This is a genomic window from Aquitalea magnusonii, from assembly GCF_002217795.2.
Classification (GTDB): Bacteria; Pseudomonadota; Gammaproteobacteria; order Burkholderiales; family Chromobacteriaceae; genus Aquitalea; species Aquitalea magnusonii_B.
Genome location: NZ_AP018823.1, coordinates 457,688 through 514,560, shown reverse-complemented (window position 1 = coordinate 514,560; position 56,873 = coordinate 457,688). Strand labels below are relative to the sequence as shown.

Below are 56,873 nucleotides of genomic sequence, written 5' to 3'. Positions count from 1 at the left end.
TCACCCTCAAGCCCTTCGAGGAGCGTCAGGGCAAGGCCATGAGCGCCAATGCCATTGCCGCTGCCATGAATGCCGAGTTTGGCAAGTTGCAAAATGCCTTTGTGGTGATGTTCCCGCCGCCGCCAGTGCATGGCCTGGGCACCACCGGTGGTTTCAAGCTGGAGCTGGAAGACCGTGGCGGCCTGGGTTATGAAGCCATGGAAAAGGCGGTAAAGGCCTTCATGGCCGGTGCGGCCAAGGCGCCGGAACTAGCCGGGCTGTACACCAGCTACCAACTGAACGTGCCGCAACTGCTGGCTGACCTGGACCGCAGCAAGGCCCAGCAACTGGGGGTGAAGGTTAATGACGTGTTCAACACCATGCAGATTTATCTGGGCAGCCTGTACGTCAACGACTTCAACAAGTTTGGCCGCACCTACACCGTACGGGTACAGGCCGATGCCAACTTCCGTGCGCGGCCGGAAGACGTGGGCCAGCTACAGGTGCGCTCGGCCAACGGCAGCATGGTGCCGCTGTCGGCCCTGCTCAAGGTCAAGCCCAGCTTCGGGCCGGAACGGGCCATGCGTTACAACGGCTTTTTGGCCGCCGACATCAACGGCGGTGCCGCGCCCGGCTATTCCAGCGGACAGGCGCAAGCAGCCGTGGCACGGGTAGCAGCACAAACCCTGCCGCCGGGTATTGGCTACGAGTGGACCGAGCTGACCTATCAGGAAATCATCGCGGGCAATTCCGGCAGTTGGGTGTTCCCCATTGCCATCCTGCTGGTATTCCTGGTGCTGGCGGCGCAATACGAAAGCCTGGCCTTGCCGCTGTCCATCATCCTGATTGTGCCGATGGCCTTGCTGGCGGCCATGGCCGGGGTGTGGCTGAGCCACGGCGACAACAATGTGTTCACCCAGATCGGCCTGGTGGTGCTGGTGGGCCTCAGTGCCAAGAACGCCATCCTGATTGTCGAGTTCGCCCGCGAGCTGGAGTTTGCCGGACGCAGCCCCTTGCAGGCCGCCATTGAAGCCAGCCGCCTGCGTTTGCGCCCCATCCTGATGACCTCGATCGCCTTCATCATGGGTGTGTTGCCGCTGGTGCTGGCACATGGTGCCGGCGCGGAAATGCGTAACGCCATGGGCGTGGCGGTGTTCAGCGGCATGATAGGCGTCACCGTGTTCGGGCTGTTCCTCACCCCGGTGTTTTATGTGCTGATGCGCCGCCTGTCCGGCAACCGGCCACTGAAGCTGCACGGCGAGGTGCCGCATCTGGACCCGATCGCCCAGCCGCCCATGGGGCATGAGCACGGCCATGCACTGCACCCGGCAGCCAAGCACCATAACGTCGAATAAGGAAGCGGATAGATGATCAACAGAATCACCCTGGGCCTGTTGCTGGCGGCTGCGCTAAGCGCCTGCGCCACACCGCCCGCCATCGATGGCAGTCAGTTGCCGGCCACCCCGGCCAGTTACAAGAACCCGCCAGCGGCCACGCTGGCCGACGGTAGCTGGACGCTGACCGCACCGGCCGATGCCGCCAACCGTGGCGACTGGTGGCTGGCGTATCAGGACAGCACGCTGAACCGGCTGATCGACAGCGCGCTGCAACACAATACCGACCTCGCCGCCGCGGCGGCCCGTCTACAACAGGCCCGCGCCGCACTGGGCGTGGCCGATGCCGACCGCATGCCGCAACTGGGCGTGAATGTCGGCAATGCGCGTGGCACCCAGTCCGGGGCCGGGCCGTCCGGTACCAGCTTGCTGAACAGCAGCAATACCACGCCGGTAAAGCTGACCAGCGTCGGGGCCAATTTCAGCTATGAAATCGACCTGGCCGGGCGGTTGGCCGGTGCCAGCCGTGCCGCTGCGCTGGATGCCGAAGCCAGTGCCGCGTTGCTGCAGGGCAGCCGTCTGCTGATTGCCAGCCAGGTGGCACAGACTTACTTCAGCCTGCGCCTGCTCGACCAGCAACGGCAGTTGCTGCAGGACACCGTGCAGTCCTATGCCCGCACGGCACAGCTCACCCGCCAGCGCTATCAGGCCGGGGAGGAGTCCGGCCTGTCGCTGGCGCGCATCGAAGCCGACAGCGAAGCCACTCGCGCCCAGGCCATTGCGCTGGACCGCCAGCGGGCCCAGCTGGAAAACGCACTGGCGGTGCTGACCGGCCAGCCGGCGTCCGGCTTCAGGCTGGAAGAGGCCATCTGGAATGCCAGCCTGCCGCAGATTCCCGCTGGCTTGCCCGCTGCCATGCTGGCGCGCCGTCCTGATGTGGCAGCCGCCCAGCGCAAGCTGCTGGCCGCCCAGACCCGTGTCGGCGTGGCGCAAGCCGCCTGGTTTCCCGACCTGACACTGACCTCGGCCGGTGGCTATGCCAGCTCGCAGCTGCGCGACATCTTCCGCTGGTCGGCCCGCGCCTGGTCGGTGGAAGGCCTGCTGTCCCTGCCGCTGCTGGATGGTGGCCGCCGTCAGGCACTGCTGGGTTCGGCCCGTGCCGACATGGAGGTGGCGATGGCGGATTACCGCCACAGCATCCTGCAGTCTCTGGCAGAAGTGGAGGATTCGCTCAGCGACATCCGCCTGCTGGCGCAGCAGGAAGCAGCCCAGCAGCAAGCAGTGGACAGCGCAGCCCGTGCCAGTGCGCTGGCGGACTCACGCTATCGCAATGGCCAGACCGGCCAGCTGGAACTGCTGGACGCCCAGCGCAGCGAGCTGGCCATCCGGCGTCAGGCCTTGAGCATCCGTCAGGACCGCTATCTGGCCTCGCTCAGCCTGATCCGTGCGCTGGGCGGTAGCTGGGATGACAGCGCCAGCCAGCAAACATCAAACAACCCAAAACCGATTTAAAGGAAACAGCATGAGCAAATTCATCGCCCCCATCCTGCTGCTGGTGGCATGCAGCAGCCAGGTTTTTGCCACCGATACCCCGGCGGCCAGCCAGGCCGCGCAGCAACATGCCCAGCGCAATGCCAATGATGCCTTCTGCACCGCCGGAACCCCGTGCGAGGTAAACCGCCAGCGCGCGGGCGAGCATCACTGAGGCCTTGCTGAACATAAAAAGGCCATGCAATGCATGGCCTTTTTTACATCTGGTCATTCAGTTTTTTTCGTGCAGTCAACATCCCAACACGATAGCCAACGCTGTGCATACGCTCCGCTGCGCTATGATGCCAACCGCTCCAAGTAAGCTGCATGTGCCGCTGCAAGCTCTGCATCAGACAGGATGAACTCACGACTGTCCAGCAGGCTGGCAATCGCCAGATCGAGAAAAGCCCTGACCCGTACTGGCAATGCATTGCGGCTGCCGTAATACACATGGAGTGAAATCGGTGAACTGATATGCGACAGAAACAGCGGAATCAGCGTGCCGGAACGGATATGAGGGGCTACAGACAGATTGGCCAATTGCCCAATCGCCTGTCCGGCAAGCACGGCTTGTACTTCCAGCTCAGTGTCGTTGCTACAAAAGGCAGGCGTGAAATGTCGCTGTTCGACTTTACCATCCACGGTCAGGTACCAAGGCGCTACCTTGCCCGTCACCGGATGGCGGAACACGCTGCAACGGTGCGCACTTAACTCGTCCGTTGTTGTTGGCATACCGTAGCGATCAAGATAAGCCGGGGAAGCACACACAATTAACTGCACCGGGAACAAGCGACGGCTGATCACCCCTTCCTGGGCAGACGCACCAATACGAAAACCGACATCCACCCGGTCCAGCACCCAGTCGCCCAGGCCATCATCCAGCTGCACATCCGGTCTTACCCCAGGGTTTATTTGGCAGAACTGATCCAGCAGCGGCATCAGGATGCTGGCAAATGAAGACTTGGGTCCGACAATGCGTAATGGCCCGGCAATCCCCTCCTTGCCAGCCCTTGCGGTATTGACCGCACGTTCCAGCGTAGCCAGTGCGGGCTGGGCATCCTCCAGAAACTGCTGTCCCTCCTCCGTCAAGGCCAGGCTGCGCGTGGTGCGATGCAGAAGCCTTACCCCCAAGTGCTTTTCCAGCATCGAAATGGCCTGTGTCGCCGCCTGCGCGGATACGCCTTGCGCCAGCGCAGCCTTACGGATGCTCCCTAACTCCACCGCTTTGGCAAACATGGAAATGGAGCGTAATTCATTGATCGGCATGGGACGCGGTTCGGATGGACTATGCCAACAATTATCAATAAAAAATTGCTTCTGATGCAATTTTTTATCGACTATTCGATTGATACTCAACTTTCTATAGTGAGCACATACACACTGATAGGAATCGAGATCATGCAAAAAGAAGTGGTTGTCGTTGTTGGTGCCGGCTTGATTGGCCAGGCTATTGCGCGGCGTATTGGTGTAAACAAGCAGATCCTGCTGGCCTCACTGAGTCTTCAAGATGCAGAACAAGCTGCCATTCAGTTCCGTAATGCAGGGTTCATTGCGTCTGCCGCCAGTGTGGATGTGAGTTCACGTGAATCGGTGCAAGCACTGGTTGAACAGGCACAACAACTGGGGCCGATTACCGGCGTGATTCATGCCGCCGGCGTCTCCCCATCCCAGGCACCGGTAGCAACCATTTTGCGCGTTGATCTTTATGGCACCGCACTAGTCCTGGAACTGTTTGGCAATGTCATCGCGCATGGCGGCTCGGCAGTTGTTATTGCCTCGCAATCTGGCCATCGCTTGCCAGCACTACCGGCAGAACAAGACCGGGCACTCGCAATGACGCCGGTGGAAGAACTTCTGCAGCTGGATTTCCTGCAGCCGGACAAGGTGGTGGATACCCTGCATGCCTACCAACTATCCAAGCGCGGCAATTCACTACGCGTCATGGCGGAGGCAGTACGCTGGGGTCAACGGGGCGCACGGGTCAACACCATCAGCCCCGGCATCATCATTACCCCGCTGGCAAATGATGAGCTCAATGGCCCTCGTGGAGCCGGATACCGTCGCATGATTGAAGCCAGCCCGGTCGGTCGTGCCGGCACACCGGATGAAGTAGGACATGTTGCCGCCCTGCTGATGGGGCCGGATGGAACCTTCATCAGCGGCAGTGACATCCTGATGGACGGTGGCGTCACCTCTGCCTTCCGTTTTGGTGACATTCAACAGCCCGTCATCCAGTCCTGAAGTGCGGTGAAAGAGGAATCCACATCAAATAACGCCAGCTTGGCCGTTTCAGCCTGAGCATTTCAGCTCTCTGCCTTACTGCATGCACTTGCACACTGGGTTGCATTACATCTGAACAGTCAGTTACAGCTGCTTGCAAACCCAGGTGAACACGGCCTCGCTTTACCAAGGTCTGAGATGGCGCCATCAGCAGCACGGCCAAAATGGCGAGCACCATCCGCTGCTGACAACAGCAAATCCACCGGGGCGTTTGCCTTTGGAGTGGCTGACCAAGCAAGGCCAAGCGCCTACGCCCTGGTGTGCCGACGCAGGCAGTAAAGCCATAGCGCAAGCAGGCGCAACGCAGAATCTGGAATTTTATTAGCGGCTCTTAATGCTCATCGCGTGTGTCGTGAGAAATCTGCGGTGGCGAGCTAAACGGACATTCAGCGCTGGCAAGGACTGCCGCGGCATCCGTCACATTGTGATCAACTTCATTTGCCACAGCCTCCTCCGGCACAGAATCCCCCCAGGCACGCATAGCCTCCAGTACATCTCGCAGGCCCTCACCAAGCGGGGTAAGTTCATATACGACTCTTGGCGGTGTCTCGGCATACGCGGTACGTGTGACGAGGCCATGTCGCTCGAAGCCTTTGAGCCGGTGCGTCAAGGTGTGCGCACTGATGCCTGGTAGCGCCTGCCTTAGCTCAGTGAACCGTTGTGGTCCGTGCAGCAACTCTCGCACGATCAGCGTCGCCCAAGGACCATCAAGCAGTGTCAGAAACCTTGCCACACCACAGCAAGGCATTTTTTTTTGCGCTTTATCCAAAATTTCTCCAATAGTGCATTTGACGTAACCAGTTCACAGAATACACCATTAATACTTCAATAAATGCACCATTGAAAGGAAAACCCATGACTTACGTGATTCACGGCGCGACGGGCGCCCAAGGCGGCCCAGTCCTTGCACGCCTGATTCGTGCCGGCAAGCCTGCAGTTGCCGCTGTTCGTCACCCGTCTGCGGTCAAGGATCTGCCGGCGGTTGCGCTTGACAATGCTGCGGTGGATTCGCTGACAGCGGCATACCAAGGAGCGGAAGGCGTCTTCATCCATCTTCCTGTAGCCGCGGAGGCTGATCGTCTTCAGTACGCACACAACATCGCACAAGCCATCGCCCGCACCAAGCCCAAGCGCGTGGTGATTTCTACAAGTGGGTGGGTAGTGGATGAGCCAGGTTCGCCACTGCAAAATCCACCTGAAAGTGCCATCTCGACGCTGATTCGAGAAGTCCAGCAAACAGGTGTTTCTCTGGCTGTCGTAGCGCCACGCCTGTTCTTGGAGAACCTGCTTAATCCGGTCGTGCTTGGCCCGGTAAAATCTGAAGGAATTCTGCGCTATCCGCTACGGGCAGACTACCCCGTATCCTGGAGTTCGCATCTGGACGTTGCCGAAGTTGTAGAGCGCCTCCTGACCGATAGCGCGATTACTGGCATCGTGGGGGTCGGCCAGGCACCAGGCATCACGGGGCAGAATCTTGCAGCAGCTTTTGCGCATTATTTGAGCAAGCCGGTGTCCTTCCATGGCATTAAGCCCGAAGCATTTGGAGAAATGATCGCACCGCTGTTTGGTCAAGGTGCAGCAGCAGGGGTTGTTGCAGGCTATCAAGCTCAGGCACAGGCCAGCGCAAACGCAATCGCAATAGAAACAAGCGCTCAGACTGTGCTTGGGCTCCTCCCCAGAACCTTGCAACAGTGGCTGACAGAGATGTCTGCCTGATCAGGCATTGGTTAGCACATCCTTGGAGCGGCGGCACGCCCCGTCAGATGGTGTTCCGACGCTTCAAGACCAACGTCCATCCGTTACCCGTTGCAAAGCGCCTTACCGTCACGCACTACGGAAGAGCAAGGGGAGTACACAGCCAAGAGAAAAGCTGAAAAAGAGAAAAGCTGCAATGGAACAGCGAAATAGACCCAGATTGCCCAAATTGGCTTACATCATGGTTTGACTGCGGGAAAAATAAAAAAGGGTTACAGGAAAAATCACTGTAACCCTTTTTGCTTTACATGGTGCCGGTAAGAGGAGTCGAACCCCCGACCTTCGCATTACGAATGCGCTGCTCTACCAACTGAGCTATACCGGCTAACCAACTTGGTAAAAAAGCCTTGAGTCTCTATGAAGAAATTCAAGGCTTTTTCGAATCTGGTCGGAGTGAGAGGATTCGAACCTCCGGCCTCTACGTCCCGAACGTAGCGCTCTACCAGGCTAAGCTACACTCCGATTTTTCGCATTTAAAACTGCGAGATGTGCAATTTAACTCTAAATTTTGATTTTTGCAACAGTTTTTACAGAAATTCTGGTCGGAGTGAGAGGATTCGAACCTCCGGCCTCTACGTCCCGAACGTAGCGCTCTACCAGGCTAAGCTACACTCCGCTACCAACTATTTCTGCATTCTGGCGTCAGCTTTTGGCCCGTTTCCGGGTTACAATCAGCAACATCAGAGGACGCGCATTATGGAACATTTATGTGGTTTAAGCAACTATCTTTTTATCGCCTGACCGGCGAATCCCTGCATGAAACAGGCAAACTTTCCCAGGCACTGGAAAAAAGCCCCTTCCAGCACTGTGGTGGCCTGGACTGGTTCAGTGAAGGCTGGGTCGCACCAGCGGCGCATCTGGATAGCCCGGTCTTTCATGCCAGAGACTGCCAGTTACTGTCGCTAAAGCGGGAGGACAAGGTTTTGCCAGCCGGGGTTATCCGCGATTTTGTGGATCTCAAAGTCCAGGAGATCGAAGAAAAAGAACTGCGCAAGGTTGGCCGCAAGGAGAAGTTGGCGCTCAAAGAACAAATTACCGATGATCTGTTGCCGCGCGCCTTTGTCCGTACCCACCGCACCACTGCCTATCTGGATTGCCGTCGAGGCTGGATGATGGTGGACTCCGGCACCGCCAGCAAGGCAGAGGCCTTGGTCTCCAAGCTGCGCGAAGCATTGCCCCCCTTCCCTGCCGCCCTGCCACGCACCAAGCTGGCTCCACATACGGCCATGACGGACTGGCTGGCTGCCGGAGAAGCCCCGTTTGGCTTCGAATTGGATGCCGATTGCGAATTGAAGGATGGTAGCGAAAACGGTGCTGTCATCCGCTGTACCCGCATGGATCTGACTGCAGATGAAATCCGCCAGCATATTGCCACTGGCAAGCAGGTAACCCGTGTCGGGCTGATCTGGCAGGAAAAAATCCGCTTCATGCTCACCGATACCTTGCAACTGAAGCGCATTCAGTTTCTGGACGTCCTGCAGGAAGAAGCCAGTCAGGCCGGTGATGATCGCGAAAGCCTGTTTGAAGCGACCTTCACCTTGATGAGCGAGGAGCTGGGTGAACTGGTAGATGCGCTGATCGAGGCGCTAGGTGGGCTGGAAGACAGTCAGGCCAGCACCCCGTCTGAACGGCACCCGGCCAAGGAAGCCAATACCAGCCAGGACAATGGCCAACCAGTAGCTGCGGATGCCATTGTCCCTCCCTGGGACTGACAGCCGAGCAACCATGCAATACTAAAGAGCCTGCGGGCTCTTTTTTTTCGATAGCACAAATCTAACAATGGATTTACAACAATCAATTTAACAAATCTATTGCAACAAACCATAATCACTGCAAGTCAGAGACTGCCATGCAGCGTTGAAAGCCACCCGCAGCAATACACTGGTTTCGATTTGTTGGGAATTTTCCTATCAATAATCAGGAATTAGCCCAGTAAAAAAGAACAGGTCATGCAGTACAAATAAGACTATCAATCCAATACAAATGGAGAGCGCCATGCACAAGCAACAAACTTGGCAGGAAGTCTTGCTCGACATGCTGGCAGCCTTCTCTGCCATGCAGTAACGGGCCGGGCTGAGCCGGCATCTGGTAGGAAATCACTCTGGCAAGACATGGATTCAATCTGGCAGGGCCAGACATCCGTACACAACTCACAGCACATTTAACAGGAGCACGAGATGGCGAATACAAATACAGGTTCTGCCGGCAAATGTCCGGTGATGCACGGTGGCATGACGCAATCGAGCATGTCCAACACCGACTGGTGGCCGAACGCGCTCAATCTGGACATCCTGCATCAGCACGATAGCAAGACCAATCCGATGGGTGCGGGCTTCAACTACCGTGAGGAAGTGAAAAAGCTGGATGTCGAGGCCCTGAAGCAGGACTTGAAGGCCCTGATGACTGATAGCCAATCCTGGTGGCCGGCAGACTGGGGTCATTACGGTGGCCTGATGATCCGCATGGCATGGCACTCTGCCGGCAGCTACCGCATCGCCGATGGTCGTGGTGGCGCCGGTACTGGCAATCAGCGCTTTGCCCCGCTCAACTCCTGGCCGGACAATGCCAACCTGGACAAGGCGCGCCGCCTGCTCTGGCCAATCAAAAAGAAATACGGCAACAAGCTTAGCTGGGCAGACCTGATGATTCTGGCCGGCAATATGGCCTACGAGTCCATGGGGCTGAAGACCTTTGGTTTCTCTTTTGGGCGCGAAGATATCTGGCATCCGGAAAAGGACATTTACTGGGGTTCGGAAAAGCAGTGGCTGGCACCCAGCGGTAGTGAAGGCAGCCGCTACTCCGGCAAGCGTGATCTGGAAAACCCGCTGGCCGCTGTGATGATGGGCCTGATTTACGTCAACCCGGAAGGGGTGGATGGTCAGCCGGATCCGCAAAAGACCGCGCACGACATCCGTGAGACATTTGCACGCATGGCAATGAATGACGAAGAAACCGTTGCCCTGACCGCAGGTGGCCACACTGTCGGCAAGACTCACGGCAATGGTGATGCATCACGCCTGGGACCTGCGCCGGAAGGTGCCGATCTGGAAGAACAGGGCCTGGGCTGGATGAACCACAGCAGCCGCGGCATTGGCCGCGACACCGTAACCAGCGGCATTGAAGGTGCCTGGACTACCCATCCCACCCAGTGGGACAACGGCTACTTCGACATGCTGCTGGGTCATGAATGGACGCTGAGCAAGAGCCCGGCGGGTGCCTGGCAATGGGTGCCGATCGATATCCGCGAGGAAGACAAGCCGGTTGATGTGGAAAACCCGGACATCCGCTGCATGCCTATCATGACGGATGCCGACATGGCCATGAAAGTTGATCCGGAATACCGCAAGATTTCCGAGCGCTTCCACAAGGATCCGGCCTATTTCTCCGATGTATTCGCCCGCGCCTGGTTCAAGCTCACCCACCGCGACATGGGTCCGAAAACCCGCTACATCGGGCCGGATACCCCGCAGGAAGAATTGATATGGCAAGACCCGGTCCCGGCAGGTCGTACCGATTACGATGTAAACGCAGTCAAGGCAAAGATTGCCGCCAGCGGTCTGAGCATTGCCGAACTGGTAAGCACAGCCTGGGACAGCGCACGCACCTTCCGTGGTTCGGACAAGCGCGGTGGTGCCAACGGTGCCCGCATCCGTCTTGCACCGCAGAAGGATTGGGCAGGCAATGAACCGGCCCGCTTGGCCAAGGTACTGGCGGTACTCGAGAAAATCGCTGCAGAGTTCTCCATCAGCGTAGCGGATGTCATCGTACTGGGTGGCAATGTCGGCATCGAACAGGCCGCCAAGGCAGCCGGCCATACACTGACGCTGCCTTTTGCGCCGGGTCGTGGTGATGCTACGGCAGAACAGACCGATGCCGATTCCTTCGCAGTGCTTGAACCGCTGGCAGATGGCTTCCGTAACTGGCTGAAGCAGGACTTTACCGTCAGTGCAGAGGAATTGCTGCTGGATCGCGCGCAACTGATGCGTCTGACTGCCAGTGAAATGACGGTTCTGGTTGGTGGCCTGCGGGTGCTGGACAGCAACCATGGCGGCAGCAAGCTGGGGGTGTTTACCGATCGTCCAGGCCAGTTGACCACCGACTTCTTCGTCAACCTCACTGACATGGCTTATACCTGGAAGCCGGCAGGACGCAATCTGTATGAGATTCGCGAACGCAGTAGCGGTGCAGTGAAATGGACGGCAAGCCGTGTTGACTTGGTATTCGGTTCCAACTCCATTCTGCGTGCCTATGCCGAGGTGTATGCCCAGGACGATAACCAGCAAAAGTTCATCCAGGACTTTGCTGCCGCCTGGACCAAGGTGATGAATGCTGACCGCTACGATCTGAACTGATCATCCTGGCGGAGCAGTGAGCACAAGCCGCGCTGCCTTTGGGCAGTGCGGCTCTTTTTTTGCCAGCACGGCCATCCGGCCACCGCAGGAAGGAAGATGGCTTGCAAGCCAGGCCATCCACTCAGGCAGGACATGCCGTAGGCACTATCCGGCAAAAAACAATGTTTTCGCCCATCGCAATTAACAATATCAATCGCAATTTTGAAAAGATAAATTTTACTTGCGAATTATTCTCAATAAAATGAATGCAAGATCATCACCGCACGGAGTTCACCATGCAAGCCAGTCAGCACAGCCAGCACTTTGCCATCACCAAGTGGCAGCACATCCGCATCGTTCTTGGCATCCTTATTGTCTGCAGCGGATGGGGTCTGCAACTGCAAACTGCGGCACAGGATAGCCACCTTCCATCTGTGCAGAATGCGGCCAGCCACCCAGCCTGATAGACCCATGCCGTTTGTCACTTGCCTGCGCCACTATTCACCATAAGTAAACAAAATAATGAGTAAATGGCCATTTTTTTAACATGGAAACCTGATTAAGCTGTTTACATGGCAATCACTGCAGGCAGAACAAACATGAGCAACCGACAAGCAGCACTATTCATCTCTCATGGCGCACCGACGCTTCCGATCGAAGAGAGTCCGACCCGCCATTTTCTGACACAGCTAGGTCAAACCTTGCCGCGCCCACGCGCCATCATTATTTTGTCGGCGCATTGGGAAAGTAGTATCCCAATGGTGAATCTGGCAGCCAAGCCTGACACCATGTATGACTTTGGCGGCTTTCCGTCCATTCTGTACACACTGCGCTACCCAGCCAGTACCGATCTGAAACTGGCAGCTGATGTTGTCGCCAAGCTGCGTGAGTCGGGATTACGGGTGGGCACCACCGACCAGCGCAGTCTGGATCATGGCATGTGGACCCCATTGATGCTGATGTACCCGCAGGCAGATATCCCGCTGGTGATGGTGTCTCTCCCGCATGGTGCCAGCGCCGACACGTTCTTCCAGATGGGACGCGCACTGCGGACACTGCGAGAAGACAATGTGATGATTATCGGCTCGGGCAGCTACACACATAATCTGTGGCAGCTAAGCGCGGATGGCAGTACACCGCAGCCATGGGCAGCCGCATTTGCCGGCTGGATGGACCAGGCACTGCAGGACAACCGGCAGCAAGATATCCTGCACTGGAAACAGCTTGCCCCGCTGGCGCGTGAAAATCATCCGACCGATGAACATTTTAATCCTCTGCTCGTGGTCATGGGGGCAGCATCCGATGATGCAACACCTGCAAAGCTGCACGATGACTGGCGCATGGGTTCATTGTCCATGGCCTGCTGGCGCTTTGACTAAGATGCGTGAAATGCAGCAAGGGCCCCGCTGGGGCCCTTGTGATGAAAACCGTATGGCTAGAGCGTTTTCAGCTTGCCACGGAAATCATCCAAACAGCGATAGCCCTTTTGCAGCATCAAGGCACGCAATTCATCCAGGATACGGGCAAAAGCGCCCTCACCCTCCTCATACAGACAAGTACCAATCTGAACAGCTGTTGCCCCAGCCAGAATGTGCATGAATGCTTCGCGGCCGCTATTGATGCCACCACAGCCCACCACATGCTTGCCATGTAGCAAGCGAGCGAATTCGCGGACATTGGCCAGTGCTGTCGGCAACACATAACTTCCGCCCAGCCCGCCCAGGCCATCCTTGGGTTTGATCACCACGCTTTCGGTATCAGGATCGATGACCAAGCCATTGCCAATGGAGTTGATACAGGTGACAAAACGCAGCCCGACAAACTCATTGAGCAAATCCGCCATCTGGGAAAAATGCACCGGATCGAAATACGGTGGCAGCTTGACGCCAAACGGACCGCTGTAGATACGGCTGATTTCGGCCAGGGTGATGGCACAGGCATCCGGATCGTAGCCCAATTGCGGCTTGCCTGGCAGATTGGGGCAAGACAGGTTCACCTCGGGAATACAAGGTAAGGCACTGCTTGCAAGATCCGCTAGCATGCTCAGATTGTCTTCCAGTGTCATTCCCGAGATGGACAGGAACAAGGGCTTGCCCTGCGCGTAAGGATAGCTGCGGGCATAATCGCGGTAATAGGCATAGCCGGCATTGGGTAAGCCCATGGAATTGATGCTGCCCAAGGCGGTGGCGTGGTAACGCGGCTCAGGATTGCCATCTCTTGGCTGCAAGGTACAGCTTTTGCTGATGACCGCACCGGCTGCAGAATGGCGCACTTGTTCCAGCTCGGTAACAGAACGACACATCACACCGGAGGCGTTATACAAAGGATTGGCCATGGTCAGACCAAGCCAGGATACAGACAGGTCTACCCGCATGCTTTCGTCCCCGACAATCAAAAGCGACAGTGTGCCGCCAGGCCTTGACCTCGGTTCTGCGCCATATCAAGCAGAAGGGACAAACAGCCAGCCAGCGAGTGTTTGTCCCTGCGGCCTTGTCCGCCGGGCAGTATCAACGCAGCAGATGCACTCCCTGGTAGAACACAAAGGCAAGCACCCAGGCCAGCAACACCGACCAGCCAACCGAAAGCGCGGTAAAGGAGCGACTTTTCGACTCTCGTCGTATCGCTGCCACGGTAGACAGGCAAGGTACATATACCAGGGTGAAAATGAGAAAGCTCATGGCAGATGCCCAATCCAGATGGTGCAGCAATGCCGCCCCCAGTCCGGCCTCCGGCACACCATAAATCACGGCCAGACCACCCAGCAGGATTTCCTTGGCCACAAAACCCACCAGCAAGGCAACTGCCAGTTCATGCTTGATGCCGATTGGATCCAGTACAGGGGCCATCAGGCTACCCAGCATGTCAGCCAGCGTCTTGTTGTCCCCCGCCGGAATGTGCGACACCAGCCACACCAGTACCACCCCCATCAGGATGAAGCTGGAGGCCAGCTCCAGAAAGGCTCGCACCTCACCAAGCGCACGGATCAGCATATGACGCAAGCCGGGCAGACGGTAGGGCGGCACTTCCAGCAAAAACGCTTCATTGCCCTGATAACGATGCTTGAACACCCATGCAGTGAAAATCGCGACGGCAAAACTCAGCAGGTACAGCAGCAGTAACACCCAGGGAGCCTGCTGAGGCCGGAACAGGATGCCGGCAAAAAACACCACTACCTGCAAACGGGCCGAGCATAAGGAGAAGGGAATGATCAGCATGGTCAGCAGACGTTGCTTGCGCTCCCGCATCACTCTGCTTCCCAAAATGGCCGGTACATTGCAGCCAAAACCCATCAGTTGCATGACAAAACCACGGCCATCCAGCCCCAGGCGGGCCATGAAGGCATCCGTCAGGTAGGCCGCCCTGGCCAGATAGCCACTATCCTCCACCATGGCCATCAGGATGAAAAACACAAACAGGATGGGGGCAAAGGTTATCACCGTGGATACCCCTTGCCAGATGCCATCGAGCAACAGGCTTTGCACGATGGCTGGCAAGGCGCTGGTCCAGGGTGCGAGCGCAGCCTCCTTGAACCAGTCCAGCCCAGCACTCACCACATCCTGCAACGGGGTGCCAATCTGGTAAGTCAGGTTGAACAACATGGCCATGAAGGCAAAAAACAGAGGCAAACCAAACCAGGGATGCATCAGCCAGGCATCCACCTTCTCGGTGATGCCCGGCGGCAATACCGGTGGCAGCGACCATGCGCCGGCCAGCCGGGCATGTGCCAGCGCAATGGCCTCACGCGTTTCCGGCACCATGTCCAGTGCCGCGTGGCAAGCTGCGTGCTTAGCCGCCGCCTGACGGTTCAGCGCCTCCATTAGCCCAGGCCAGCCTTCCATGCGCTTGGCCGAAACCAGCAGCACCGGAATGCCCAGGCGCTGCCGCAAGGCATCCACATCCAGTTGCACGCCCAGCAGACGCGCTTCATCCGCCATGTTCAGGACCAGCACCGCCGGCAGACCACTGGCCAGCACCTGGAGCGCCAGCGGTAGCTGGCGATCCAGTTGGGCCGCATTAAGCACCAGTACCGCCGCATCAAAGGCGGTACTCATCAACACATCCCGCACCACGGCTTCGTCGTCGGTATACCCAGTCAGATCGTTCACACCAGGCAGATCCACCAGCTCCACCATATTGCCGCCCAGCACCAGACGTGCGCTCGTGAGATCAACCGTCAGACCGGGCCAGTTGCCCACCCGCTGCGACATACCGGTCAGACGATTGAACACGGTGGACTTACCGGTATTGGGTAAACCGATCAGTGCAAATCGCTTCATGCAGCCACCCGTACCTGAATGCATTTTGCCAGGCTGCGGCGCAGCAGAAAGCGGGTGGACCCCACTTCCAGCACCAGCGGACCGCCAAATGGCGCACGACGGGAAAGACTGAACTGACTGCCAGGAATCAGCCCAAAGGCCGCCACCCGGCGAAAGGCCTCATCGGACAGATCAAGACTGTCCACCACCCCTTTGCACCCCGCAGGAAACTTGTCCAGAGACACCATGCTTGACACCAATAACGCGAATAATTTGCATTATTGTACGCACTATTCCCTACTCACGGTAAGGTCTGCCCCGCAACCATCAGGAGATGTCTTGAGCGATATCAACCAGACGCGGCCAACACTCGGGCCTCCGGCCTGAAAGCCGCTGCAACGGTGGCTCTGCCGCAGCATACCGTTTAGAATCTGGCCCATTACCTATTTTCCTGACGGACCCCCGACCATGAGCATCAAATCCGACAAGTGGATCCGCCGTATGGCACAGGATCACAACATGATCGAGCCGTTTGAGCATAATCAGATCAAAAACGTGAACGGTGAGAAGGTCATCTCCTTCGGTACTTCCAGCTACGGCTACGATATTCGTTGCGCTGATGAATTCAAGGTGTTTACCAATATCAACAGCACCATTGTTGATCCCAAGAATTTCGATCCCGACTCCTTCGTCGAAGTATCCGGCAAGGGTTACTGCATCATCCCGCCCAACAGTTTTGCGCTTGCCCGCACCGTTGAGTACTTCCGTATCCCGCGCTCGGTGTTAACCGTCTGCCTGGGGAAATCCACCTATGCACGCTGCGGCATCATCGTGAACGTCACGCCTTTTGAACCGGAATGGGAAGGCTACGTCACACTGGAGTTTTCCAATACCACCCCGCTGCCGGCCAAGATTTATGCCAACGAAGGGGTGGCACAGGTACTGTTCTTTGAATCGGACGAAGTGTGCGATGTATCCTATGCCGACCGTGCCGGCAAATACATGGGGCAAATCGGCGTTACCCTGCCACGCCCCTGATCACCATCACTGCCTTACATGGCAAGCACTTACGACAAGGACAGCCCGCGCTGTCCTTTTTCATGCATACGGCATTCAAATCCCGCTCGTAAATCCGCCTTACTGTTCTAGGATGAACTGTGGGTAATGGTCATCTCTAGCTGTCAACCTGCCAATCGAACAGTTTCTCTTGGGGCGTCGCGGTTCCCCCTTGCCGTAACGCCCCTTTTTTTACGCATACTTTATGCTTATGTGTTTTTATTTAAATAAAGACAAGACAAAGAAATAAATCCTCTCCACACATAAGAAAACAGGGCCAGCGCTGCTGACCCTGCCCTCTCCTTCCCCGCCCCCGTCATCTGTTCAAATGATCTCGCTGGCTTGCTGACATGGATCATTCATCAGTTGCCTGGCCGTGGTGGCAAGACTATCCAGATCATCATCCAGATGCTCTTGCATATCCATGAGCGCAGCACGCAATACCACTGCAGCCAATTCAGCCTGATCACCACTGAAAACATGCGCCAGAACCCGCAACTCACGGCAGGCATGCAAATCCAGTGGAATCTCCAGCGTGCGGACAACCTCGACCCGTGTCACCGCATCCGTTGGTACACCCTTGCTACGGCAGCTTTCCAGCTCACCCAGCAAGCCCTTCAGAGCCAGTCCCATCGCCATCTCCTTTCGCTGTCACTTTAACGCTAGACCCGAGCGGTTCAGAACCAAAGACATCTCCACCAAGTAATTGACTTGAAACAAAAAACAATCCGTGCTTGACAAAAACCGCATGCATTCCTGCATCAGAAAAATGCAAAAATGGCCGCCCTATCACCATAGGACAGCCATCTGGAAATGCCATCAATACCCGCCCGCCAGGCGACAACACTCAAAAAAATGCAGCCGCGCCAGAGTTCAAGGCCAACTGCCAGGATCGGCGGAGAACGGCAGACTGGCCATCAAGAGGTAATCATCCTTCCTCTGCATCACCATCCACATAGAACCATTGACCATCTTCCTTGCGAAAACGGCTGACTTCATGCAAACGCTGCGCACGGCCATTTACCTTATAGCGTGCAACAAATTCGACTACACCAGCCTCATCGGCTGCGCTGCCTGCCTGTGTGCTGAGCACCTCCAGCGACAGCCATTTGACAAAGCGCTCCTCTCGCGAGAGATCCAGCTCAGCCGGGCGGGTGGAGGAATGCCAGCTGGCCAGCAGATAATCACCATTATTCATGGTGTAGGCGGTATAGCGCGAACGCATCAGACTTTCAGCCGTTGGTGCCAACGCAGTACCCGCAATATAAGGTCCACAGCATTCCTGGAAAGAAGCAGCCAGGCCACAAGGGCAGCCGCTGGATTGTTTTTTCTTGCTCATTGTTTCTTCAGCCCAGAGCGGGCAATCCATAGAGTTTCAACAGAAAATTGGTAAAAACCGGTTGTGACGGTTTGGGCTGCATCTTGGGCCAGCGCCGTAGCCACTCCCGCAAACGCATTTCCATCCTGGCCTGAGACTCCTCCTGGCTTAGACGGCCTGCATCACGCTCGACGGCCAGGTAGCGGTACATGGCAAAGTTATTGTCATCCACCGGATTGGCGCCAATCAGTCGCAAACGATAGCTATTGAGCTGATCGGCGGCTGCCACCCGGTTCAGTTCACCCGACTTGACCTTGCCAGCCAGCCGGTTTGCTTCGCGCAGTAATTGCTCCACTTTGCTGTCCGGTACTGCAGGGGCAAGGGGCGGGCGTGCCGGACGCGCCGAACTTTGCGGCGCAGGAGCTTGTTGCAGCAGGCTGCACGCACTGAGCAGGACGGGCAGCACCAGCAACTGACGCGTGACTTTGGGGATGGAAATCATGGCGGTAGTGTAGCGGATGTCGGGCCGTCTTGGACAAAAAGCCCAACCAAACAGTTCGTATCCGCGCTGCCCACAAAACAAAACCGACCGGCAAACACTGCACGGTCGGTTGAGATCACCAGCGGCAATCAATACACGGTGGCGGGTATCAAGCCAGATGTTCGAACAAGGGGGTGGAGAGGTAGCGCTCACCAAAAGACGGAATCACGACCACAATCAGCTTGCCGGCATTTTCCGGGCGCTTGGCCAGCTCGATTGCAGACCATACCGCCGCACCCGAGGAAATACCTACCAGCACGCCCTCCTGAGTAGCCACCGCACGGGCCGTATTGAAGGCATCTTCGTTCTTGACCCGGATGATTTCGTCATAGACCTCGGTGTTCAGGATGGAAGGGACAAAGCCAGCACCAATACCCTGAATCGGGTGTGGTCCCTTGGGGCCTCCGGACAGCACCGGAGATGCATCAGGTTCCACGGCAACAATCTGCACACCTGGTTTGCGTGCCTTCAGTACCTCGCCCACACCGGTCACCGTGCCGCCAGTACCCACACCCGCTACAAAGATATCCACCTGACCATCGGTATCACGCCAGATTTCTTCTGCCGTAGTGTTACGGTGTACTTCCGGATTAGCCGGGTTTTCAAACTGTTGCGGCATGAACCATGTATCCGGATTTTCCTCCACCAGTTGGCGGGCTTTGGCAATGGCACCACCCATGCCATCCGGACCAGGGGTGAGGATAAGCTCGGCACCGTAGGCCTTGAGCAACTGCCGGCGCTCACGACTCATGGTTTCGGGCATGGTAATCACCAGCTTGTAGCCACGCGCCGCACACACCATGGCCAAGCCAATGCCGGTATTGCCGGAGGTCGGCTCTACGATGGTGGTTTGCGGTCCGATCTTGCCAGCCTTCTCGGCAGCATCGATCATGGCAACCGCAATCCGGTCTTTCACACTGTGCGCCGGGTTGAAAAACTCCAGCTTGGCCACCACGGTGGCAACGCAACCATCGGTAACACGGTTCAGTTTGACCAGAGGGGTATTGCCGATCAGGTCGGTTACGGTATTGGCGATACGCATTGTCTTATTCTCCCGGGCAACATAAATGCAAGGTTTAATAACTCATATAATATATGTGAGCATCCCCAAAACGCTAATAGTGTTTGCTTCTATCCAATAAACCAACAGGTCCGCCACCACCATGCCAACCCAGGAAACCCTGATTCCCCTGAGCGGCTGGCGCCGCAAGCTGTTCGTCGTCATCTTCGAAGCAGATACACGTGCCGGCCGCCTGTTTGACCTTGCCCTGATCGCAAGTATCCTGCTGTCCCTGGTATCGGTAGCACTGGAAAGCGTAGCCAGCATTCGTCAAAGCTGGGGCCCACAGCTCAAGGTACTGGACTGGATGTTTACCATCCTGTTCACCATCGAATATGTGCTGCGGCTGATCTGTATTCATAAACCCCTGCGCTACGCTCGCAGCTTTTTCGGCATGGTGGACCTGCTTTCCATCCTGCCGCTCTACCTGGGTCTGTTCATTCCGGAAAGCCGTTTCCTTGCAGACATCAGGGTGCTGCGCCTGTTACGCATGTTCCGCATTCTCAAACTTACCCGCTACATGGGCGAGGCACATGAACTGAAGCGTGCAATGCTGGCAAGTCGGCGCAAGATTCTGGTGTTTCTGGTCACCGTCATCGTACTGGTCATCATCCTGGGGACACTGATGTATGTGATCGAAGGAGAGGCCAATGGCTTTACCAGCATACCCATCGGTATTTATTGGGCCATTGTCACCCTGACCACGGTCGGTTTTGGTGACATCACGCCCAAGACGCCCTTGGGACAGGGACTGGCAAGTCTGGTCATGATTACCGGCTATGGCATCATTGCGGTCCCCACCGGCATTGTCACCGCAGAAATAGCGCGCAATACCAGGGCAACCCCAACAGAAGACCAATCGGCCACCCGCCTATGCCCGCATTGCTTTACCGAAGGACATGACCGCGATGCACGGTTCTGCAAGCATTGTGGTGGCACCTTGCCCGCGCCATCGAGAAGTAATTAGAGGATGAATGGGCGCACCCCCCAGTTGCTGATAGGCATGCCCCACCTCGATTGCACATGCCAGCCACAATCCCGATGCCCCGCCAGCTAATCACGAATGGTGTAGAGCGCAATCTGGCACCCTCGGCCAAACGGGTAGGCGTCAACACCTCAGCGAATTGCCGCAACAGCCAGGCTGGTGTACTGCGACGGGCAGGCCAGTCCCAGGCGGCACAAATAACAAGCAGCCAGGGATTTCAGCCTCCTGCTAGCCACCGCCCTGCCAAACCGGCCCGACGGGATGAAGGATATATGTAGCAGGCAAGGCAAAACCCGGCGTCAGGCGAGCTATCCCGGCAGGACAGCCCACCAGGAGACGACACCCGGCCAACAACTCGGGCCCTGCCTAGCGAGCACCGCCACCACTACCGCACAAGCGACTATTGGCCGGATCCACCATTGCCTCCACATGCAGGCAGGTGATGTCTGCCTGTAGCCAACAGAAGGGACATCAGTTTCTTACGGACCGGGCGGCCAGTATGGTGCGTGCCAGTTGTTGCGATTGCTGTGCGATACGCTCGGCGGCCTCTCCCATTGCCGCATCCAGCGTCATCGGACGGTTACACAGGGAATAGCAACCATCAAATGCTGCCACCAAGTCGCCGCCGTCATCGGCCAGGATGGCACCAGACAACAGGCTAACCGGTACCCCAGCCTGTCTGGCAAGATTGGCAACACAAGCAGGTGCTTTGCCAGATAGCGTCTGGCTGTCACTGCGCCCTTCCCCGGTCAACACCCAGTCGGCAGCGGCTATTTCTTTTGCCAGAGCAATATGCTGTGCCACCGCAAGCGCACCGGACACCATGCGCCCACCCAGCAACTGCATGGCATAACCAAGTCCACCCGCAGCGCCGGCACCTGGCTGATTAGACAGGGAGCATGCCTGGTCGGCATCCAGCAATCCGGCAAAGTGCGCAATCCAGCCATCCACAGTCTGGATTGCGGATGCCGCCACGCCCTTCTGGGGGCCGAACACGGCCGTGGCACCATGCGGACCGGTCAAGGGATTTTCAACATCCGACCAGATTTCAAGACTGACCTCATCCAAGCCGACAGCCAGCCCGCTTGCATCCAATGCATGCAGATATTGAAGATCCTGCAGGCTGCCGGACAAAGCTGCGCCATCGGCACGCCGCAATTGCAGGCCCAAGGCAACCAGACAGCCAGCACCACCATCATTGGTACTCGACCCACCCAATGCGACGGCGATACGCCGATAGCCAGCATCCACCAAGGCCAGCAGTAACTGCCCCACGCCCTGGCTGCTGCGTTCTTTCACATCAGAATCGCCGGCATCCGGCAAGCCAATGATACGTGCCACTTCCAGCACCACCGTGCCATCAGGCAGCAACAGGCAGTCCACATCGACACGATGCCCAACAGCATTGCTGACTGGATAGCGAAGCCAATCGCCCCCCACCGCGGCATGCAGTGCGTCCAGCGTCCCCTCCCCACCGTCTGCCATAGGCCTCAGGATGCAGACTGCCTGACGATCTGCCAGCTTGATACCGGCCTGCATGGCCGCCGCCACACTAGCCGCGTCCAGCGACCCCTTGTAGGAGTCAGGTGCTATTACCCAGCGCATAAATCCCCCCATGGCAAAACAGCCAACATAAATGCAAAACCCCTCCTTGCCAAGGCAAGGAGGGGTTGAAAACCGGGGTTGAACCGACTTACTCGGCGGCAGCCTGGTCGTTCGGCACAGTATCAGCGGCAGGTGCTTCCGCAGCAGGCTTTGGTGCAGACATCAGCTGGGCAGCCTTTTTTTCTTCCGCGCTCACTTCGCCACTGGGCTTGCCGGCAAGATCAAAACGCTTACCACCACGCGCCAGCGACTTGACGTAACGCGGCTTACGACAGTGATTGGCCACCACACGGGAAATCAGCGTAGCATCAAATTGCGGCAGGGCAGCAATCAGGCTCTCATGAATGCCCAGAGCCAGCGGACGGAATTGACGGAACACTTCGAACTTGCTGTAAACATGCTCCGCAATCATTTCAGTCTGTTTTTTCTTGGACAGACTCTGTACTGCAGACTTGAGAGCAGCACCCAGTGCCGTTTCGGTATTTGGCTTCATGAACTTCTATCTAGATCCAGTGATGCTTTTCTAATGGCAGGCAATCCTGCCAGACGGGAAGACGGTGTGCAAACCGTCACGAGGCCAGCATATCGTGTGGCACACGACGGGTGCGGCGTCCTGTATGGTAATGCAGCTTGCCGGGCCGTGCCAGCAAAAGGCAGGCAGGCATGCCCGCTGCCCTGATTAGCGTATCAGGCTGGCAACGGTACTGGTGCGCCCAGCCGGGGTCGAACCGGCACAACCGAAGTCGAGGGATTTTAAGTCCCTTGCGTCTACCAATTTCGCCATGGGCGCATCGAGTGGCGGATTATGCCAGCACTTGGGCACTGCGTCACCCTTTGAGCGTGCTTTTTACTACCGTAGAAGAGATAAACGGCACATCACTTGCTGCCATACACCGCTTTGCGCGAAGATGCATCCATGCCCTGCAGCTGCGCTTTCTACGACAAGTGGAAACCCAGATTCACTCACTTGAATAACAATCAGCGACAAAGGAATTGCCGTCTCATGTTCGAACATGTAGAAGCCTACCCAGGAGACCCCATACTGACCCTGGTAGAAACGTTTCATGCAGATCAACGTCCGCAGAAAGTGAACCTCGGCATCGGGCTTTATTATGATGAAGAAGGCCGCATCCCACTGCTCGCTTCCGTGCAGAAAGCCGAAGCCGCGCGCGCAGCCAGCCCTTCCCCACGCCCCTACCTGCCAATGGAAGGTGCCGCCAACTACCGCAGTGCCGTGCAAAAACTGCTATTCGGCGCAGACCATGAAGCAGTCACCAGCCAGCGTATCGCCACCATCCAGACCATAGGTGGCTCCGGGGCGCTCAAAGTCGGAGCAGACTTCATCAAGCGTTACTTTCCACAAAGCGAAGCCTGGATCAGCAATCCGAGCTGGGACAATCACCGCGCCATTTTTGAGGGCGCAGGGATCAAGGTACACGACTACCCCTATTACGATGCCGCCACTGGAGGCCTGTTGTTTGACGACATGCTGGCCACCATCAAACGACTGCCGGCACAGAGCGTGGTACTGCTGCACCCCTGCTGCCACAACCCCACAGGAGTTGATCTGAGCAGCGCGCAATGGGATATGCTGATTCCGGTGCTCAAGCAAGCCCAGCTGATTCCCTTCCTGGATATCGCATATCAGGGCTTTGGACAGGGGCTGAACGAAGATGCCTATGCCATCCGCAGCCTAAGCAATGCGGGCATCAGCTTTTTGGTCAGCAACTCCTTCTCTAAAAACCTGTCGTTCTACGGTGAACGCTGTGGTGGCCTGTCCATTGTCTGCACTAACGCAGAAGAAGCCAGCCGCGTGCTGGGACAGATGAAAGCCACTGTCCGCCGCAATTACTCCAGCCCACCAACTCACGGAGGCCAGATCACGGCGGCAGTAATGAATGACCCGACACTGTTTGCCGAATGGACAGAGGAAGTAGCCGCCATGCGCCTACGCATCAAGTCCATGCGCCAAAAGCTGCATGAAGTTCTCAGTACACGCCTGCCTGGCCGAGACTTTAGCTACTTCGTCACCCAGCAAGGCATGTTCAGCTATACCGGTCTTAGCCCAGAACAGGTGGACCGCCTGCGTGAGGAGTTCGCAGTCTATCTGGTGCGCTCCGGCCGGATGTGCGTGGCCGGTCTCAACAGCCGTAATGTGGCTTATGTTGCCGAGGCCATGGCCAGCGTGCTGCAGGCTTAAGCAAACAGCGCCATCAACAACAAGCCCGGCTCCTGGCCGGGCTTGTTACGGCAAGTCACCGCATCAATCGCGCTTGTGCAATTTCAATGTCAAAGTCATTTCCCCTTCGCCATCATTGATTGACTGGATATTCTTCAAGGTAATCCCACTAGGCAAAAGCACACTGATGCCGTGGCCGATACCATATTTGGAAAGCGATTTCTCCAACCGCTTGGCCATGCTTTGCGCTGGCAGGCGAGCTTCGTCATCCAGTGCAAAACCATAGGCTTCCGCCGCATTATCAAAAGCCTGACTGACCTGCTCTTTGCCAACAAACTTTTCGGCAATCGAGCTGACCTGACCTGCCGACATTTCTTCTTCGGTTTCACATACCGCCAGAAACTCATCCTTGAAGCGGGCCTGTTCCAGAGGGTCTGCAATCTCCTCAGACAACTGCTCCACCACGCTGGCAACCATGCGACTGCTGCTGCTGGCATCAGGCACGCGCATTGCCTTCAGAAAATCATCCAGCCAGAACTTAGCCTGCTGCCCCCCGCGGTCCACCGCATAGACCAACGGACCGTTCTCCAAAATCAACGCACCCTTATCGATTAACCGTGGGTTGATCCCAGAAGCGTGACGAATGTCAAACACCGCGCCAGCCTCCACCACCGAGAGGAAATCATCGCGCACTTCAGACTTGAAAACGCCCAAGGCCCGCAGCTCGCGATCTCCATCAGACAAGCCTGCAAACAGAATGACAAACAAATCCCCAGCACTGATGTTCGGATGCTGTGAACGAGCGTAAAGATGCTTGGCGATACGCTGCGACAGTGCGAGGAAGTCCAGTTCACCGCGGAAGAACTGCCGGGTGTAATGATAAATCTCATTCAGATTCAGATCAGACTCATGAAAGAACTGATGCTTTTTCTTATCAGACACCACGCCACGCAGATAGCCGCTAAGGATCAGCGATGAAACACCATCATCAACCTCACTAGCACGCTCAGATAGCTGTAGCGCCTCACCTCGGGCCTGGTTACCTACCCGATGCACCACCAAGCGCTCAACACGCGATTCACCAATCAACATAAGCTGCCTCAGCTCAAAGCAAAGTTGGATTATTGCCCTCGCCTCGCTGCTTGACAATCGAAATGCACAGCAATGTAAAAATTATGCAAAACGGGATCAAACATGCCAATAGCAAATAAATAAGGAATAAATAACTATTAAACATCAACAAGGCAATGGCTTGCACTACGAGGAAAACACCAACTGAAGATCATTAGCAGACTGCTGAACTAAGCATATAAATTTAAAATAAAAACCATCTTTTAAACTTAACACAGCTAAAACAAACCGAAACCACCGGATATAGGAAATTTCTTAGATTCAAAAATGATGCGTCTTAGATAAAAAAAAAGTCTCCCGTTCGATACTTGCCCAAGCCAAACGCATACACCGCGTCAGCGCATTTGGATTCCCTCATCGAACACCTAAGGAACAGACATCATGAAAAAACTGCTCACCACCGCTTCTGCTGCTCTTCTGCTGGCTGGCATTGCCGCACAGGCACAAGCTTCCGACGGCATCATCACCTTCAAAGGTGAGATTAGCGCGGTATCTTGCACCCCGAGCGTGTCCGGCGGCACGGCGACCAGCACCGTAACCCTGCCTACCGTCTCTACCAAAGCCTTGGCGGTCGCTAATACCACTGCAGGTTCAACCCAGTTCTCCATCGCGCTGACAAACTGCGGGGGCGGCACCAAAGCAGCAACGTGGTTTGAAGCCGGCAGCACCGTTGATGCAGCCAGCGGTCGCCTAACAAACGCAGCCGGTGACGCCTTTGCAAAAAATGTTCAGGTAGCACTGCACAACTCTGACGACAGCCAAATTGTTATTGGTCGGAATGCCAGTACTGCGGTAGATATCGTCAATCAAGGTGCCACCATGAATTTCAATGCGCGCTACTACGCTACAGCAGCAGCTACTGCCGGCAGAGTAGAAACCTCGGTTAATTACACCATTCAGTATCAATAAGCAAACACCCACATGCATATAGACGCTGGCAATACTACAGCGTCAATGCATATGGGCATGGCCTATTAGCAAGGGGGAGTCATCTTGACTCCTCCTCCGACTATATATCGACAAATCCATCCCTTCCCAATTTTCAGACTATACATACATACAGTACGCACCCCAGGTCTGCTTACTCGAGGAACCTTGACATGAAAAAGGGCCTTATAAGAATTTCAACCGTTTTCTTATTAGCTGCATTGGCATCTGCAGCGCATGCCGCCGATGGAAGCATCAGCTTTAACGGCGATATTTCATCCGACACCTGCACCATCAGCGCCGCCAATGGAACGAATGATGGCACGGTCGCACTGCCATTTGTTTCGGCAAGTTCTTTGGCCAGCCCTGGTGCCAGCGCAGGTGCCACACAGTTTGCCATCACCCTCACCGGCTGCCCACCGACATTCAAGAAAGCTGCTGCCTGGTTTGAGGCTGATAGCAATGTCGATGCAGCAAGCGGCAGACTGATTAATACCGGTACCGCAAAGAATGTCGATATAGCCTTGTACAACATAGATGCCAATACTCCCATCAATATTGGTCAAGGCAGTGGCTTTGGTAGTAGCGGCTCATCCTTCGACATTATCAATAACAAAGCAATACTGAATTACCGGGCCAGCTACTACGCCAAAGCTGCGGTCACGGCTGGTGATGTTATTGCCAAAGTAAATTACACCGTGCAATACGAGTAATTATTTTCACACGCACATATGGCTTCTGGAAGAAACACTTTTCATCAGAGGGGGCAATGACCCCCTTCTGATTTTCACACATAATATATCCGGGGAAAACATGATTAAAAACATTACGCTGGCAGTAAGCACTCTTTCCATCTGCAGCCTGCTTAATCTGGCACAGGCTGACGTTTCCATCAATGCAACACGCATCATTTACCCGGCCAGTAAAAAAGAAATTACCTTCAACGTGAATAATGCGGGCAAAAGATTGTCATTGATACAGACATGGATTGATGAAGGAAATAGCAAGGATACACCAGACAATACCACAGCCCCTTTTATTCTAACTCCTCCCATAGCAGTATTACAGCCTGAAAAGGGGCAAAATATTCGCGTACGCTTTACCGGAGAAACAGCGCTCCCTACAGACAGAGAAAGCCTGTTCTGGATAAATGTACTGGAAGTACCGCAAAATAGCGACGATCCTAACCAACTGCGCATTGGCGTCAGGAGCCGGATAAAATTCTTCTTTCGCCCGGAAAAATTAGACCTAACACCGGAGAATGCGCCAGAAAAATTAAGCTGGAAATTGATCAACAAAAATTCGAAATGGTATTTAGCCATTCATAACAGCACGCCATATTATATTACTTTCAATCAAATACAGATTAATACCGAAAAAACAAAGGGCAGCGTTGATTTGTCACCACAAAAATCAATGATTGCACCTAACAGTGATATCGAATATCCAATAACAGCCAAGAATGACGAAATAAATCCAGGCATAAATTTCAGCATCATCAATGACTTTGGTGGCAACTCGAGCTATACAGCCAAGCTTGCCGAATAGACAAGCCAATAGCTGTCATCAGCTGTGACACAATAAGGTTTACACTGTGAAATCTGTTATCTTCAAAAAAAAACCAATACACCTTTTTCTAGCAGTCTGCTTTGGCATGAGCCATCAAGCAGCACAAGCCAATGAAAATGGTAGCGAGCCTGCGTTTGACCGAAGCTTGCTATGGGGTGAATCTCTGAAGAAACTGGATTTCAGCAAATTCCAAACCGGCACATCACTACCGGAAGGTGAGTACAGTATCGATGTACTCATCAATGAAATACCACGTGGGCGTCGTGATATTCGCCTGATCCAAACGCCGGACAATAAAGACACTGTTCCATGCATCCCTCGCCCTCTATTACTAGAACTGGGGGTCCGTGCCGACCACTTGCCGGTAGCAACACAACAGGATGAGTCTCAAAAAGATGAGGATATTTGCGTTGATCTGGCCAAGCAGATCAATGGCGCATTTTATCAATTTGATAGCAACCTCCTGCAGTTAAAAATCAGTGTTCCGCAGGTGAACATGCAGCAGGATTTAACAGGTTATACCCCGCCAGAAAGTTGGGATGCAGGGATACCTGCGTTATTTATTGATTACACCAGCAATTTTTACTACTCAAAAACAGGTGACACTAGTAATAGCAATGCCTATTTGTCTACAAATACAGGGCTAAACCTTGGCAGCTGGCGATTTCGCAATACAACTTCATTCAATTGGAGCAATACCGGTAGCCACTCTATTGTTCCAACCCAAAGCTACATCAGCCATGATCTGGACAGTATACATTCCCAACTGATTATTGGTGAAACCTTTACGGATTCCGATCTGTTCACTCCGGTCCCAATACGAGGAATGCGTATTGCCAGTGATGATCGAATGAAGCCCATCAATGATACGGGTTATGCCCCAGTCGTGCGCGGAATGGCCAGTAGCAATGCCCATGTCGTCATTCGACAAAATGGCTTTATCATTTCTGATACCACGGTTGCCCCTGGTGCATTTGAAATAAGAGATATTGCGCCGGCTAGCTACAATGGCGATCTTGAAGTAACAGTAACGGAAGCCGACGGTAAAGTAAAAACATTTAGCGTTCCATTCTCGGCAGTACCGCGTTCCTTACGAGAAGGCTCGGACCGCTATAACCTGAGCCTGGGTCAAGTACGGAAATTGCTCAATACGCGGCCCATGCTGGGGCAATTTACCTACCAACGTGGCTTATCCAACCTGATCACACTGAATGGTGGTGTTACGGCATCAGATGGTTATTCCACGCTAGAGCTTGGTAGCGTATTCAACACCCAATTTGGAGCCATGGGTTTTGATGTCACCAATTCTCATACCCGACTTAATGACACGACGCTAACAGGCCAGTCATATCGACTCAGCTACAGTAGATTAATTCAAGCGACGGGTACCAATCTCACGCTGGCCGCATATAGATATTCCACCTCTGGCTTTATGGATTTACAGACCGCGCTAAATATTCGCGATACTTTGGCAAACCCAAATAATGGCCAGCTCTTGCTTAACAACTTTTCTCGTTTGCGTAGCAGAGCAGAAGTTAATATTAATCAAACCTTTAATAATAACACCTCTGCCTATATCAGTGGCTCACTTCAGGATTACTGGGGAAGTCAGCCACGCAATACGCAACTTCAGGGGGGCCTACGCCAAGGTTTTAAGTGGGGTAGTCTGGGGATAGATGCCAGCAGGCAAACCAATTTGGGTAATAAAACTGTTAACAGTATTATGCTTAGCATTAACTATAATCTGGATAGAGGCAAGACATTCAGTAGCTCGCTGCGCCACGACTCTACCGGCAGTAATGATGTCCAAATCAATATGAGCGGCACCATAGACGAAGATAGAAAACTCAGCTACGGAATAAATGCCGGGGAAAGTCATACTGGCGGCAGTAATAGCAGTAACTACAGCAGTATTGCTGGCAACATCGCCTATCAGGGTAGCAAAGGCATTGTTAATGCCAGTGCCAGCAGCGCCACGCATGTTAAACAAGCCTCTTTCGGCTTGAGCGGCTCGGTAGTGGCCGCTGCCGGGACTGTGCTGCTAGGCCAGCAACTGGGTGAAAGCGCCGCCATTATCGAAGCGCCGGATGCCAAAGGCGCAATGGTAATGCCAGGCATCGGTGTGGAAGTTGATGGTTCAGGGCATGCGCTACTGCCATCACTATCTTCTTACCGTAAGAATGATATACAGCTAGAAACCGGCAGCATGAGCGATGGCGTACAACTGGACTACAGCAGTACACAAGCCATCCCACGTAGTGGTTCGGTAGTCTTGGTGAAATTCAAAACCAGTAAGGGCTTGCCGCTGCTACTGAAGACTAGCTTTGCCGATGAAAGCCCACTGCCATTTGGTGCCAGTGTCAAAGACAAGGACGGCAATGTGGTCGGTGATATTGGCCAGGGCGGAAAACTATTTGCCCGTGTCAAACAGGCAAGCGGCAATCTGTTTGTCGACCTGGAAGGCGGCAAGAAGTGCATGTTGCGTTATGACAATGCCGATTCTGCCACCTCGTCATTCAAGAGCAGCGTCTGCCAGACAAGTTTGAATTAATACATTTGCTCCCGCAGCAGAAAATAAATAGTGCAGTGGTGGTAAGAAATGATAGAGAGATCTGCCCAGGAAGGATAACATGCAAAACCTAATACACCATCACGCAACCAAACTATATAGTTGTTTGGCTAAAATCGGCTTTCTCATCAGTATGGCTATCCTGCCTAGCATCGCATATGCTGATTGTGGAGCAAATAATCCGCCGGTCCTGATGGGTTTTACAAGCATTGAGCGACCTGCGCGCGATGCACCGCTGATTACACCAATCAGTCAATGGAGCACAGCAAGTACGACATTATTTCATAGCTGCACACTTTGGTTTACTTATTTCTTCCATGGATTCGTTGATTCTATCCCTGTTCGCGGCTACTACTTCGACCCTAGCGACGGTATTAACTACCCCATTCTCAACATCGATAGCACTGCATCCAAGGGCATTCCAGTTGGTTACATTGCCGCGGTGAACATTAATGATAGTGGTTTTATCCCTATTAGCGGTAACAGGATGCAGATTGTTCATAAAGAGTTATTATCAAGTTCAAGCGTCAAGGGAATTATGAAAATTAGATTGGTGCGTTATGGGCCATTACCTCCCGCAACTAATACTCTGACCTTGTCATTGAACTGGACTCATATATCTTATGGCTACACTCCAGATATTAACAAGGGTAATGGCAAGACTTTTGTAGGGGGTACTGTACGCTACACCTTCTCTAACAGCGCGGAGCCCACCTGCTCGGTCAGCACACAGAATCTAGTCGTTAATTTACCCGCCATTGATGCCAAACGATTAAGCAGTATTGGCGCAACTACCGGCGATACGCCATTTACTTTATTGGTAAACTGCCCCGGCACTACACCTATTAATGTATACATGACGCTGACTGATAATAAACTGGGGCAAACAAACTACTCTACTGCGCTCAGCTCCAGCACCGAAGGGGTAGGTGTGCAAATTCGTGATCTGAATAGACAAGCGATTACCCTGGGGCCGGACTCCAGCATAGCGGGTAATCCTGGTCAGTTTCTGGTCAGAAATAATTTTACAGGCATCACACCCATTCCATTTATCGCAAGCTATATCCGTACCGGAACCGGAGTCATAAAACCGGGAAAGCTGACAGCGGTTGCCACCTTCACCATGTCGTATCAGTAGCGTTAGGAGTTCAGATAGGAATCGAAATTGAAAAAGCCCTTGCATTATCTGCAAGGGCTTTTTTTGGAGGCGCGGGCCGGAGTCGAACCGACCTACACGGATTTGCAATCCGGTGCATAACCGCTTTGCTACCGCGCCGTAGCTTGAATCCAAACAGCACATTGTCTGCTTGATAAAATGTGGAGCGGGAAACGAGGCTCGAACTCGCGACCTCAACCTTGGCAAGGTTGCGCTCTACCAACTGAGCTATTCCCGCGTCGTGGGTACTACTTATTTGATAGTGTGGGTGGAGCGGGAAACGAGGCTCGAACTCGCGACCTCAACCTTGGCAAGGTTGCGCTCTACCAACTGAGCTATTCCCGCATCGCATGGCACTACCAAACATGTTTACTGCTGCCAATACAGTGGATGGAGCGGGAAACGAGGCTCGAACTCGCGACCTCAACCTTGGCAAGGTTGCGCTCTACCAACTGAGCTATTCCCGCGTCGCATATACTGCTGCAAATCAAGTAGTGGAGCGGGAAACGAGGCTCGAACTCGCGACCTCAACCTTGGCAAGGTTGCGCTCTACCAACTGAGCTATTCCCGCATACAACTTGGTTTGCTTCTCTTGTCTGCCACCGAAGTGGCGTCGAGAGAGTGCGAATTATAAGGGTTTCTCGCCCCCTGTCAACACTTCAAACATCAATTTTTTTGCCGGAAAACTCGCGGGCAGCCATGCGCAGATAGTAAACCATTGACCATAAAGTCAAAATCACGGCGATAACCATGAAAATATTTCCTGCAAGCAGGCTATCCACACCAGGGAAAAGCGGACCGGCATAAAGCAACAACAGGATGGCCAGCATTTGTGCTGCCGTTTTCAGCTTGCCAATATAGGCCACGGCAACGCTGCCACGGCTTCCCATGCCGGCCATCCATTCGCGTAGTGCGGAGATGGTGATTTCACGACCGATGATGATCATGGCCATCCAGCCTGGGGTTCTCCCCATTTCCACCAGCAGGATAAGTGCAGCTGCCACAATGAGTTTGTCGGCAACCGGATCAAGGAATGCGCCGAAGGCAGATGTCTGGCCCAGCTTGCGTGCCAGAAAGCCATCCAGCCAGTCGGTCCAGGCCGCCAGAAAGAAAATCATGGCACCGACGTTATTGCGGTCAGCTGCCAGCAGCATGGAGTCTGGCAAAAAGAATACCGCCACACACAGCGGTATCAGCGCAACGCGCAACCAGGTAAGGAAGATCGGCAAATTGAAGGGCATGTGGTTAATCTGCTTATGGTTTTCGTTTAATGCAAGGCCTGGTAGATCTTCTCGGCCAGCGTGCGACTGATGCCATCCACCTGTGCCAGTTCATCCACTGCGGCAGCCACAACGCCACGCAAGCCACCAAAGCGCAGTAATAATTGCTGACGTCGTTTGGCACCAACACCCGGAATATCTTCCAGGGTGGATGCTGTACGCGCCTTGGCGCGTCGTGCGCGGTGTCCGGTAATGGCAAAGCGGTGCGCTTCGTCTCGGATGGTCTGGATCAGATGCAATGCCGGGTGATCACTGCGCAATTGTAGCGTCTTTTGCTGGTAAGGGAGGATGAGCGTTTCCAGACCGGGCTTGCGCTCCTCCCCCTTGGCCACACCGATGATGGGTAAGGTGAGTCCAAGTTCTGCAAATACTTCCATGGCAATCCCTACCTGCCCCTTGCCACCATCGATCAAGACGGCGTCCGGCAGCAGCCCCTCTCCTTGCGCCAATTTGCTGTAGCGCCTGGTCAGTACCTCGCGCATGGCGGCATAGTCATCGCCGGCTTTGGCCGTTTCAATATTAAAACGGCGGTATTGTCCGGGCTGCATGGCTTCCTTGTCGTACACCACGCAGGAAGCCACCGTGGCTTCACCCATGGTATGACTGATATCGAAGCACTCCAGCCGTTCAACCCCCTCCAGCCCCAGCGCCTCGTTCAATTGTGCTAGACGATGCTGCTGGGTGGCCTTGCTGCTCAGGCGTTGCTGAATGGCCAGCATGGCATTTTTCTCGGCCATTTCCAGCCAGATACGGCGCTCGCTGATGGGATTGCTGACCAGATGCACATGGCGCTCGGATTGCTGTTCCAGCAAATCGCGCAAGGCGGCGGGGATGTCTCGGTTGACAATGATGACCGGTGGCATCACCGCCCCCAGATAGTGCTGGGCGAGAAAGGCATCCAGCGCTGCACCTGCATCGTCGTCGACAGTGCCCTGGGGAAAGAAGCTCTTGTCTCCCAGATGGCGACCGCCACGTATCATCACCAGATTGAGACACACCAGCCCACCGTCGGCAACCGCAGCCACCACATCACAATCCTGCTGGCTGGCATTACTGGAAACAAACTGCTTTTCCTGTACCCGGCTCAAAGCCTGGACCTGGTCGCGCAGTTCAGCTGCCTGCTCGAACTCCAGTGCCAGCGCTGCTTGCTCCATGCGCTGAGTCAAGCTGTCGATGAGTTCGTTTTGGCGACCTTGCAAAAAGGCCACGGCGCTTTGCACATCACTGCGGTATTCCTCTGCCGAGATATGCTCGACACAGGGTGCGGAGCAGCGTTTGATCTGATACAGCAGACAGGGGCGCGAGCGGTTGGTAAACACAGCATCTTCACAGGTACGCAGGCGAAAGACCTTTTGCAGGATCTGAATGCTTTCGCGTACGGCGTAGCTGTTGGGATACGGGCCAAAAAACTGATGTGGCTTCTTGGGTTCTCCCCGGTAATACGCCAGTTGCGGGAAGGCATGCCCGGTGAGCATCAGATACGGGTAGGACTTGTCATCCCGGAACAGGATGTTGTACTTGGGTGCCAGCGCCTTGATCAGGTTGTTTTCCAGGATCAGCGCTTCGGCTTCCGAGCGGGTGACGGTGGTTTCGATACTGGCGATCTGCCGCACCATGAGCTGGATACGGGGCGAATGGTCGGTCTTCTGGAAATAAGAGCTGACTCGCTTTTTCAGGTCTATGGCCTTGCCCACATAAAGCACATTGCCCGACGTATCGAACATGCGATAAACGCCGGGCAAATTGGGAAGGCTGGCCAGTACCGATTGGTAATCGAAACTGTTCTGGTTCATGTGGTCACTGGTTACACCAGCTTTGTACATCCTGCTGGGCTTGTTGCAACAAGGCAGTGCGCTGGCTGTCGGTGGCAAGAGCCGTGCTGCCCGGCATGCGAATCCGGCCATTTTGCTGTAGCGACGTCAGATTGTCGCGCGCGCGCTTGCAGTTTTCCTGCGCCACTTTCTTGTTCTGCTCTTTTACCTTGGCGTTTTCTGCGGAAATCTCGGCGTTTTTCTTGTCGATGTCGCTCAAGGGGCTGCCCTTGACGGCCTTGGCCGGTGCCGATGCTGGGGCATAGGCACGCACATTCAACGGTTTTGCCTTGGCTCCCGGCGGCGGCTGGTCGGAAAACACGGTTTTGCCGTTGGCATCGACATACTGGTACACCTCAGCCATCACCGGGGCGGACAGCGCACATGCAACAAGCACACTCAGAATCGCAAGGGATTTCATTCGTTTGGTGTCCTAAGCTGAAACATGCTGATTGTACGGTGTAGGCAGGCTGATCGCAAAAGCAAGCATCAGCATTTTTTGCAACACATCAATAGTCTCGGTATAATGCCGCTTTGCCGCAAAGGAAACGCCAGATGCGTATCATCGAGAAAGCCTATACTTTCGACGACGTTCTCCTCGTCCCGGCCCATTCTGAAGTTCTGCCGCGCGACGTAGTCCTCTCTACCAAACTCACCCGCAATATCACGCTGAACCTGCCGCTGGTTTCTGCCGCCATGGATACGGTTACCGAATCCTCGCTGGCCATTGCCATGGCACAGGAAGGCGGCATTGGCATCATTCACAAGAATATGTCGGCCGACAAGCAAGCTGCGGAAGTGTCCAAGGTAAAACGCCACGAAAGCGGCGTGGTCAAAGACCCGATCACCATTGCCCCGGACATGCTGGTGCGCGATCTGGTCCTGCTGACCCGCCAACACAAGATTTCCGGCCTGCCGGTGATCGAAAACGGCAAGGTGGTTGGCATTGTGACCAACCGTGACCTGCGTTTCGAAACCCGTCTGGAACAGTCCGTCGGCTCCATCATGACGCCGCGTGAGCGCCTGATTACCGTCAAGGAAGGTGCCAGCATCGACGAAGCCCGCGAACTGATGCACACCCACCGCCTGGAGCGCGTGCTGGTGATCAACGATGCGTGGGAGCTGAAGGGTCTGATTACCGTCAAGGACATCGTCAAGACCAGCGAACACCCGAATGCCAACAAGGATAGCCAAGGCCGTCTGCGTGTAGGCGCTGCCGTGGGTACCGGTGGTGATACCGAACAGCGCGTGGCCGCACTGGTTGCCGCCGGAGTGGACGTGATTGTGGTGGATACCGCGCATGGCCACAGCCAGGGCGTAATCGAGCGCGTGCGCTGGGTGAAGCAAACCTACCCGCAAGTCGATGTGATTGGCGGCAATATTGCTACCGCTGCTGCGGCTCGCGCACTGGTGGAAGCCGGTGCCGATGGCGTGAAAGTGGGCATTGGCCCGGGCTCCATCTGCACCACCCGTATCGTGGCCGGTGTGGGCGTACCGCAACTGACCGCCATCCACAATGTTTCCGAAGAACTGAAAGGCACTGGCGTGCCGATGATCGCCGACGGCGGCATCCGCTTCTCCGGCGACATCTCCAAGGCACTGGCTGCCGGTGGCAACTGCGTGATGCTGGGCGGCATGTTCGCCGGCACCGAAGAAGCACCGGGTGAAGTCGAGCTGTACCAGGGTCGTTCCTACAAGTCCTACCGCGGTATGGGCTCGCTGGGTGCGATGAGTCAGGGTTCGGCTGACCGTTACTTCCAGGACAGCTCCAACGCTGCCGACAAGTTCGTACCGGAAGGTATTGAAGGTCGCGTACCGTACAAGGGCCCGATCGCTGCCGTCATCCATCAGCTGATGGGCGGCCTGCGCTCCTCCATGGGTTACCTGGGCTGCGCCAACATCGATGAAATGCATGAAAAAGCCGGCTTCGTGGAAATCACCTCCGCCGGTATGCAGGAATCGCATGTACACGACGTACAAATCACCAAGGAAGCGCCGAACTACCACGTTTCGCGTTAATCCTCGGTCACAGCCGGTCCCCGACCGGCTGACGAACAAAAGCCCGTATTTTACGATGCGGGCTTTTTTGTGGCTGTTACTCAGGCCAAGGGCAGCAGCAAGCGGGTACGCCATGCCTCCGGTGCCACATCATGCGGACCGATCAAGGCTTCATCCAGCAAGGGGCGTTGGCCAAATTGCTCGCCACTACCCGGCAGCCACTCTTGCAGCAACCAGTTCCATGCCGCTGCCAGACCCTGATACGGCCCCGCATGCACAATGCTGGCATAGCGCCCGGCCGCCAGCTCGCCATAGACAAAGCCCAGTTCTTCCACTTCGGCAGCGGTGAGTGACAAAGCTGGCGGCGGCGTCAGGCAGGCCGCTGCCCGCAATGCCTGCGGCGCAACCGTGGCGGGGTCATCCAGGTACTGCCCGAATGCGCGCACGGTTTGTGGAGCAGCCGCATGCTGCTGCAACAGCGCGCGCAAGGCGGCAAAAGCAGCAGCAATGCCGGAATAAGGCCCCTGCTGCGGCTTCATCAGCACCGGCAGCGGCTGTTGGTAATGGATGATTTCTACCTGATACATGATGGGCTCCGGTTTAATCTTGCAAGGCCAGCAGCAAACGGCTGCGCAGTTGGGTGGGCGGCGTATTGTAAGGCGCATTCAGATACTGCTCGAGGCAAGGCAGGTTGGCGGGCTCCTCAGCGCTGTGCGGCAACCAATGGCGGTATAACTGATCCCACGCGGTTTTCAGCTCGGCATACGGCCCCAGATGCTCAAGGCAGGCATAACGTCCCGCCGGGATCTCGCCATGGACAAAGCCTTGAGCAGTCAGCAGATCATCACTCAAACTGAATCCGGCTGGCCGGCTGACACTGGCGATAGAACGTAAATCAGCCGCTGTCACCTCATCCGGATCATCCAGATACTGGCCGAATACCTGCAAGGGCTCACCACCTGTCGGCATCGGCCCCACCAAGGCATGCAGGGCATCAAAAGCCTGACCTATCCCCATATACGGCCCACGATGATGCCGCTGCAATACCGGCATGGCGGGTAACACGATGATGCTGACGCTGTGCATGACACGCTCCTGTAAAGTGGTGGACATGAGCAAACGTCGCTGACGATAGCGTCCAGGCGTCTCGCCGTAGTGCTTGCCAAAAGCGCGCACGAAAGCAGCACTGCTGCCGAAACCGGCGCGGCTGGCAATCACGGGAAGCGCACGCCGGCCTGCCGCCAACTCACCAGCCGCCCGGTGCAACAGCATGCGCTGGCGAGTTTGGCTCAGCGTCTCGCCCATCAGCGCATGAAACAAGCGATGAAAGTGATAGGGAGAGAAGCAGGCTTCCTCGGCCAGCCGCTCCAGCGAGACGGATTGATCCAGATGCCGCCACAGGTAATCCAGTGCGCGCATCAGGCGCTGCGAATACAAGGTACCGGGGCCGTGCTGGCGATAGGGTTTGCTCATGACGGACAGTCTAGGTGAGAGGCGTTGATCGATTTTGCGATTCTAGCCTGCCCGGTCAAGGCGCAGCGCCTTTCCCCGCATGCACCCTTCCGCTCTTGCCCGGCATGCTGGCAGCCGTGTGCTTGGCAGGCAGTTGATGGTGAGGGCAAGCTGATTTTTCCGTACACTAATCCCCTCCCCATCCCTGTCGACTAGCCAACCATGCTTCCTGTTCAGCCCAGCCGTAGCGAATTCATTACCCTCAACCAGCACCACTACCATCTGCGCCACTGGGGTGAGCCTGAGGCCCCCTTGCTGATCATGCTGCATGGCTGGATGGATAGCGCGGCCACTTTCCAGTTTCTGGTCGATGCCCTGCCCGGCAACTGGCATGTGGTGGCACCCGACTGGCGCGGCTTTGGCGATAGCGCCTGGAACACGGGCAGTTATTACTTCCCGGACTATCTGGCTGATCTGGATGCTTTGCTGGACCATCTCTCGCCAGACCAGCCCGTGCGCCTGCTGGGACACAGCATGGGGGCGATGATTGCCGGCATCTATGCCGGTGTGCGCCCGGAGCGGATAGCGCGGCTGTCGCTGGTGGAAGGTTTTGGCCTGAATGCCACGCGCCCTACCGAAGCGCCGGGACGCTATGCCCGCTGGCTGCGGGAGCGCAGGGAACCCCGCAGCTTCAACCCCTTGGGCAGTCTGGAAAATGTTGCGGCCAAACTGATCGAGCGCAACCCCCGGCTGGAACAGCAGCGCGCCCGGTGGCTGGCAGCCTCATTGACCCGGTGCAATGAACAGGGTGAACTGGTTTACCGGGCAGACCCGCGCCATAAAATGGTTAACCCGGTGTTATACCGTTTGGAAGAAGCCAAAAGCTGTTGGCAGCGCATTAGCGCACCGGTGCAGTGGGTAATGGGTGGTGATATGTGGGACCACCCGATGGCCAAAGGTGTGATGGATACCCTGCCAGAGCGGCGTGCCTGCTTTGCCAGACTGCAGGAAAATGTCATTGCCGATGCTGGTCATATGATTCAGTGGGAACAAGCAGCCCGGCTGGCAGCCGCCATTCATCCCTTCCTGATTTAAGCTGTATCCAGCACTGTTTGCAGACTGGAAAATACGAGGATTGACCGGTATCAAAATTAGCAAGCAAGCGTGCAAGATGCCCCTACAGCGGGGAAGAAGGCTGATAAAATGAAGCCAGTCCATCACCTGAATTGCCCAGCATGACGCCACTGATCAGCACCGATGAGCGCGACGAGCTCCTGAAAAACCTGGTTATCCCCCCCCGCCCTGATGTGCTGGACAAGCTGATGAGCTTACGCCAGGACCCGGACATCACCCTACAGAAACTGGATGACATCATCAATGAGGATCCGGCACTGTGCGTGGCCATGCTCAAGGCTGCCAATACGCCCATTCTGGGTCGCGGCCGGCACATCACTTCGGTGCATCAGGCCATCAGCCTGCTGGGCATCAAGAACGTCATCAGCCTGGTGAGCGGTCTGGTACTGCGCACGCGGCTGACAGCAGAAACGCCGCCGGCACTGGAACAGTTCTGGGATAGCACCCTGCAAATCGCCATGATCAGCTCGGCGCTTTGTGACCACATTGTCCACGTTACCGACGACTGCCGCAGCTTTGCCCTGTTCCATAACTGTGGCATGGCCATCATGCTGATGCGCTTTCCCAGCTACAACCGTACCCTGCGCCTGGTGGAAATGGCCAGTGACGACCGGATTGGCCTGGTGGAGCAGGAACTGCACGGTACCCGCCATGATGTGGTGGGCTATCTGGTGGCGCGTAGCTGGAACATGCCGGAAAATTTTGCCAAAGCCATTCTGATGCAGAATGACAATACGGTGATGGATACCGGCCCGGATGCACCGCTAGACCATGATGGCCGCATGATGGTGGCTGTCACCCGTGCAGCACGCCATGTATGGCGCACCCTCACCCCCGGCAAGGAAGATACTGGCTGGGAAGCCCGCAAGGATGAGGTACTCAACTACCTGGGCATGTCGGATGTGGAGTTTGAGGACTGGGAGGATGCCATGCATCAGGAGCTGGCCGTCACGGCATAAGCCGCACAGGCTCCAGCAAAAAACCGCGTGTCAAACACGCGGTTTTTTCTTGGCAAATACACCACATCAGCCTAAATAGCGCGCCTCAAGGTGTGCGCGGAAATAGTCCGGGTTCAAGGCCTCCCCGCACGCACGGCTGACCAGCTCATCGGTCGGATAGCGGCTGGCCTGACTCCAGATGTTCTGCTCCAGCCAGTCAAACACCACTGACAGATCACCTGCGGCAATACGCTGATCCAGATCCGTCATACTACGGCGCATGACGGCAAAGTACTGCGCCGCATACATCGCCCCCAGGGTATAGCTGGGGAAATAACCAAAACTGCCATCGGTCCAGTGAATGTCCTGCAGGCAACCCTGGCGATAATTGCCACGGGTATCCACCCCCAGATAGCTTTGCATTTTCTCATCCCACAGTGCCGGGATGTCCTCGGCTTCGATCTCGCCTTCAATCAGCGCCTTTTCGATTTCATAGCGCAAGATGACATGGGCCGGATAGCACAGCTCATCGGCATCCACCCGGATGTAACCCGGATGGACCCGGCTGTAGAGCAAGGCCAGGTTTTCCGGTGCAAAGGCTGGCTGATCGCACAGATACTGGCAGATTAAGGGGGAAATCAGCGACAGGAAGGCCGGATTGCGCCCAAGCTGCATCTCGAAGGAGAGGCTCTGGCTTTCATGAATGCCCATGGAACGCGCACGCCCTACCGGCAGATGCAGCAAGTCGCGCGGCAGTCCCTGCTCGTAACGGGCATGCCCGGTTTCGTGGATGATGCCCATCAGGCTTTGCATGAAGTCATCTTCGCGGTAACGGGTGGTGATGCGCACGTCTTCCGGCACACCTCCGCAGAAGGGATGTACGCTGACATCCAGCCGGCCTGCATCAAAGTCGAAGCCCAGCAGCCCCATCACCGCCAGGCCCAGTTGGCGCTGCTGCTCCACCGGGAAGCTGCCTTGCGGCAGCAGCAGTTTCTCCTCTGCCTGCTTGGCCATGACGCGGGAAATCAGGCCCGGCAGCCACACTTTGACTGTACCGAAGATGCGATCGATATCAGCGCTCTTCATCCCCGGCTCGTATTTGTTCATCAGGGCATCGTAAGGCGTGCAGCCCTGGGCGGAAGCCAGCAATTGCGCTTCCTGACGCGACAGCTTCACCACTTCGCGGAAGTTCTGCAAAAAGCCGGTCCAGTCATTGTTGGCACGCTGTTCACGCCAGGCATGTTCACAACGCGCACCAGCCAGTGCCTGGGCTTCCACCAGTTCGGCCGGCAACAGATTGGCCTGCTGCCACTCGCGCCGCATTTCACGCAAACTGGCGCGTTCTGCTTCACTGTGGGCTTCCTGCTCGGCCTGTTGCAGCTCTTGCGCCAGGGCGGGGTCAGTCAGGGTGGCATGCATCAGCACTTCCAGCTCGGCCTGCGCAGCCGCCCGTGCTTCATTGCCTTTGGGCGGCATCATGGTGGCCTGATCCCAGCCGGCAATTGCGGCAAGGTGGGCAAAGCGGTGCAGGCGGGTAAAACGGGCAAGCAGCGAGGCATATGCCGGAGATTGCGACATGCGGACTCCTGAAGAACAAGTAAGAATTAAGAGATGCAGGGCTTGCAGCAGCGCTGGCTGGCAATTACCGCTGCTGACTCAATGCTGGCGGGTGGTACTGCCCGGCTGCAGCAGGCTGATGGGCTGGGCAGCTTCTTCCGCCAGATGGATACGTTCGTGTGCCGGGGGAAAAGACAGCCAGTAGTAGAAATACTCCCGCGCCAGTTGGACGAAGGCTTTCTGGTTCTGCGCATCATTCAGGTGCAGCAGCATGGCATCCACCACCATGCGGAAGCTGTCCGGCCGGTAGGGTTGGCCGGACAACAGGAACAACATGCCCTTGAGCAGGTATTCCCGCTCCTGGATGTCGGCTTCCGGCATGCCATCCTCAAACAGCTTGCCCAGATAGATTTCCAGTGAGGGCGGGAAGGCATCGAAACCTTGCTGTTGCATGCGTTCAAGCAGGGATGCCAGCGAATCGGCCATCTCCAGCCGCACATTGCGCGTGGTGAAACCGGAGCGGGAGGTGATTTCCACCAGTTTTTTGACATCGCCCAGCCAGAAATAATAGAACTCGCGAGCACACGTCAGTGCCGTGACGCGATCCACCACCTCACACGCATTGACAAAGCGCTCCACCACTCGCCGAAAAGACTGGGCATCACGCGACACGCCCTCCAGCAGGGGCAGCAGGCGATCCAGCAGTTGACGCCGCTCATCCAGCACCTGCTCAAGCGCACCCTGGCGCAAGATAAGACGCAAATATGCATCCAGTGCCTGTTGCAAAGCAGGCATGTCCATGCCGGGAAGAGATGATACCGACTCAGTCATTGGCTATTACTCGCGATGTCGGCCATGGCCGCTGCGCTCCTGCGGCATGCTGACTAGCCACCGCAGAAACCTGTTTCATTGTGGAACATGAAGCGTAGTTCGGCCAGACGAATTGCCGCTTCCTGCCTGACAGCCGCTGCCGGTTCATGGCATGGCAAAGGTCATGTTGATCCGGATATCCGCCCCCACCATGCGCACATCCTGAATTTTCACCTGCTGTTTGTCGGCCAGATCCTCCAGCGCCGGCCAGGCAAACAATCCTTGCGCGGTACTGCCCACCAGTGATGGTGCCAGGTAGAGAATGGCCTCATCCACCAGTCCGGCACGCACCAGCGCGCCATTGAGTCCGGCACCGGCTTCAATCATGAGTTCATTGACACCACGTTCGGCCAATCGTTGCATCAGCATGGGCAGATTGGCATGGCCGGCCTCTTCCGGCAGGACCATCAGTTCGGCACCCCGCTGCAGATAGGGTTGATGGCGGGTCAGGTCGGCAATGCTGGTCACCAGCAAGGTATTGCCACCGTGGAAAATGCGCCGGTCCGGCGGGGTGACCAGACGGCTGTCCAGCACCACCCGCAATGGCTGCTGTGGCAGGATGAAATCGCGTACCGTCAGTTGCGGGTTATCCACCAGCACGGTGCCGCTGCCGGTAAGAATCGCGCAACTGCGTGCGCGCAGCTTCTGCACATCGTGACGTGCGGCCGGGCCGGTAATCCACTGGCTCTTGCCATTGAGCAAGGCGGTTTTGCCATCCAGCGTGGCGGCGGCCTTGAGTGTCACCCACGGACGTTGCCGCTCCACCCGCGACAGAAAACCGCGATGTACGTGCCTGGCCTCGGCTTCCAGCAGTCCGGCACTGGCATCAATACCCGCCGCACGCAGCATGGCCAGCCCACGGCCGGACACCTCATGGTAAGGATCGACCATGGCTGCCACCACCCGCGCCAGCCCTTCCTGTACCAGCCGTTCGGCACACGGCGGCGTACGGCCATGATGGCTGCAAGGCTCCAGCGTGACATAGGCAGTCGCACCCCGCGCTGAATCGCCACGCGCCAGACAGTCCTTGATGGCCTGGATTTCAGCGTGATCCCCCCCCACCTGCAACGTAGCCCCGGTTCCAATCACCCGGCCATCCCGGACCAGAACACATCCCACACCGGGGTTGGGTGCCGCCCGACGAGTGGCGGCTTCGGCCAGGCGCAGTGCCTGCTGCATGAATACATGGTCTTGCGGGGAAAACGACGACATCAACAAGCCTTCCAGCGGAATGAAAAGTGGCCACCTCACCCCTGCCGGGCAGCGACCGATGGGGAGCAAACCACGCCCGGCATGCGCTGGGCGTTACCTTCGCTCAGTGATTGGATTTCTGTATTTCCTTGATGGCATCCGAAAATTCGGAGATATCCTGGAAACTGCGATACACCGAGGCAAAGCGCACATAGGCTACCTTGTCCAGCTTGGCCAGTTCGTTCATCACCATTTCACCGATCTGGCGGCTGGAAACCTCGCGCTCTCCCAGTTGCAGCAGGCGATGGCAGATACGGTCGATGGCATCGTCCACCAAGGCGGTGGGAACCGGGCGCTTGTGCAGCGCACGCAAGAAGCTGGTGCGCACTTTCTCGATATCGAATTCGGAACGATGGCCGCCGGATTTCACCACCTGCGGCATGCGCACGTCGGCGGTTTCGAATGTCGTGAAGCGCTTTTCACAAGCCAGGCAGCGGCGACGGCGACGGATGCTGGTACCGTCTTCGCTGACGCGGGAGTCGATCACCTGCGTATCGGCATTGCCACAGAAAGGACATTTCATGACGTGTCAATCCAGTGTTTTTATGATAAGCACTGATGGTATCAGCAAAGACCACACAGGTTAATGCCTGCCATCGTAAAGCCATGCCGATTTATTCCAGACAATAAAAAAGGCAGCCCTGAGGCTGCCTTGTTCAAACATGCTGGCGCTTACTTGGCGTAAACCGGGAAGCGATGGCACAGCGCGGTAGCCTGTTCGGCCACACGTGCAATGGCTGCATCGTCGTTCGGGTTGTCCAGTACGTCGGCTACCAGGTTGGCTACCATCACGGCTTCGGCTTCCTTGAAACCGCGGGTGGTGATGGCCGGGGAGCCGATACGGATGCCGGAAGTCACGAACGGGCTTTCCGGGTCATTCGGAATGGCGTTCTTGTTGACGGTGATGTGACCACGGCCCAGCAGCGCGTCAGCAGCCTTGCCGGTCAGGCCCTTGGGACGCAGGTCCACCAGGAAGACGTGGCTTTCGGTACGGCCGGAGATGATGCGCAGACCACGCTCGGCCAGGGTGCGGGCCATGGCGTCGGCGTTCTTCAGCACTTGTTCCTGATAAATCTTGAATTCCGGTTGCAGCGCTTCCTTGAAAGCGATGGCCTTGCCGGCAATCACGTGCATCAGCGGGCCGCCCTGCAGGGTGGGGAATACATTGCTGTTGATGCTCTTTTCGAACTCGGCCTTGGCCAGGATGATGCCGCCACGCGGACCACGCAGGGTCTTGTGGGTGGTGGAGGTCACGAAGTCGGCATGCGGCACCGGGTTCGGGTATACACCAGCGGCGATCAGACCGGCGTAGTGCGCCATGTCGACCATGAAGTAAGCACCGCACTTCTTGGCGATCTGGCCCATGCGTTCGAAGTCGAAGCGCAGCGCGTAAGCGGATGCACCACCGATGATCAGCTTGGGCTTGGTTTCCATCGCTACGCGTTCCATGTCGTCGTAGTCGATTTCTTCTTTTTCGTTCAGACCGTAGGCCACGATGTTGAACATCTTGCCGGACAGGTTGGCCGGGGAACCGTGGGTCAGGTGACCACCGTGGCCCAGGTTCATGCCCATTACGGTGTCGCCCGGCTTCAGGATGGAGAAATACACGGCCTGGTTGGCCTGGCTGCCGGAGTGCGGCTGCACGTTGGCGTATTCGGCACCGAACAGTTGCTTCACGCGGTCGATCGCCAGTTGCTCGATCACGTCCACGTGTTCACAGCCACCATAGAAACGCTTGGCCGGGTAGCCTTCGGCGTACTTGTTGGTCAACTGGGAGCCCTGGGCTTCCATCACTGCGGGGCTGGTATAGTTTTCGGAAGCGATCAGTTCAATATGATCTTCCTGGCGTTGGCACTCGGCCTTGATAGCGGCGGCCAGTTCCGGGTCGAACTTGGCAATCGTCTGGTCAGCTGCAAACATCTTTGACTCTTCCATCAAAGGGTTAACGATGAGGCCATTCTACACGAATCGCCCGGTGGAAAATTTTCACGTAAAGCTATTTTGGCAGTATCCGCAAACGCGACACGCCATGGTAGTTCTTTATTGTCCGCTCAGCTGCGGCAGGTCGTCCGCGGTAAAGAACAGCGGGATCCCGTCACGGCTTTCCGGGTAAACCTCGGCCAGCACATGCACATCGCGAACCCGGCATTCAGCCATCAGTTCACGGAAATTCGATTCAATCAGTGCCACATTGTCCATGGCCGCCAGCGGCCAGACAAAAGCCTCCCAGTTGCGTTCATCGCCTTCTGCCGACAGGGTGATGTGCAACTCACCGTTGTCATGGGCGGACAGAATGGCCACCGGGTCTTTCGACAGCTCGCGCAGCCGGCGGATCTGACTGCTGGCAAACACCTGCAAGGCCACCTCGAAGCGGGCGAAATTGCCAGCCACCAGGGCCTGCATCACCGGCAAGGGCGGGCGTGCAATCGGGAACAGCGTCACACCATCGGTGTGCAATTGTTCGCCCAGGAATTTCATCAGCGGCATGCCCCAGGCACCGACGGCACCACCCAGCTTTACCGGGACCGCATCACCTTCCGGCTGAATGGCCACACCCAGCAGGTAGCGCAGGAACACACCCTCTTCTTTCAGGGTGATGGCGGCACCGTTCAGGGCTTCGCCAACACCGTCTGCCGACGTCGTCAAATCACGGGTCAGGCGGTACAGCCTGGCCGCATCCATCGCCACCACCGTATCCGGATGCAGCAGTTGGCCAAACACGCGGACATCGCCATCCGAGCTGATGACACCATGTTGGCGCAGCAGTGCGTTCAAGCCATCTTCATCGGCAATGGCAGCAGGCAGCGTTGCCTGGTTCTTGCTGCCGGCCACCAGCACCAGCGGCAAGGCAAACACGTGCGCACAGCGCCCGTCCGGCTGCTCGACTGCGGCCCGCAATGCATCCCAGACAATCTTATAAGTGTCCTGCGACGGCACCATCGCCAAAGCGACCGAAATGGAGAGCAATTCGCCACGTTGCAACATTTGCGCCATGGCATCCCGAATGGCGACAAACCACATCTCGCGATCCGCTTCTGTCGTCGCGTTCTGCACCGACAGCGCGTTGTGGATCAGCATATTGGTCAGCGATACCTGCGGGTGGTATTGGCGCGGGTCCGGGAGAGTGAGAAGCGGCTGCGACATCATGTCATCCTGCTGAAATCGGGAAAGCGCATATTGTCGCACAGTCCGCCGCCGCTGGCTCACCAAGCAAGCGCTTGACTTTCGATTTCAAACATAAGCATGTGCTGATTAGCGACAAAAATGGATATTTTTTCGTTTTTCGAAAATACAGATGTTGACACTCGCACAGCGTATCCGGATAATCCGTACTCGTTGAGATGCAGCAATTGCTTCTTGATAGTTTCTCCTCTATTTCTCCTTTGTAGACTTGGCGCGGGCCTCACGGCACCGCGCATTTTTTTTGCCCAAACGCCTCAGACACGTCGACAATTTGCACATAACATAATGTTATTAAAGATTTTTTACAAAATATGCTGAAAAATCGAAGCCTGCAATGCGACAAACTTCTACTGGGAATGCTTGCGCAGCAAGCTCATTGACACTGCGGTGGGATGACGCGTCTGCTGCGGCATCTATGACAAGCGAAAATGTTCACTTATGAGCAATATCGCAACAAACGCTAAACATATATTGTATACAAGTTCAGATTGTTACAAAAAAGAAAAACCGAACATGCGGAAATGTTCGGTCTTGCAGGAAGAGCAAGAGGAAGCGGCGCCAAGTAACGCCACCAATCAGGGAATCCGGCCTGCTTGAGTAACCGGAAATGATCTGACTGAAGGCTGGATTTTAAGTTCTCGCTAAAAGAAAATTCTTATCCAAGGTCAAGATTGCTTGTGGCGAATACCCGACAGTTTTACTTGGTCTTACCCTGCCCCACTCATGGCAACACAGGCCGGGGCAAATCCAGCCAGGCCTGCACGGATGGCCGTTGCCATTGCAAGGCAGCGTAATCCGCCAGCCGCTGCGGTAGCTCATCACCATTCAGGCGCAGACGGTTAAGCATCAATGCCAGATCAACATCCACAATGCTCCACTCTCCAAACAAGTAGTCCGAATCCGGCGGCAGGACCTGCTCGGCCACACGTAGCAGTTTATGCGCCGCACGCTGTGCAGCGTCAGACAAGGGGCGTGCGATTAGCCGGTAGAACACCACCAGGGTGTCACGCTCCGGCCGCAACGGCAGCAGATCACTACGCAGCCAGGCCTGGATTTGCCGCGCCCGCGCCCTGGCCTGTGCTGACTGCGGATAGAGCGCCGGGGCGGGAAACAGCGCGTCCAGATATTCGGTAATGGCCGAGGACTCACTGAGCACGAAGTCACCATGCTGCAAGGCAGGCACCCGTGCTGTCAGCGAACGGAGCGCATAAGCCGGTGCATGATTGGCCCCGGCATCCAGATCCAGTGTCGACAGGGTAAAGGGCAGTTGCTTTTCCAGCAGCCCCACATACACCGACATGGCATAGGGACTGCAATACTGGGCATCGACGGTCAGTTGCAGGGATGAAGTTGATGGCATGGTCGGCTCGCAATGGGTTGATCGATCAAGCAGCTGAGACAGCTTGCCGCGCAAGGCGCAAGCACAGTTGCCGCTGTTCCAGTTAAAGCATGGAAGAAGTCGCGGACAAGCACATAAAAAAACGGCAGCCATGGCTGCCGTTGTTACCGATTCAGCGGACAGCCCGCTTATTTTTCCACCTGGGTCACATCACGCACCGCTCCGGTATCGGCGCTGGTGGTCATGGCCGCGTAGGCACGCAGGGCGGCGCTGACCGGGCGCTGGCGATCCACCGGTTTCCAGGCGTCACGGCCACGTGCTTCCATGGCGGCGCGACGGGCAGCCAGTGCCTCGTCGCTGATGGCCAGACGGATACCGCGGTTGGGGATGTCGATCTCGATGGTGTCACCCTCTTCCACCAGACCAATCGCACCGCCTTCGGCTGCTTCTGGCGATACATGGCCGATGGACAGGCCGGAAGTACCACCAGAGAAGCGGCCATCGGTCAGCAGCGCGCAGGCCTTGCCCAAGCCCTTGGACTTGAGATAGCTGGTGGGGTAAAGCATTTCCTGCATGCCTGGGCCGCCCTTGGGGCCTTCGTAGCGGATGACCACCACGTCGCCAGCCACAATCTGGTCGTCCAGGATGGCAGCAACGGCGTCGTCCTGACTTTCGAAGATGCGGGCACGGCCGGTGAACTTGAGGATGGAATCATCCACACCAGCGGTTTTCACGATGCAGCCACGCTCGGCGATATTGCCGTACAGCACGGCCAGGCCACCATCCTGCGAGTAGGCATTGGCCTTGTCGCGGATGCAGCCACCGGCACGGTCGTCATCCACATGCGGATAGCGCATGGATTGCGAGAAGGCGATGGTGGTGGGCACGCCGCCCGGTGCCGCGCGGTAGAAGCGGCGGGCTTCGCTGTCTTCGCCATGGCGCATGATGTCCCAGGCTTCCAGCCCCTCGGCCAGCGTCTTGCTGTGGATGGTGGGCACATCGCGGTGGATCAGGCCGGCACGGTCCAGTTCGGACAGGATGGCCACCACGCCACCGGCGCGGTGTACGTCTTCCATATGGTATTTCTGCGTGGCCGGCGCCACCTTGGACAGGCAGGGAACCGAGCGCGAGATGCGGTCGATGTCGGCCATCTTGAAGTCGACACCGGCTTCGCTGGCAGCAGCCAGCAGGTGCAGCACGGTGTTGGTGGAGCCGCCCATGGCCACGTCCAGGCTCATGGCGTTTTCAAACGCCTGCTTGGTGCCGATGGCACGCGGCAGCACGCTGGCGTCGTCCTGCTCGTAATAGCGCTTGGTAATGTCGACGATCAGGCGGCCGGCGCGCAGGAACAGTTCCTTGCGGTCGGCATGGGTGGCCACCAGGCTGCCGTTGCCCGGCAGCGACAGGCCCAGGGCTTCGGTCAGACAGTTCATCGAGTTGGCGGTAAACATGCCGGAGCAGGAGCCGCAAGTCGGACAGGCCGAGCGCTCAACGCGCTCCACATCTTCATTGGAAATGGCGCTGTTGGCCGCTTCCACCATGGCGTCCACCAGGTCGAGCTTGCGGATGTCGTTGCCCCATTGCACCTTGCCCGCTTCCATCGGGCCACCGGAAACAAAAATCACCGGAATGTTCAGGCGCATGGCGGCCATCAGCATGCCGGGGGTGATCTTGTCGCAGTTGGAGATGCACACCAGCGCGTCGGCACAGTGGGCATTCACCATGTATTCCACGCTGTCGGCAATCAGGTCGCGGCTGGGCAGGCTGTACAGCATGCCGCCGTGGCCCATGGCGATGCCGTCGTCGATGGCGATGGTGTTGAATTCCTTGGCCACACCGCCGGCGCGTTCAATTTCACGCGCTACCAGCTGTCCCATATTGTGCAGGTGGACATGGCCGGGCACGAATTGGGTGAAGCTGTTGGCAATGGCGATGATGGGCTTGCCAAAATCCTCGTCTTTCATGCCGGTAGCACGCCACAGGGCACGGGCACCCGCCATGTTGCGACCGGCGGTGGAGGTTTTGGAACGGTATTGGGGCATGTCTTGTTTCCTTGATGATCAGATGCTTGCAGAGCGCATTGCCACTGACCGCGCCTGTGTTGCAGGCAGGTCTGCCCTCTCCGGGGTGCCGCGGGATCGGGCTGGCCGCAATCTGTCATGGTAATGACAGGACGCGGCGGAACGCATTCCGTATAATTTCGTCCATATTCTTTTACCGCAAACGCACCCACCTGACAAATGATCGTTCATCCGCAGTTCGACCCCGTTGCCATTCACCTGGGCCCGCTGGCCATTCACTGGTATGGCTTGATGTACCTGTTGGGCTTTGGCCTGTTCCTGCTTCTGGGTAATTACCGCATCCGCCAGGGCCACGCTTTTCTCACCTCAAAACTGCTGGACGACCTGCTGATGTATGGCGTGCTCGGCGTGGTGATTGGCGGACGCCTGGGTGAAGTGCTGTTTTACGAGCCCGGCTACTACTTCAGCCATCCGGCGGAAATCTTCATGGTGTGGAAGGGCGGCATGTCCTTCCATGGCGGTTTCCTGGGTGTGCTGGTGGGCATGGCCTTGTTTGCCCGCAAGCAGCAGCGCAGCTTCTGGGAGCTGACCGACTTCATCGCCCCGCTGGTGCCGCTGGGTCTGGCCGCCGGGCGTATCGGCAACTTCATCAATGGCGAGCTGTGGGGCCGCGTGGCCAGCCCCGATCTGCCCTGGGCCATGCTGTTTCCCCAGGCGCGGGCCAATGATCTGGCCGAGGGCCAGACTTCGTCCGACCTGCTGAATATGCTGATGCAGTACGGCGCACTGCCACGTCACCCTTCCCAGTTGTATGAATTCCTGCTGGAAGGCATCGCCCTGTTTGCCGTGCTGTGGGTTTACAGCAGCAAGCCGCGTGCGCGGGGGCAGGTGTCGGCGGTGTTCCTGATCGGTTACGGTCTGGCACGCTTTGTCAGCGAGTTTTTCCGCAATCCGGATGCCGGCATCTTCGGCCATTCCTACACCATCAGCATGGGGCAGTGGCTGAGCCTGCCGATGATTGTTATCGGCGTGGTGTTGCTGGTCTTGTTCGGCAAACGCCAGCAGCGCTAGGCTATACTTGGCTCTGGCAGCCTTTTGCCTGCCACTGCGGTTTATCAATAAAGCCAGTCATGAAGCCAATCATCGACTGGCTTTTATTTGTCCTGCGGCCTTTTGCCCGCACAGATAAGGAATACCAGGCATGAAAACCCTCAAGCTCTCGCTGGCCACCGCCTTGCTGGCCATCTCTGCACTGGCCTCGGCCGAAGAGGCCGTGCTGAAAGTCTCCGCCATTCCGGATGAAGCCCCGACCGAGTTGCAGCGCAAGTTTGCTCCGCTAGGCCAGTATCTGGAAAAAGAGTTGGGCATGAAGGTGCAGTTTGTACCGGTGACTGACTATGCCGCGGTGGTGACCGCGCTCAATAGCGACAAGATCGACATGGCCTGGCTGGGTGGCTTTACCTTTGTGCAGGCCAGCCTGCATGGCAAGGTGGTGCCGCTGGTACAGCGCGAGGAAGACAGCAAGTTCACTTCCAAATTCATCGTCAATGCCGCCGTGGGCGCCAAGTCGCTGAAGGACCTCAAGGGCAAGAGCTTTGCCTTCGGCTCGGCCTCTTCCACTTCGGGCCACCTGATGCCGCGTTACTTCCTGCAAAAGGAAGGCATCAAACCGGAAACCTTCTTCAAGAATGTGGCTTACTCCGGCGCGCATGACGCCACCGTGGCCTGGGTGGCCTCCGGCAAGGTAGATGCCGGTGCGCTCAATGCCTCGGTATGGGACAAGCTGGTGGAAAGTGGCAAGGTAGACAGCAACAAGGTGAAACTGCTGGCCACCAGCCCGGCCTTCTACGACTACAACTGGACAGTGCGCGGCAACCTGGACAAAAAACTGCAGGCACGCATTACCGCCGCCTTCCTCAAGCTTGACCCGAAAAATCCGCAGGACAAGGCCATTCTCGACTTGCAACGCGCCAGCCGTTTCATCCCCACCAAGGCTGACAACTACAAGGGCATAGAGGCGGCAGCTGAAGCGGCAGGCCTGCTCAAGTGAGCCTGCTGTTTGACGGTGTCAGCCTGCAGCTAGGCGGTGTGGATGTGCTGCGCGACATCAGGCTGGAGCTGGCCGGCGGCGAACAGGCGGCGCTGATCGGCCCTTCCGGGGCCGGCAAAACCTCGCTGCTGCTGCTGGCCGCCACGCGCTACCGCCCAAGCCGGGGCAGCCTGAGCGTGCTGGGTGACAACCCATGGCATTTGTCGGCACGCTGGCTGCGCCGTTTGCGCAGCCGCATCGGCATGGTTTACCAGTCGCCGCCGCTCCCCGCCCGGCAAAGGGTGATCCACGCGGTGGCAGCCGGACGGCTGGGGCAATCCGGCGCACTGACCGGGCTGCGCCGACTGTTGTGGCCTGATGATGGCGCAGCCATTCAGGATTGCCTGCAACAGGTGGATCTGGCCGACAAACTGTGGCAACGCTGCGATCAGCTTTCCGGCGGCCAGCGCCAGCGGGTCGGCATTGCCCGCGTGCTGTATCAGCAGGCCGATCTGCTGCTGGCGGATGAGCCGGTGGCCGCGCTGGACCCCAGGCTGGCGGAAGACACCATCAGCCTGCTGGTGGCAGAAGCCCACGCACGCCAGGCCAGCCTGCTGGTCAGCCTGCATTCGGTGGAACTGGCGCTGGCTCATTTCCCGCGCATCATCGGGGTGCGTGACGGCCAGATCATGTTCGACCTGCCACGCGAGCAGGTTCATCCCGGTGTGGTAAGCGCACTGTATGCCGGCGAAAGGCTGGCCGAGCCGGCAGCTACGCCACCGGCAGCCAGCGTCAGCCAGGGCTTGCGATGCTGACCCCCCATCCACGCGATCCGGCGCGCTGGCCACGCTTGTTCACCCTGCTGCTGTGCCTGGCCTTGCTGGCACCCAGCTTCAGCCTGACCCAGTTCAATCCGGCCACACTGGCCAATCCCGATAGCTGGCGCACCATGGCCGGTTTTGTCGCCGGCTTTTTCCCGCTATCCACCCAAGGCAGTTTTCTGCTGGATGTGGCACGCGAAACCATCACCACGCTGGCCAGTGCCACCGCCGGTATTGCGCTGGCCATGTTGCTGGGCGCACCGCTGGCCTTTGTCACCACCCGTGCGCTGGATCGCCAGGCGCTGGCGGGCGAAGTGGCGCTGGCGGGTATCGAACTGCTCAAATCACTGCTGCGCGGGCTGATGGTGATCTTGCGCGGCATTCCGGAAATCGTCTGGGCACTGCTGTTTGTGCGTGCAGCCGGCCTGGGCAGCCTGCCGGCGGTGCTGGCCATCGGTCTGGCCTATGGCGGCATGCTGGGCAAGGTGTATGCCGAGATTCTGGAATCCCAGCCGCGCGAACTGGCTGGCGCACTGCATCTGCAAGGTGCCAGCCGCTGGCAGTGCCTGCTGTATGGCTTGTGGCCGCAAGCCCTGCCGGAGCTGGTGAGCTATAGCGTCTACCGCTGGGAATGCGCGATACGCGCCTCGGCGGTAATGGGTTTTGTCGGTGCCGGCGGCGTGGGCCAGTTGCTGGACACCAGCCTGAAAATGCTCAATGGCGGCGAAGTCAGCACCCTGCTCTTGGTTTTCCTGTTGCTGGTGAGCCTGAGCGAGGGCATCAGCCTGCTGTCGCGCCATGCGCTGGAGCGTGCGCGTGGTGGCCTCTACCTGCTGGGCAGCAGTCTGCTGGCGGTAGCAGCCAGCGTGCTGTGGCTGCTGCCGGGCTGGCGCGACAGTGGCTTTGATCTGTCCGCCATTGCACGCTTCAGCCATGACTTTTTCCCGCCGGATGGCGACATGCTGGCCGAGCTGGCCCACGGTACGCTGGAAACGCTGGCCATGTCGGCACTGGGTACGGTACTGGCGTTTGCGGTGGCGGCGGTACTGGCGATGCCGGCCGCCGGGCGCTTTGGCAGTCTGCTCAAACTGGCCAGCCGCCTGTTGCTTAACCTGCTGCGCGGGGTGCCGGACCTGCTATGGGCCTCGATAGCCGTACTGGCCGTCGGGCTGGGCCCGGCCGCCGGGGTGCTGGCGCTGGCCTTGCACACTGCCGGCGTGCTGGGGCGGCTGTTTGCCGAGACGCTGGAAAATGCCGATCACACGCCAGAACTGGCCCTGCGCCAGGCCGGGGCCAGCCGGGTGCTGGCTTTTGCCTACGGGCTGCTGCCGACGGTATTTAGCCAATGGGTGGCCTATACCTTGTACCGCTGGGAAAACAATATCCGCATCGCCACGGTGCTGGGTATTGTCGGGGCCGGCGGCCTGGGACAACAGCTCTATCTGGCGCTGTCGCTGTTCCAGCAGCACCGGGCAGCCAGCCTGATCATTGCCATGCTGTTGCTGTCCTGGGCCGTGGAACAGATCAGCCGCCACTGGCGCAGGCAGATGGACTGAGCGCTGCGCCCGGCCCCACCGCGCTGTGCAAGGGCAGCCACTGTGCTGCCCTTGCTTATTCCATATCCTGATAAAAAATGCATTTTAAATCGTTTTACCTGCTGAGCCACTACACCTAGCATGGAGCCCATTCACAGCAGCACCTACCGGTACTGACTGTCATCACCTTCTCACTCCACAAGAGGCTCAGCCATGAAAATCCCTTCCCTGCTACTGGCACTCACCCTGCTTGGCACTGCCGGCCATGCCCTGGCCGATCGCCTGGACGACATCAAGAAAGCCGGCGTGCTGCGCGTGGCAGCCTTCGACAGCAACCCGCCGTTTGGCTTTCTGGATGCCAAGACTCACCAGATCAGCGGTCTGGATGTAGAAGTCGCCCAAGCCATTGCCAAGAAACTCCAGGTCAAGCTGGAACTGGTGCCCACCAATCCGGCCAATCGCATTCCGCTGCTGGTGGCGGGCAAGGCCGACCTGGTGGCCGCCAACTTCACCGTGACCGAAGAGCGCAAGAAACAGGTGGACTTCAGCCTGCCCTACTTTGCATCCGGTCAGCAGTTCATCGCTCGCAAAGGCAGCCTGAGCAAGCCGGAACAACTGGCCGGCCTGCGCGTGGGGGTGGACAAGGGCACCACCCAGGAAATCTATCTGCGCGAGAAATACAGCAAGACCACGGTAGTGGCCTACGACGACACCCCGCTGGCCTTTACCGCCCTGCGTAACGGCAATGTGCAGGCCATCTCGCAGGACGGCTCCAAGCTGGCGGCACTGCTGGCCAATGCGCCGGACAAGGCCAAGTACGAGCTGGCACCGTTTACCCTGACCCGCGAATACCAGGCCATCGGCCTGCCCAAGGGCGAAGCCCGTCTGACCAAGGTGGTGAACGACACGCTGCTAGAGCTGGAAAAGTCCGGCCAGGCACGCAAGATCTATGACCGCTGGTTTGGCCCCAGCACCAAGGCACCGCTGCCGCGCGATTTCAAGATCGGCGACGCAAGCTAAGCCTGCACGAACAGGACAACCGGCCTGCGCCTCTGTCGCACAGGCCGGTTTTCTGCATGCTCATCCCCTGTTACTGAAAGAATGGACTGATGACTCCGCCCTCCTGGCTGGGACAAGGCTGGCTGGCTCCGCATTACCTGGGCTGGCTGCTGCATGGTGCCGCCATGACTGCCGCGCTGGCATTGTGCATCTGCCTGACCGCCACCTTGCTGGGTGTCCTGCTGTGTGCAGCACAGGATAGCCGGCTGCGCGCGCTGCAATGGCCGGCACGACTGTTTTGCAGCCTGCACCGCAATACACCGCTGCTGGTACAGGTATTGCTGTGGTATTTCGGGGCCGGCGGCCTGCTGCCGGATGCCGCCATGCAATGGCTGAACACCCCGCATCAATGGGCATTGCCGCTGGGCTTCAGCCTGGGCTGGCCCTCTTTCGAGTGGCTGGCCGCCTGGCTGGCGCTGTCGCTGTATTCGGCCTGTTTCATCAGCGCCGAACTGGCCGCCGGGCTAAATACCGTGGCCCGCGGGCAAAGGCTGGCGGCGCGCGCCCTGGGCATGACGGAGTGGCAGATCTTCCGCTACATCGTGCTGCCACAAGCGCTGCGGGTGATTCGTCAGCCGCTGCTGGGCCAGTACACCGCGGTGATCAAAAACACCTCGCTGACCATGGCCATTGGCGTGGCGGAGCTGTCCTATACCTCGCGTCAGGTGGAAAGCGAAACCCTGCTGGCCTTTCAAGCCTTTGCCGTGGCCACTGCGCTCTACCTGTTGCTGGTGATCGCCACCCAACTGGCCGGTAGCCGGCACGCCGCCGAGGGCCGTATCCGATGATGCTGACCTTGCTGCAAGACAATCTGGACTATCTGCTATGGGGTAATCTGGCGCAGGGGCAGCCGGGTGGACTGCTGCTCACCGTGGGCATCAGCCTGGCTGCCGGCGTACTGGCCACGCTGGGCGGCCTGGCCGGTGGTATTGCCCTCACCATGGGCGGCCCGCGCCTGAAGCGCAGCCTGACCCTGCTGGTGCAGGTGCTGCGTGCCATCCCGGTGCTGATGCTGATTTTCTGGTGCTACTTCC

The 56,873-nt window shown here is 57.0% G+C and carries 53 protein-coding genes, 9 tRNA genes and 1 pseudogene (2 of these 63 running past the window's edge); 27 read left to right on the top strand and 36 right to left on the bottom strand.

Going from position 1 to position 56,873, the window contains the following annotated elements; all coding sequences use genetic code 11:
• The 3 genes in view from DLM_RS02530 to DLM_RS02520 are tightly spaced (at most 12 nt apart) and all read left to right on the top strand, a layout consistent with a single transcriptional unit that may run on beyond the window.
• A protein-coding gene (locus tag DLM_RS02530) for an efflux RND transporter permease subunit (RefSeq protein WP_089084940.1) crosses the window boundary here: on the top strand, positions 1–1,334 show its final stretch. Its footprint begins 1,909 nt before the window's first position; 1,334 of the gene's 3,243 nt are visible here — the last part of the coding sequence; the start codon falls outside the window, past its left edge; its stop codon occupies positions 1,332–1,334.
• A 12-nt stretch (positions 1,335–1,346) separates the two neighbouring features.
• Positions 1,347–2,825, top strand: coding sequence for an efflux transporter outer membrane subunit (locus DLM_RS02525; protein ID WP_089084941.1), 1,479 nt, complete (start codon positions 1,347–1,349; stop codon positions 2,823–2,825).
• Between the two features lie 10 nt (positions 2,826–2,835).
• A complete protein-coding gene (locus DLM_RS02520) occupies positions 2,836–3,018 on the top strand; it encodes a hypothetical protein (RefSeq protein WP_089084942.1) in 183 nt (60 codons plus the stop codon).
• Between the two features lie 122 nt (positions 3,019–3,140).
• On the opposite strand, the gene DLM_RS02515 is transcribed toward DLM_RS02520, so the two are convergent.
• The gene (locus DLM_RS02515) at positions 3,141–4,199 is read right to left on the bottom strand and encodes a LysR family transcriptional regulator (RefSeq protein ID WP_231960014.1); all 1,059 of its coding nucleotides are present in this window, start codon (positions 4,197–4,199) and stop codon (positions 3,141–3,143) included.
• A 42-nt stretch (positions 4,200–4,241) separates the two neighbouring features.
• Between DLM_RS02515 and DLM_RS02510 the strand changes: the two genes are divergently transcribed.
• Positions 4,242–5,084, top strand: a complete 843-nt coding sequence (locus tag DLM_RS02510) for an SDR family oxidoreductase (RefSeq protein WP_089084944.1) — start codon at positions 4,242–4,244, stop codon at positions 5,082–5,084.
• Between the two features lie 370 nt (positions 5,085–5,454).
• Here DLM_RS02510 and DLM_RS02505 read toward each other — a convergent pair whose 3' ends face one another.
• The gene (locus tag DLM_RS02505; RefSeq protein ID WP_197715491.1) at positions 5,455–5,892 is read right to left on the bottom strand and encodes a winged helix-turn-helix transcriptional regulator; all 438 of its coding nucleotides are present in this window, start codon (positions 5,890–5,892) and stop codon (positions 5,455–5,457) included.
• A gap of 86 nt (positions 5,893–5,978) precedes the next feature.
• Between DLM_RS02505 and DLM_RS02500 the strand changes: the two genes are divergently transcribed.
• Positions 5,979–6,839, top strand: a complete 861-nt coding sequence (locus tag DLM_RS02500) for an SDR family oxidoreductase (RefSeq protein WP_089084946.1) — start codon at positions 5,979–5,981, stop codon at positions 6,837–6,839.
• Positions 6,840–7,127: 288 nt separating this feature from the next.
• Here DLM_RS02500 and DLM_RS02495 read toward each other — a convergent pair.
• The 3 genes from DLM_RS02495 to DLM_RS02485 form a co-directional block, all read right to left on the bottom strand.
• A tRNA-Thr gene (locus DLM_RS02495) sits at positions 7,128–7,203 on the bottom strand.
• 60 nt (positions 7,204–7,263) lie between these two features.
• Positions 7,264–7,340 (bottom strand) — tRNA-Pro (locus DLM_RS02490).
• Between the two features lie 77 nt (positions 7,341–7,417).
• Positions 7,418–7,494 (bottom strand) — tRNA-Pro (locus DLM_RS02485).
• Between the two features lie 91 nt (positions 7,495–7,585).
• On the opposite strand from DLM_RS02485, the pseudogene DLM_RS02480 reads away from it, so the two are divergent.
• The 4 genes and pseudogenes from DLM_RS02480 to DLM_RS02465 form a co-directional block, all read left to right on the top strand.
• A pseudogene (locus DLM_RS02480) lies at positions 7,586–8,482 on the top strand (recombination-associated protein RdgC); the annotation flags it as partial.
• A 573-nt stretch (positions 8,483–9,055) separates the two neighbouring features.
• Positions 9,056–11,230, top strand: coding sequence for a catalase/peroxidase HPI (gene katG / locus DLM_RS02475; RefSeq protein ID WP_089084948.1), 2,175 nt, complete (start codon positions 9,056–9,058; stop codon positions 11,228–11,230).
• Between the two features lie 275 nt (positions 11,231–11,505).
• Positions 11,506–11,673, top strand: coding sequence for a hypothetical protein (locus tag DLM_RS23265; RefSeq protein ID WP_167467024.1), 168 nt, complete (start codon positions 11,506–11,508; stop codon positions 11,671–11,673).
• Positions 11,674–11,781: 108 nt separating this feature from the next.
• The gene (locus DLM_RS02465) at positions 11,782–12,588 is read left to right on the top strand and encodes a DODA-type extradiol aromatic ring-opening family dioxygenase (protein WP_089084950.1); all 807 of its coding nucleotides are present in this window, start codon (positions 11,782–11,784) and stop codon (positions 12,586–12,588) included.
• A gap of 56 nt (positions 12,589–12,644) precedes the next feature.
• Here the strand turns inward: DLM_RS02465 and DLM_RS02460 are convergent, their stop codons facing one another.
• The 3 genes from DLM_RS02460 to DLM_RS02450 form a co-directional block, all read right to left on the bottom strand.
• Positions 12,645–13,544 carry a dihydroorotate oxidase gene (locus DLM_RS02460; RefSeq protein WP_231960012.1) on the bottom strand — a complete coding sequence of 300 codons (900 nt, stop codon included), beginning with the start codon at positions 13,542–13,544 and terminating at the stop codon, positions 12,645–12,647.
• 172 nt (positions 13,545–13,716) lie between these two features.
• On the bottom strand, positions 13,717–15,486 hold the full coding sequence (feoB, locus tag DLM_RS02455) for a ferrous iron transport protein B (RefSeq protein WP_089084952.1): 1,770 nt from the start codon (positions 15,484–15,486) through the stop codon (positions 13,717–13,719).
• A complete protein-coding gene (locus DLM_RS02450) occupies positions 15,483–15,713 on the bottom strand; it encodes a FeoA family protein (protein WP_089084953.1) in 231 nt (76 codons plus the stop codon). Before DLM_RS02450 ends, feoB begins: the two co-directional genes overlap by 4 nt.
• A 220-nt stretch (positions 15,714–15,933) precedes the next feature.
• Here DLM_RS02450 and dcd point away from each other — a divergent pair, with 220 nt between their 5' ends.
• A complete protein-coding gene (dcd, locus tag DLM_RS02445; protein ID WP_089084954.1) occupies positions 15,934–16,503 on the top strand; it encodes a dCTP deaminase in 570 nt (189 codons plus the stop codon).
• 342 nt (positions 16,504–16,845) lie between these two features.
• Here dcd and DLM_RS02440 read toward each other — a convergent pair whose 3' ends face one another.
• The 5 genes from DLM_RS02440 to cysK form a co-directional block, all read right to left on the bottom strand.
• Positions 16,846–17,154, bottom strand: coding sequence for a hypothetical protein (locus DLM_RS02440; RefSeq protein ID WP_089084955.1), 309 nt, complete (start codon positions 17,152–17,154; stop codon positions 16,846–16,848).
• Entirely contained in the window at positions 17,123–17,341 is a 219-nt protein-coding gene (locus DLM_RS22905; protein WP_145985751.1) for a hypothetical protein, read from the bottom strand. Before DLM_RS22905 ends, DLM_RS02440 begins: the two co-directional genes overlap by 32 nt.
• A 108-nt stretch (positions 17,342–17,449) precedes the next feature.
• Entirely contained in the window at positions 17,450–17,746 is a 297-nt protein-coding gene (locus tag DLM_RS02435; protein ID WP_231960004.1) for a YchJ family metal-binding protein, read from the bottom strand.
• A 121-nt stretch (positions 17,747–17,867) separates the two neighbouring features.
• The gene (locus DLM_RS02430) at positions 17,868–18,341 is read right to left on the bottom strand and encodes a hypothetical protein (protein WP_089084957.1); all 474 of its coding nucleotides are present in this window, start codon (positions 18,339–18,341) and stop codon (positions 17,868–17,870) included.
• Positions 18,342–18,489: 148 nt separating this feature from the next.
• Positions 18,490–19,422, bottom strand: coding sequence for a cysteine synthase A (cysK, locus tag DLM_RS02425; RefSeq protein ID WP_089084958.1), 933 nt, complete (start codon positions 19,420–19,422; stop codon positions 18,490–18,492).
• Positions 19,423–19,543: 121 nt separating this feature from the next.
• Here cysK and DLM_RS02420 point away from each other — a divergent pair, with 121 nt between their 5' ends.
• The gene (locus DLM_RS02420; protein ID WP_089084959.1) at positions 19,544–20,407 is read left to right on the top strand and encodes an ion transporter; all 864 of its coding nucleotides are present in this window, start codon (positions 19,544–19,546) and stop codon (positions 20,405–20,407) included.
• A 246-nt stretch (positions 20,408–20,653) separates the two neighbouring features.
• Here the strand turns inward: DLM_RS02420 and DLM_RS23980 are convergent, their stop codons facing one another.
• The 4 genes from DLM_RS23980 to DLM_RS02400 all read right to left on the bottom strand — a co-directional run bounded on the left by DLM_RS23980 (position 20,654) and on the right by DLM_RS02400 (position 22,820).
• Positions 20,654–20,755 carry a macro domain-containing protein gene (locus DLM_RS23980; RefSeq protein WP_420000707.1) on the bottom strand — a complete coding sequence of 34 codons (102 nt, stop codon included), beginning with the start codon at positions 20,753–20,755 and terminating at the stop codon, positions 20,654–20,656.
• Positions 20,756–20,896: 141 nt separating this feature from the next.
• On the bottom strand, positions 20,897–22,030 hold the full coding sequence (locus DLM_RS02410) for a glycerate kinase (protein ID WP_197715489.1): 1,134 nt from the start codon (positions 22,028–22,030) through the stop codon (positions 20,897–20,899).
• Between the two features lie 88 nt (positions 22,031–22,118).
• Entirely contained in the window at positions 22,119–22,523 is a 405-nt protein-coding gene (locus tag DLM_RS02405; RefSeq protein WP_089084961.1) for a ProQ/FINO family protein, read from the bottom strand.
• Positions 22,524–22,735: 212 nt separating this feature from the next.
• A tRNA-Leu gene (locus tag DLM_RS02400) sits at positions 22,736–22,820 on the bottom strand.
• 213 nt (positions 22,821–23,033) lie between these two features.
• Between DLM_RS02400 and DLM_RS02395 the strand changes: the two genes are divergently transcribed.
• On the top strand, positions 23,034–24,230 hold the full coding sequence (locus DLM_RS02395; RefSeq protein WP_089084962.1) for an aromatic amino acid transaminase: 1,197 nt from the start codon (positions 23,034–23,036) through the stop codon (positions 24,228–24,230).
• Between the two features lie 63 nt (positions 24,231–24,293).
• Here DLM_RS02395 and DLM_RS02390 read toward each other — a convergent pair whose 3' ends face one another.
• Positions 24,294–25,301 (bottom strand): nucleoid-associated protein, encoded by a 1,008-nt coding sequence (locus tag DLM_RS02390; protein WP_089084963.1) that lies wholly within the window; start codon positions 25,299–25,301, stop codon positions 24,294–24,296.
• Between the two features lie 420 nt (positions 25,302–25,721).
• On the opposite strand from DLM_RS02390, the gene DLM_RS02385 reads away from it, so the two are divergent.
• From DLM_RS02385 to DLM_RS02365, 5 genes are all read left to right on the top strand, one after another.
• On the top strand, positions 25,722–26,249 hold the full coding sequence (locus tag DLM_RS02385) for a fimbrial protein (protein WP_089084964.1): 528 nt from the start codon (positions 25,722–25,724) through the stop codon (positions 26,247–26,249).
• A 191-nt stretch (positions 26,250–26,440) separates the two neighbouring features.
• Positions 26,441–26,980: a fimbrial protein gene (locus DLM_RS02380; protein WP_089084965.1), complete on the top strand. Its 540-nt coding sequence runs from the start codon at positions 26,441–26,443 to the stop codon at positions 26,978–26,980.
• A 100-nt stretch (positions 26,981–27,080) separates the two neighbouring features.
• Complete coding sequence (locus DLM_RS02375; RefSeq protein ID WP_089084966.1) at positions 27,081–27,815, top strand: molecular chaperone; 735 nt, start codon at positions 27,081–27,083, stop codon at positions 27,813–27,815.
• Positions 27,816–27,921: 106 nt separating this feature from the next.
• Entirely contained in the window at positions 27,922–30,387 is a 2,466-nt protein-coding gene (locus DLM_RS02370; RefSeq protein ID WP_089084967.1) for a fimbria/pilus outer membrane usher protein, read from the top strand.
• A gap of 79 nt (positions 30,388–30,466) precedes the next feature.
• A complete protein-coding gene (locus DLM_RS02365; protein ID WP_089084968.1) occupies positions 30,467–31,543 on the top strand; it encodes a fimbrial protein in 1,077 nt (358 codons plus the stop codon).
• A 64-nt stretch (positions 31,544–31,607) separates the two neighbouring features.
• Here DLM_RS02365 and DLM_RS02360 read toward each other — a convergent pair.
• The 8 genes from DLM_RS02360 to DLM_RS02325 form a co-directional block, all read right to left on the bottom strand.
• Positions 31,608–31,681: transfer RNA gene (locus DLM_RS02360), tRNA-Cys, on the bottom strand.
• 42 nt (positions 31,682–31,723) lie between these two features.
• A tRNA-Gly gene (locus DLM_RS02355) sits at positions 31,724–31,799 on the bottom strand.
• Between the two features lie 31 nt (positions 31,800–31,830).
• Positions 31,831–31,906: transfer RNA gene (locus DLM_RS02350), tRNA-Gly, on the bottom strand.
• A 46-nt stretch (positions 31,907–31,952) separates the two neighbouring features.
• Positions 31,953–32,028, bottom strand: a tRNA-Gly gene (locus tag DLM_RS02345).
• Between the two features lie 28 nt (positions 32,029–32,056).
• Positions 32,057–32,132: transfer RNA gene (locus DLM_RS02340), tRNA-Gly, on the bottom strand.
• Positions 32,133–32,220: 88 nt separating this feature from the next.
• A complete protein-coding gene (pgsA, locus tag DLM_RS02335) occupies positions 32,221–32,802 on the bottom strand; it encodes a CDP-diacylglycerol--glycerol-3-phosphate 3-phosphatidyltransferase (protein WP_089084969.1) in 582 nt (193 codons plus the stop codon).
• Positions 32,803–32,828: 26 nt separating this feature from the next.
• A complete protein-coding gene (gene uvrC, locus DLM_RS02330) occupies positions 32,829–34,634 on the bottom strand; it encodes an excinuclease ABC subunit UvrC (RefSeq protein ID WP_089084970.1) in 1,806 nt (601 codons plus the stop codon).
• A gap of 4 nt (positions 34,635–34,638) precedes the next feature.
• Complete coding sequence (locus DLM_RS02325; protein WP_089084971.1) at positions 34,639–35,073, bottom strand: DUF4124 domain-containing protein; 435 nt, start codon at positions 35,071–35,073, stop codon at positions 34,639–34,641.
• Between the two features lie 134 nt (positions 35,074–35,207).
• Between DLM_RS02325 and guaB the strand changes: the two genes are divergently transcribed.
• Positions 35,208–36,671 carry an IMP dehydrogenase gene (guaB, locus tag DLM_RS02320; protein ID WP_089084972.1) on the top strand — a complete coding sequence of 488 codons (1,464 nt, stop codon included), beginning with the start codon at positions 35,208–35,210 and terminating at the stop codon, positions 36,669–36,671.
• Positions 36,672–36,751: 80 nt separating this feature from the next.
• Here guaB and DLM_RS02315 read toward each other — a convergent pair whose 3' ends face one another.
• Together DLM_RS02315 and DLM_RS02310 are read right to left on the bottom strand one after the other, a co-directional pair.
• Positions 36,752–37,237 carry an AraC family transcriptional regulator gene (locus DLM_RS02315; protein WP_167467023.1) on the bottom strand — a complete coding sequence of 162 codons (486 nt, stop codon included), beginning with the start codon at positions 37,235–37,237 and terminating at the stop codon, positions 36,752–36,754.
• A 13-nt stretch (positions 37,238–37,250) separates the two neighbouring features.
• Complete coding sequence (locus DLM_RS02310; protein WP_089084974.1) at positions 37,251–38,123, bottom strand: AraC family transcriptional regulator; 873 nt, start codon at positions 38,121–38,123, stop codon at positions 37,251–37,253.
• A gap of 201 nt (positions 38,124–38,324) precedes the next feature.
• Between DLM_RS02310 and DLM_RS02305 the strand changes: the two genes are divergently transcribed.
• Positions 38,325–39,197, top strand: coding sequence for an alpha/beta fold hydrolase (locus DLM_RS02305; RefSeq protein WP_089084975.1), 873 nt, complete (start codon positions 38,325–38,327; stop codon positions 39,195–39,197).
• A 140-nt stretch (positions 39,198–39,337) separates the two neighbouring features.
• On the top strand, positions 39,338–40,195 hold the full coding sequence (locus DLM_RS02300; RefSeq protein ID WP_089084976.1) for an HDOD domain-containing protein: 858 nt from the start codon (positions 39,338–39,340) through the stop codon (positions 40,193–40,195).
• Positions 40,196–40,261: 66 nt separating this feature from the next.
• On the opposite strand, the gene DLM_RS02295 is transcribed toward DLM_RS02300, so the two are convergent.
• The 8 genes from DLM_RS02295 to ilvD form a co-directional block, all read right to left on the bottom strand.
• The gene (locus tag DLM_RS02295) at positions 40,262–41,752 is read right to left on the bottom strand and encodes a carboxypeptidase M32 (RefSeq protein ID WP_089084977.1); all 1,491 of its coding nucleotides are present in this window, start codon (positions 41,750–41,752) and stop codon (positions 40,262–40,264) included.
• Positions 41,753–41,830: 78 nt separating this feature from the next.
• On the bottom strand, positions 41,831–42,526 hold the full coding sequence (locus DLM_RS02290; protein ID WP_197715488.1) for a hypothetical protein: 696 nt from the start codon (positions 42,524–42,526) through the stop codon (positions 41,831–41,833).
• A 180-nt stretch (positions 42,527–42,706) separates the two neighbouring features.
• Complete coding sequence (gene ribD, locus DLM_RS02285; protein WP_089084978.1) at positions 42,707–43,813, bottom strand: bifunctional diaminohydroxyphosphoribosylaminopyrimidine deaminase/5-amino-6-(5-phosphoribosylamino)uracil reductase RibD; 1,107 nt, start codon at positions 43,811–43,813, stop codon at positions 42,707–42,709.
• A 103-nt stretch (positions 43,814–43,916) separates the two neighbouring features.
• Positions 43,917–44,375, bottom strand: a complete 459-nt coding sequence (gene nrdR, locus DLM_RS02280) for a transcriptional regulator NrdR (protein WP_089084979.1) — start codon at positions 44,373–44,375, stop codon at positions 43,917–43,919.
• A gap of 149 nt (positions 44,376–44,524) precedes the next feature.
• Entirely contained in the window at positions 44,525–45,772 is a 1,248-nt protein-coding gene (glyA, locus tag DLM_RS02275; RefSeq protein ID WP_045845685.1) for a serine hydroxymethyltransferase, read from the bottom strand.
• Positions 45,773–45,892: 120 nt separating this feature from the next.
• Positions 45,893–46,999, bottom strand: coding sequence for a hypothetical protein (locus DLM_RS02270; RefSeq protein WP_231960003.1), 1,107 nt, complete (start codon positions 46,997–46,999; stop codon positions 45,893–45,895).
• A gap of 757 nt (positions 47,000–47,756) precedes the next feature.
• Complete coding sequence (yfcF, locus tag DLM_RS02265) at positions 47,757–48,395, bottom strand: glutathione transferase (protein ID WP_089084980.1); 639 nt, start codon at positions 48,393–48,395, stop codon at positions 47,757–47,759.
• A 167-nt stretch (positions 48,396–48,562) separates the two neighbouring features.
• Entirely contained in the window at positions 48,563–50,416 is a 1,854-nt protein-coding gene (gene ilvD, locus DLM_RS02260; protein ID WP_089084981.1) for a dihydroxy-acid dehydratase, read from the bottom strand.
• Positions 50,417–50,614: 198 nt separating this feature from the next.
• Between ilvD and lgt the strand changes: the two genes are divergently transcribed.
• From lgt to DLM_RS02225, 7 genes are all read left to right on the top strand, one after another.
• The gene (gene lgt / locus DLM_RS02255; RefSeq protein WP_089084982.1) at positions 50,615–51,466 is read left to right on the top strand and encodes a prolipoprotein diacylglyceryl transferase; all 852 of its coding nucleotides are present in this window, start codon (positions 50,615–50,617) and stop codon (positions 51,464–51,466) included.
• A 130-nt stretch (positions 51,467–51,596) separates the two neighbouring features.
• Positions 51,597–52,445, top strand: coding sequence for a putative selenate ABC transporter substrate-binding protein (locus tag DLM_RS02250; RefSeq protein WP_089084983.1), 849 nt, complete (start codon positions 51,597–51,599; stop codon positions 52,443–52,445).
• The gene (locus tag DLM_RS02245; protein WP_089084984.1) at positions 52,442–53,239 is read left to right on the top strand and encodes a phosphonate ABC transporter ATP-binding protein; all 798 of its coding nucleotides are present in this window, start codon (positions 52,442–52,444) and stop codon (positions 53,237–53,239) included. Before DLM_RS02250 ends, DLM_RS02245 begins: the two co-directional genes overlap by 4 nt.
• A complete protein-coding gene (gene phnE, locus DLM_RS02240; protein WP_231960001.1) occupies positions 53,233–54,801 on the top strand; it encodes a phosphonate ABC transporter, permease protein PhnE in 1,569 nt (522 codons plus the stop codon). Before DLM_RS02245 ends, phnE begins: the two co-directional genes overlap by 7 nt.
• Before the next feature lie 192 nt (positions 54,802–54,993).
• Positions 54,994–55,800: an ABC transporter substrate-binding protein gene (locus tag DLM_RS02235; RefSeq protein ID WP_089084985.1), complete on the top strand. Its 807-nt coding sequence runs from the start codon at positions 54,994–54,996 to the stop codon at positions 55,798–55,800.
• Between the two features lie 89 nt (positions 55,801–55,889).
• Positions 55,890–56,627, top strand: a complete 738-nt coding sequence (locus DLM_RS02230) for an amino acid ABC transporter permease (RefSeq protein ID WP_089084986.1) — start codon at positions 55,890–55,892, stop codon at positions 56,625–56,627.
• Positions 56,624–56,873: the 5' portion of an amino acid ABC transporter permease gene (locus DLM_RS02225; RefSeq protein WP_089084987.1), read on the top strand. The gene runs 425 nt beyond the window's last position; only the first 250 of its 675 coding nucleotides appear in the window; it begins with the start codon at positions 56,624–56,626; its stop codon lies beyond the right edge, outside the window. Before DLM_RS02230 ends, DLM_RS02225 begins: the two co-directional genes overlap by 4 nt.

Coding starts and splice junctions, on each gene's coding strand:
- DLM_RS02525 (WP_089084941.1), top strand. CDS start 1,347: ATGATCAACAGAATCACCCTGGGCCTGTTGCTGGCGGCTGCGCTAAGC.
- DLM_RS02520 (WP_089084942.1), top strand. CDS start 2,836: ATGAGCAAATTCATCGCCCCCATCCTGCTGCTGGTGGCATGCAGCAGC.
- DLM_RS02510 (WP_089084944.1), top strand. CDS start 4,242: ATGCAAAAAGAAGTGGTTGTCGTTGTTGGTGCCGGCTTGATTGGCCAG.
- DLM_RS02500 (WP_089084946.1), top strand. CDS start 5,979: ATGACTTACGTGATTCACGGCGCGACGGGCGCCCAAGGCGGCCCAGTC.
- katG (WP_089084948.1), top strand. CDS start 9,056: ATGGCGAATACAAATACAGGTTCTGCCGGCAAATGTCCGGTGATGCAC.
- DLM_RS23265 (WP_167467024.1), top strand. CDS start 11,506: ATGCAAGCCAGTCAGCACAGCCAGCACTTTGCCATCACCAAGTGGCAG.
- DLM_RS02465 (WP_089084950.1), top strand. CDS start 11,782: ATGGCAATCACTGCAGGCAGAACAAACATGAGCAACCGACAAGCAGCA.
- DLM_RS02460 (WP_231960012.1), bottom strand. CDS start 13,544: ATGGCCAATCCTTTGTATAACGCCTCCGGTGTGATGTGTCGTTCTGTT.
- feoB (WP_089084952.1), bottom strand. CDS start 15,486: ATGAAGCGATTTGCACTGATCGGTTTACCCAATACCGGTAAGTCCACC.
- DLM_RS02450 (WP_089084953.1), bottom strand. CDS start 15,713: ATGGTGTCTCTGGACAAGTTTCCTGCGGGGTGCAAAGGGGTGGTGGAC.
- dcd (WP_089084954.1), top strand. CDS start 15,934: ATGAGCATCAAATCCGACAAGTGGATCCGCCGTATGGCACAGGATCAC.
- DLM_RS02440 (WP_089084955.1), bottom strand. CDS start 17,154: ATGGGACTGGCTCTGAAGGGCTTGCTGGGTGAGCTGGAAAGCTGCCGT.
- DLM_RS22905 (WP_145985751.1), bottom strand. CDS start 17,341: ATGGCATTTCCAGATGGCTGTCCTATGGTGATAGGGCGGCCATTTTTG.
- DLM_RS02435 (WP_231960004.1), bottom strand. CDS start 17,746: ATGCGTTCGCGCTATACCGCCTACACCATGAATAATGGTGATTATCTG.
- DLM_RS02430 (WP_089084957.1), bottom strand. CDS start 18,341: ATGATTTCCATCCCCAAAGTCACGCGTCAGTTGCTGGTGCTGCCCGTC.
- cysK (WP_089084958.1), bottom strand. CDS start 19,422: ATGCGTATCGCCAATACCGTAACCGACCTGATCGGCAATACCCCTCTG.
- DLM_RS02420 (WP_089084959.1), top strand. CDS start 19,544: ATGCCAACCCAGGAAACCCTGATTCCCCTGAGCGGCTGGCGCCGCAAG.
- DLM_RS02410 (WP_197715489.1), bottom strand. CDS start 22,030: ATGCGCTGGGTAATAGCACCTGACTCCTACAAGGGGTCGCTGGACGCG.
- DLM_RS02405 (WP_089084961.1), bottom strand. CDS start 22,523: ATGAAGCCAAATACCGAAACGGCACTGGGTGCTGCTCTCAAGTCTGCA.
- DLM_RS02395 (WP_089084962.1), top strand. CDS start 23,034: ATGTTCGAACATGTAGAAGCCTACCCAGGAGACCCCATACTGACCCTG.
- DLM_RS02390 (WP_089084963.1), bottom strand. CDS start 25,301: ATGTTGATTGGTGAATCGCGTGTTGAGCGCTTGGTGGTGCATCGGGTA.
- DLM_RS02385 (WP_089084964.1), top strand. CDS start 25,722: ATGAAAAAACTGCTCACCACCGCTTCTGCTGCTCTTCTGCTGGCTGGC.
- DLM_RS02380 (WP_089084965.1), top strand. CDS start 26,441: ATGAAAAAGGGCCTTATAAGAATTTCAACCGTTTTCTTATTAGCTGCA.
- DLM_RS02375 (WP_089084966.1), top strand. CDS start 27,081: ATGATTAAAAACATTACGCTGGCAGTAAGCACTCTTTCCATCTGCAGC.
- DLM_RS02370 (WP_089084967.1), top strand. CDS start 27,922: ATGAGCCATCAAGCAGCACAAGCCAATGAAAATGGTAGCGAGCCTGCG.
- DLM_RS02365 (WP_089084968.1), top strand. CDS start 30,467: ATGCAAAACCTAATACACCATCACGCAACCAAACTATATAGTTGTTTG.
- pgsA (WP_089084969.1), bottom strand. CDS start 32,802: ATGCCCTTCAATTTGCCGATCTTCCTTACCTGGTTGCGCGTTGCGCTG.
- uvrC (WP_089084970.1), bottom strand. CDS start 34,634: ATGAACCAGAACAGTTTCGATTACCAATCGGTACTGGCCAGCCTTCCC.
- DLM_RS02325 (WP_089084971.1), bottom strand. CDS start 35,073: ATGAAATCCCTTGCGATTCTGAGTGTGCTTGTTGCATGTGCGCTGTCC.
- guaB (WP_089084972.1), top strand. CDS start 35,208: ATGCGTATCATCGAGAAAGCCTATACTTTCGACGACGTTCTCCTCGTC.
- DLM_RS02315 (WP_167467023.1), bottom strand. CDS start 37,237: ATGTATCAGGTAGAAATCATCCATTACCAACAGCCGCTGCCGGTGCTG.
- DLM_RS02310 (WP_089084974.1), bottom strand. CDS start 38,123: ATGAGCAAACCCTATCGCCAGCACGGCCCCGGTACCTTGTATTCGCAG.
- DLM_RS02305 (WP_089084975.1), top strand. CDS start 38,325: ATGCTTCCTGTTCAGCCCAGCCGTAGCGAATTCATTACCCTCAACCAG.
- DLM_RS02300 (WP_089084976.1), top strand. CDS start 39,338: ATGACGCCACTGATCAGCACCGATGAGCGCGACGAGCTCCTGAAAAAC.
- DLM_RS02295 (WP_089084977.1), bottom strand. CDS start 41,752: ATGTCGCAATCTCCGGCATATGCCTCGCTGCTTGCCCGTTTTACCCGC.
- DLM_RS02290 (WP_197715488.1), bottom strand. CDS start 42,526: ATGCCTGCTTTGCAACAGGCACTGGATGCATATTTGCGTCTTATCTTG.
- ribD (WP_089084978.1), bottom strand. CDS start 43,813: ATGTCGTCGTTTTCCCCGCAAGACCATGTATTCATGCAGCAGGCACTG.
- nrdR (WP_089084979.1), bottom strand. CDS start 44,375: ATGAAATGTCCTTTCTGTGGCAATGCCGATACGCAGGTGATCGACTCC.
- glyA (WP_045845685.1), bottom strand. CDS start 45,772: ATGTTTGCAGCTGACCAGACGATTGCCAAGTTCGACCCGGAACTGGCC.
- DLM_RS02270 (WP_231960003.1), bottom strand. CDS start 46,999: ATGATGTCGCAGCCGCTTCTCACTCTCCCGGACCCGCGCCAATACCAC.
- yfcF (WP_089084980.1), bottom strand. CDS start 48,395: ATGCCATCAACTTCATCCCTGCAACTGACCGTCGATGCCCAGTATTGC.
- ilvD (WP_089084981.1), bottom strand. CDS start 50,416: ATGCCCCAATACCGTTCCAAAACCTCCACCGCCGGTCGCAACATGGCG.
- lgt (WP_089084982.1), top strand. CDS start 50,615: ATGATCGTTCATCCGCAGTTCGACCCCGTTGCCATTCACCTGGGCCCG.
- DLM_RS02250 (WP_089084983.1), top strand. CDS start 51,597: ATGAAAACCCTCAAGCTCTCGCTGGCCACCGCCTTGCTGGCCATCTCT.
- phnE (WP_231960001.1), top strand. CDS start 53,233: ATGCTGACCCCCCATCCACGCGATCCGGCGCGCTGGCCACGCTTGTTC.
- DLM_RS02235 (WP_089084985.1), top strand. CDS start 54,994: ATGAAAATCCCTTCCCTGCTACTGGCACTCACCCTGCTTGGCACTGCC.
- DLM_RS02230 (WP_089084986.1), top strand. CDS start 55,890: ATGACTCCGCCCTCCTGGCTGGGACAAGGCTGGCTGGCTCCGCATTAC.